Here is a 57,292-nt window from a genome sequence, read left to right as displayed (position 1 = left end):
AAGAGCACGGTCTTGCCCGCGTCGAGGGCCCGGGCGAGCACCAGCGAGGTGTCCGCGACCATCGGGCGCAGGCGCTCCGTGTACTGCAGCAGGTCCTCCATGACCTGCTCGACCAGGATCGCGCGGCGGTTGTAGACCTTCACCAGCAGGTGGTTCTTCTGGTCGAGGGCGCCCTCGACCTTCTGGCGGAGGATGTTCTCGTCGAAGAGGTCCTGGATCCGGATGCCGACGCGGTTGATCTTGTCGGCGTAGGCCGGGCCGATGCCGCGGCCGGTGGTGCCGATCTGGCGCTTGCCGAGGAAGCGCTCCGTCACCTTGTCGAGGGTGCGGTGGTAGCTGGTGATCACGTGCGCGTTGGCGCTGACGAGCAGCTTCGACACGTCGACGCCGCGGGCGCTCAGCGCCTCGAGCTCGTGGAAGAGCACCTCGATGTCGACGACGACGCCGTTCGCGATGACGGGGACGACGCCCGGCGTCAGGATGCCCGAGGGCAGCAGGTGCAGCGCATACTTCTCGTCGCCGACGACGACCGTGTGCCCGGCGTTGTTGCCGCCGTTGAACTTGACGACGTAGTCGACGCGGCTGCCGAGCAGGTCGGTCGCGCGTCCCTTGCCCTCGTCGCCCCACTGGGCGCCGGTGATGACGATTGCTGGCATGGCGTGTCCTTCGCGGGTGGGAGCGGAGTCGTGGGGCGTGCACTCGATCTCGAGGGCGAGCCTCGGCGGCCGGCGGGGCATCCGTTGGCGCAGCAGCGCGACCAGCCGATCGATTCTAGCGGAGGGGCCCCTTCTGCGGCTCGTGCGCACGGGCCCGGATGCCGACGCCGACCGATAGCCGAGCGATGCTCTCGAACCCGTAACGACGCGTTCACACGTGGCGCATAGATTCGAACTCGTTCACACTCCACCGATCACGCGAACAGGAAACCGATGCGCACACTCCGCGCCGCAAGCCTCCTCGCCGTCGTCGCGCTCGGGGCGGCCACCGCCGCTCCCCTCGCGAGCGCGGCCCCCCTCGACGACGGCGTCGAGCTCACCCTGGTGTCGACGACCGACACGCACGGGCACGTCTACAACTGGGACTACTTCGCGAACGCGCCCTACGAGGGCGAGGACACGCTGGGCCTCACCCGCGTCGCGACCGAGGTCGACCGCCTCCGCGCCGAGAAGGGCGACGACTCCGTCCTCGTCTTCGACAACGGTGATGCGATCCAGGGCACGCCCCTGACCTACTACTACGGCCTCGGCGACGGCGCCGCGGGCGTCCTCTCGGGCGAGACGACGCACCCGATGGCCACCGCGTTCAACACCATCGGCTACGACGCGCAGGTCGTCGGCAACCACGAGTTCAACTACGGCCTCGACATGCTCAGCGCCTACGAGGGCGATCTGAACGCCCCGCTGCTCGGCGCGAACGTCGTCGACGTCGCGACCGGCGATCCCTACCAGAAGCCGTACACCGTGATCGAGCGCGAGATCGACGGCGAGACCGTGCGGGTCGGCGTGCTCGGCCTGGTCACCCCGGGCGTCCGCGTCTGGGACAAGCAGTACGTCGACGGCGTGCTCGAGTTCCGCGACATGGTCGAGACCGCGAAGGAGTGGGTCCCGAAGGTCCAGGCCGAGGCCGACGTGGTCGTCGTCCTCGCGCACACCGGCCAGGGCACCGTCCCGGACGCCGAGTACGACCCGGCCGACCTCAACGAGGACGTCGTCAACAACATCGCAACGCAGGTCCCCGGCATCGACGTGGTCGTCGCCGGCCACAGCCACCAGGACGTCCCCGAGACGCTCTACACGAACGTCGCCGGCGAGCAGGTCCTCGTCACCCAGCCGTCCTTCTGGGCGCAGGGGCTCACCGAGGTGACCCTGAACCTGGTGAAGGACGCCGCGGGTGACCTGCAGGTCGACTGGACCGAGGGCAGCGCGCCCGTCGTCACCCCGGTCTACGCGCGCGACATCGCCGAGGAGTCGACCGCCGTGGTCGACGCCCTCGCCGAGCAACACGCGACGACGATCGAGTACGTGAACACCCCCGTGGCGGAGTCGCTCGAGGAGCTCTCGGCCGAGACCTCGCGCTACGAGGACACCCCGATCATCGACTTCATCAACAACGTCCAGGCCGAGACGGTCGACGCCGCGCTCGAGGGCACGGAGTGGGCCGACGTCCCGGTCATCTCGCAGGCGTCGCCGTTCTCGCGCACCGCGGTCTTCCCGAAGGGGCAGGTCACCATCCGCGACATCGCCGGTCTCTACATCTACGAGAACACCCTCCGGGGCGTCGAGATGACGGGCGCGGAGGTGCGCGACTATCTCGAGTACTCGGCCCGCTACTTCAACCAGGTCGCCCCGGGCGCTCCGTTCGACCCGGCCACCGGCACGAACGCGATCACCGCGGACCGCCCCACGGGCATCCCGGACTACAACTACGACGCGCTCTCCGGGCTCGACTACGTCATCGACATCTCGCAGCCGGCCGGCTCGCGGATCCGCGACCTGACGCAGCTCGACGGCACCCCCGTCGCGGACGACGACCGCTTCGTGCTGGCCGTCAACAACTACCGGCAGAGCGGTGGCGGGGCCTACCCGGCCGTCGCCGCAGCTCCCCTCGTCTACGACGAGCGGCTCGAGATCCGGCAGCTGCTGATCGACTGGGCGAGCGCGCGCGGCGTGATCGACCAGGCGGACTTCTTCGACCAGAACTGGTCGCTGACGTCGGTCGCGGCCGAGGTCCCGGCCGAGCCCGGCACGCCCGGCACGCCCGGCACGCCCGCGCCCGGCCAGCCCGCGCCCGGCCAGCCCGAGCCGACCGAGCAGCCGACGGCCACCCCGGTGCCGCTGCCCTCCGCCACGCCCGTCCCCGTCGCCGGGGGCTCGCACTCCGGACCGCTCGCGAACACCGGCGTCGACGCGGCCTCCTACGCAGGAGGCGCGGCCCTGCTGCTGCTCGCCGGCATCGCGCTGACGGTGCTCCGCCGCCGCCGCTCCGCCTCGCACTCGGAGTAGCCGCCAGCATCACCCGCACGACCGGACGGCGCCGCCCTCACTCCCGAGGGCGGCGCCGTCTGGCGTTCCAGGCCGCGAGCACGCCCGTGGACCACAGCGCCCAGAGCACGAGCAGCGGCTGGAAGACCAGCCGGATCGCCCGGGCCGCGTCGGTCTCGAGGCCGAAGGCCGGAGTCCGGGTGACGAGCTGCGAGACGTTCCCGGGGAACACCGCGACGAAGAAGGCGGCGACGACGATCCCCACCAGCACCCGCCGGCGCCGCAGCAGCAGGAGCGCGAGCCCGAGCGCGATCTCGACGACACCGGATGCCAGGACGACGAAGTCCGCATCGAACGGCAGCCACGGCGGAACCTGCGCCTGGAAGGACCGCCGCGCGAAGGTCAGGTGCCCCGTCCCCGCGAACACGAGCACGAGGCCCAGGAGGACGCGGGCGATCGTGCGCGAGAGGCTCATCGCCCCAGTCTGCGCCCGCAGTTCCCGCGCTCCGGCTGCACCGCCCCGTATCCTCGATACCGCGCGCGCCGCGCCACCCCGTCCCTACCGCCCTGTCCGCAGACCGTGAAACGAGTTCCATGAGCACCCTGCCCCGCCTGATGGCCTTCGACCTCGACGACACCCTCGCCGCCTCGAAGTCCCCCGTGGACCCGGTGATGGCCGACCTCTTCGTCAAGCTGCTGCAGGCGACCGAGGTGTGCATCATCTCCGGCGGCCAGATCGGCCAGTTCCGGATGCAGGTGCTCGACCGCCTCGAGGGCGCCGACCCCGCCGTGCTGGCGAAGCTGCACCTGATGCCCACCTGCGGCACGCAGTACTACCGCTACGAGAACGGCGACTGGGCGCAGATCTACGCCGAGAACCTCACCGAGGACGAGAAGTCCCGCGCACTGGCCGCCGTCGAGGAGAAGGCCAAGGAGCTCGGCTACTGGGAGTCCGAGACCTGGGGCCCGATCCTCGAGGACCGCGACTCGCAGATCACCTTCTCCGCCCTCGGCCAGGCCGCTCCCGTCCCGGTGAAGCAGGCCTGGGACCCGACCGGCGAGAAGAAGAACACCCTCCGCGAGGCCGTCCAGGCCGTGCTGCCCGACCTCGAGGTCCGCTCCGGCGGCTCCACCTCGGTCGACATCACCCGCAAGGGCATCGACAAGGCCTACGGGATGAACAAGCTCACCGAGCTCACCGGCATCCCCCTCGACGAGATGATCTTCGTCGGCGACCGCCTCGACCCCGACGGCAACGACTACCCCGTCAAGGCGATGGGCGTCGAGACCTTCGCCGTCGAGGGCTGGCACGACACCGCGGCGTACCTCCGCTCCTACGGCCTGTAGGTCGCGCGCCCCGTCGCGCCCCGCGAGATGCCACTTGTGAGCGCGACACGCCGCGAAAGTCCGTCACAAGTGACATCTCGCGGGGAGGGCCGGGCTCGGGTCAGGCGTCCTCGCTGAGGGAGCCGGTGGCGGTGCCGTCGAGGGCGAGGCGGAGGCGGCGCGGCAGCTTCGCGACGATGATCGCGTGCGACTCCGCCAGCAGCTCCTGCACGAGGCCCTCCTCGACCCGGCCGCCGGCGTCGACGGTCACCCAGTGCTTCTTGTTGAGGTGGTAGCCCGGCTCGATGCCGTCGACGCCCGCGACGAGGTGCACGACGTTCTCGGGCAGCGCCTTGACGCTGACGACGGGCCGGCCGAATCGCTCGCTCTCGAGCGCGAAGACCTTGCCCTCGACCTTCCACACCCGGATGTCCGGGCCGAAGGGGAAGCTCGCGCCTGCTCCCGGCAGGTCGGCGAGGAAGGACTCGAGCGCAGCGGCATCCACGCTCTCCATTGTGCCCGCGGAGGTAGCGCCCGCGTAGGCTCGTCCTGTCGTCCGTCCAGCCAGTGGAGCAGTCTCCGCCGTCGGAACGACCGGAATCGGATCCGACCATGCCAGACCCCACGACCACCTCGACCTCCGCTCTGAGCCGTGCGACCGGGAGGTACGCGCGGGCGTTCGCCCTCCCGGGATCGCTCGCCTTCTCCTCGGCCGGCTGGCTCGGCCGCTTCCCCAAGGGCAGCCTCGCGATCGGGGTGCTCGTCCTCGTGTCGGCGCAGTCGGGCAGCTACGCGCTCGGCGGCGCGGTCTCCGGCGCGCTGACCCTCGCCCTCGCCGTGACCGGGCCGCTCTGGTCGCGGGTGATGGACCGCTGGGGGCAGCGGCGGGCGCTCGCCCTGTCGCTCCCGGTCCTCGTCGCCGCCTCGCTCGGGCTCGTCGCCGCCGTGCTGCTGGGCGCTCCTGTCTGGACCTGGTTCGCGCTCGGCATCCTCGCCGGTGCGGCCGTCCTCGACGTCGGCTCGGCCGTGCGCTCGCGCTGGAGCGCCGCGACGTCGGACCCGGGGCTCCGGCACACCGCGTACTCCGTCGAGTCGGTGGCGGACGAGGCGGCCTTCGTGGTCGCGCCGCCGATCGTCACCCTGCTGGCCTCGCTCGTGCACCCGGCGGCCGGCGTCCTGGTCGGCCTCGGGATCGGCGTGGCCGGCGGCGTCGCACTGCTCGTGCAGACGGGGACGCAGCCGGCGCTCGCTCCGGTGCGCTCGGCCGCGTCGCCCGCACGGGAGCGGCTGCCGCTCGGCCTCGTCGGCATCGTCGCGGTCTTCGCGACCATCGGCGGGGTCTTCGGCTCGTTCAACGTCGCGGCGATCGCGACCGCGGAGGCGTCCGGGGCGGGAGCCGCCTCGGGGCTGCTGCTCTCGGCGTACAGCATCGGCAGCGTGCTGACCGGAGTGGTCGTGGGTGCCGCGCGCCTGCCCGGCGGTCCGCGCTCGAGGTTCCTGGTGGCGGGCGCCGTCTTCGGAGTGGTCGTGCCGGTGGTCGTGCTGGCCGGCTCGCTGCCCGCGCTGATCGCGCTGGCGTTCATCGCCGGCCTCGCGACGTCGCCGCTGCTGATCACCGGCTCGAGCCTCGTCGAGTCGATCGCCCCGCGCAGCCGCCTCACCGAGGCCCTCGCCTGGCCGCCGACCGGCATCGCCCTCGGCGCCACCGCCGGCTCCACCCTGAGCGGCCTGGCCGTCGAGGCCCTCGGCCCGCAGTCCGGCTTCCTGGTCACCGCCGCCGCTGCGGCGCTGGGCGCCCTGCTGACCCTCGCGACGGTCCTGCTCCTCCGCCGCCGCGCCGCGCCTGCGGACGCCGGCTCGTCTCGCTGACCGAGCGGCACGCCCGAGGAGCCCGCAGAGCGGGCGCCCACCTGCTGATCGATCCGCCCGCGGAGCGGGTCCCTTTCCTGCTGATCAATTGGCCCGCGCAGCGGGTCCCTTTCATGCGGATCGAGCGGCCCGCGAAGCGGATCCCTTGCATGCTGATCGAGTAGCCCTCGCAGAGGGCGTATCGAGATCCACCCACCGAACGACGGCGGGTCTCGATACGCCCCTCCGGGCCTACTCGACCAGCATGCGGCGGGGGTGGCAACCCTGCACCGCCTCGGCCTGATCGTCGTCCGGTCGCGGTGATCGCAAGGCGGAGGAGGGAGGCGTAGCGGAGCTACGGCGACCGACGACAACGCCGCGAGCGCCACGGCCGGACGGCGATCAGTCGGCGCCGAGGATGACGATCGCTGCCGTAGGGGGCAGCGCGTCCTCGTGGTAGCGCTCGATCTCGGGGATCGCGGCGGGGTCGGCCTGCTCGAGGAAGCCGGTGAGACGGGCGACCTCGTCGGTCTCACCGATCGACTCGGCGGCGCGGCGGAGCGCGTAGAGCGCGAGGAGGAAGCCGCGGTTGGGGCCGTGGCGCCACGGGATCGGGCCCTGGCCGCGCCAGCCGGCGGTGCGGAGCAGGTCGAGGCCACGGTGGTAGCCGACGCGCGCGTAGGCGTAGGACGGCAGCGCGGCGTCGATCCCCCAGACGCTGTCCGCGAGGAGGGCCCAGGCCAGCGGCGAGCGCGGGTGGGCGGCCGCGAGCGCGGCGAACTCGACGGCTCCCGGGTTCGCGTGCTTGGCGAGGGCCGCGGTGATCGCGGGCTCGTCCGGGAGGAGGGTCGGTTCGGGGCCCAGCAGGTTCTCGCCATTCATGTCCTCAGGGTAACCCGCTCCCGCTGTGCCGCTCCGGGGCAGCCCGTCGACTCCCCCGTCCGGGCTGCGCCGATAGCATCGACCCCATGGCGACGAAGCGCAGCGAGGTCGAGGCCTGGCTCACGGACATGGACGGCGTGCTGGTGCACGAGAACCAGGCGCTCCCCGGCGCGCCCGAGCTCATCCAGGAGTGGACGGACGCGGGCACCCCGTTCCTGGTGCTCACCAACAACTCGATCTTCACCCCGCGCGATCTCGCGGCCAGGCTGCGGGCGTCGGGGCTGCACGTCCCGGAGGAGCGGATCTGGACGAGCGCCCTCGCGACCGCCGACTTCTGCGCCTCGCAGATGCCGGGCGGCAGCGCCTTCGTGATCGGCGAGGCCGGCATCACCACGGCCCTGCACGAGGCCGGCTTCATCATGACCGAGACAGCGCCCGACTACGTCGTCGTCGGCGAGACCCGCAACTACAGCTTCGAGGCGATCACGAAGGCGATCCGCCTGATCGTCGGCGGCGCCCGCTTCATCGTGACCAACCCCGACGCGACCGGCCCGAGCGCCGAGGGCGTCATGCCCGCGACGGGCGCGATCGCCGCCCTGATCACGAAGGCCACCGGCAAGGACCCGTACGTGGTCGGCAAGCCGAACCCGATGATGTTCCGCTCGGCGATGAACAAGATCGGCGCGCACAGCGAGAACACCGGCATGATCGGCGACCGGATGGACACCGACATCGTCGCCGGCATCGAGGCCGGCCTGCACACCGTCCTCGTCCTCACCGGCATCAGCGACCGCGCCGAGATGGACCGCTACCCGTTCCGCCCCGACGAGGTGCTGACCGGCGTGCACGAGCTGCTCTCCACCGACCCGTACGAGACCGAGTTCCCGCCCGACGACCAGATCCTCTGACCGCCGCCCCGGCCCCGTCGCTCCTCCCACCCGAACTGCCCACACTCCAGAAGCTGCGGTAGTCGCACGCGAGTACCGCAACTTCTGCGGACCCGCCGGGGACCACCCGGGAGACGGCACTCCCACTCCTCAAAAGTTGCGGGAGCGACGCGCGAATACCGCAACTTCTGCGTACTCGCGGCGCAGCAGTCGGCGGGCCCCGCTGCCACTCCTCCGAAGTTGCGGTAGTCGAGCGCGAGTACCGCAACTTTTGGAGTGTGGGAGGGGGAGGGGGGCGCCCGGCTGGTCAGAAGCGGACGTGCTGGAGGATCCAGGCGTGCATCGCGACGGCGGCGGCGGCCGAGGCGTTGATCGAGCGGGTCGAGCCGAACTGCGAGATCTCGAGCACGGCGACGGAGGCGGCGATCGCCTCCTCCGAGAGGCCCGGCCCCTCCTGCCCGAACAGCAGCACGCAGCGCTCCGGCAGCGCGAATGTCTCGATCGGCACGCAGCCGGGCACGTTGTCGATCGCGAGCAAGGGCACGTCCTCCGCCGCGGCCCAGCGGGCGAGGTCGGCGACGGTCTCGTGGTGCTGCACGTGCTGGTAGCGGTCGGTGACCATCGCGCCACGCTTGTTCCAGCGCCGGCGGCCGACGATGTGCACGCTCTCGGCGCCGAACGCATTGGCGCTGCGCACGATCGAGCCGATGTTCATGTCGTGCTGCCAGTTCTCGATGGCGACGTGGAAGGGGTGCCGCGTCGCGTCGAGCTCGGCGACGATCGCGTCCATCCGCCAGTAGCGGAAGCGGTCGATCACGTTGCGGGAGTCGCCGCGCTCGAGCAGCTCGGGGTCGAGGCGGTCGTCGTCGGGCCGCGGACCGACCCACGGCCCCACGCCGTTCGTCGTCGCCTCGGGGGAGGCGGAGGGCCCGGCCTCGTCCACGTCGCGCGCCGCCCGGCCTAGGCCGACGGGGTGCCGTCGACCGAGCCGAGCATGTCGCCGCCGCCGGCGCGGTCGACGAAGCAGTAGTAGCTGCGCTCGCCGGCGTCCCACTGCTCCTGGGTCACCGGGAAGGAGGCGGACACCTGCACGTCGCCGTACGCCTCGGCACCGGCGATGTCGACGACGCCCTGCGCCTGGCAGAGCGAGGAGACCGAGACGGCGAGCGCGTCCTGGCCCGGGAAGGTCGCGTCGGTCAGCTCACCGGTCGCGACCATCTCGCCGGTGTGGGCGGTGGCGCAGTCGACGACCGTGAACTGCTCGGCCCAGACCGTGTCGAACGGCTGCAGGCACTCGCCGCCCAGCAGCGCGGTCCAGGCGTAGCTGCCGGCCGGCAGCGGGCCGACGATGGGCAGGGCGGCGGTGGGCGCGCTGGTGGGCGTCGCACTCGGCTCGGACGGAGCGGCGGTCGTCGCGGCCGGGGCCGGCGCCGCCTCCTGATCGCCGTTCGAGCCGACGGCGATCCCGATGGCGAGGATCGCGCCGAGCAGGAGCACGACGCCGACGGCGATCAGGCCGATCAGCAGGCGCCGACGGCTGCGGGCGCGGTCGGGGCCGGGCGCGCCGACGCTCGTGACGGAGGGGACGGGAGCGGGGGTCGGCGACGTCGCGGGCTTCTCGGCACGGGGCCTCTCGCCACGGGGCTTCTCGGCGCGGGGCCTCTCGCTGCGGGGCTTGCGGGTCGAGCGCTTGGCGGCGTTGACGTGCGCGCGGGCAGGAGTGCTGAACGGCGCGACGGCCGGGGCGGCGGGCTCGTCCTCGCCGGACGTCCCCTCGGCACCGGTGGTCGGCTCGGCGGTCGGCTCTCCGGAGGCGGTGCCGTCGTCGTCCGGCTCGAGGTTCCAGGCGTAGGCGCCGGCGGTCTCGCGCCAGAGCTCCTCGTCGCCGCCGTCGTCCTCGGGCTCGTCGCGCGGGGCGACGACGTCCTCCCACACCGGCGGTGCGTCCCAGCCGCCGCGGGGGTCGGGCCACTGGTACACGGTGGGCGCCGCGGGCTCGCGCGGCTCGGGCTCGGTCGCACCCTCGGGCCGGTCGCGGCGAGCCTCGGAGCGGCGCCCTCGCTCGCGGAGCGCCGGAGGCGCGGTCGGCAGATCGTCGATCGGGGGTGTCGCGGGCAGGACGGGCGCGGCGGGCGCGGGCTCGGCCGGCGCGACGGGCGACTCCGGCGCGGGAGCCGTGACGGGACCCGGGGCGGCCGGCGACTGCGGAACCACCGGGCCGAGCGGGAAGCGCGGAGAGGGCGTGACCGCTCGCTCGGGAGCGGACTCCGAGGCGGTCGAGTCGTCCGCTGCCGGCCTCGACCGGGGCGCGGTGAAGGCGGCCCAGATGTCGCGGCGCGCGGAGGCGGCGTCGGCCTCGGGATCGGTCGCGGGTTCCACGGGCTGAGCGTCGTCCTCCGTGAGCCCCGCGTCCGTGCTCAGCGGTGCTGGCGCGGAGTCCGGCCGGACGACGGTCTCAGGAGCGGAGCCCGGCTCGGTCTCGACGGGTCGCACGGCATCGACCGGCTGCTCGACGTCGGCCTGCTGCTCGGAATCGACGCGCTGCTCGGGCTCGACGGGTCGCTCGACCTCGACGGGACGCTCGACCTCGACGGACTGCTCGGCCTGCTCGGCGTCGACGGGGCGCTCGGCAGCTGCGACCTGCTCGGTCTCGCCGGCCTGCTCAGGCCGGTCGGCCCGCTCGGTCTCGTCGAGCGGCTCGGTCTCGTCGGCCTGCTCGGTGCCGACGGGCGGTTCGGAACCGGCGCGGCGCTCGACGTCCACCGACTGCTCGACGACGGCCTGCTCGACCTCGACGGCCTGCTCGGCGTCGAGGGGGCGCTCGTCCTCGGCGGCCTGCTCGGCCTCGGTCGGGTCCTGCGTCTCCGCGGGCTGCTCCTCCTCGGCGGGCGCGGCCTCAGTCGCGGCTTCGCTCGCGGGTGCCGCCTCGGGCGCAGGGGTGCGCGGGGCGTCGAAGATGCTCTTCAGGCGGCCGCCGCTCAGCTGCTCGAGGAGCCACTCGCTGCCGCCGGCGCGGCGCTCGGGCTGCTCGTCACGCCCGCCGTCGGGCTGGTCGCCGCGCTCGCGGCCGTCGTCGTCCACCATCAGCTCAGCCCGAGGTCGGCCAGCCCGATCGCGGCGAAGTAGGGGTAGCCGGCGCCCTCGATGATCTCGCGGGCCCCGGTCGCGCGGTCGACGACGACGGCGACTCCGGCGATCTCGGCGCCGACCTTCAGCAGGGCCTCGATCGCGGCGAGCGGGGAGCCGCCGGTGGTGGAGGTGTCCTCGACGACGACGACGCGCTTGCCTGCGAGGTCCGGGCCCTCGACCTGGCGGCCGCGGCCGTGGTCCTTGGGCGCCTTGCGCACGACGAAGGCGTCGTACTCGAGTCCGCGGAGGACGCCGCGGTGCAGGATCGCGGATGCGATCGGGTCGGCGCCCATCGTCAGACCGCCGACGGCGTCGACGCGCTCGATCGGGGCGATCAGGTCGAGCATCACGTCGCCGATGAGCGGCGCGACCCGGTGGTCGAGGCTGACGCGGCGCAGGTCGACGTAGTAGCTCGCCTTCTTGCCGCTCGTCAGGGTGAAGTCCCCGTGGAAGACGGCGTCGGAGCCGATGTACTCGATGAGCTGCTGGCGTGCGTCGGTCACGCGCCTACTCTACGGGGCACGCCTACGGCGCGGACTCGGCCCCGCCCGCGCGCGTCGCACCGGCCTTCTCGCCCTGTCCCTCCTCGGCTCCCCCGCGGAACTGGGTCATGTAGAGGTCGTAGTACGCGCCGCGGCGCTGGAGCAGCGCCTCGTGAGCACCCTGCTCGACGATGCGGCCGGCCTCCATCACCAGGATCGTGTCGGCGTCCCGGATCGTGGAGAGGCGGTGCGCGATGACGAACGAGGTGCGGTCGGTGCGCAGCGCCGCCATCGCGTGCTGGACGAGCAGCTCGGTGCGGGTGTCGACCGAGGAGGTCGCCTCGTCGAGGATGAGCAGCGACGGGTTGGCGAGGAACGCGCGGGCGATCGTGATCAGCTGGCGCTCACCGGCCGAGACGCTGCCGCCCTCGGCGTCGAGCACCGTGTCGTAGCCGTCGGGGAGCTGCTGCACGAAGCGGTCGACCATCGTCGCCCGCGCGGCGTCGACGATCTCCTCGTCGGTCGCGTCGAGGCGGCCGTAGCGGATGTTCTCGCGGATCGTGCCCTGGAACAGCCAGGCGTCCTGGAGCACCATGCCGACCCGCGAGCGCAGGTCGCCGCGGCCGATCCGGGTGATGTCGACGCCGTCGAGCAGGATCCGCCCGCCCGTGAGCTCGTAGAAGCGCATCACCAGGTTGACCAGCGTGGTCTTGCCGGCGCCGGTCGGACCGACGATCGCGACCGTCTGGCCCGGCTGGGCCGAGAAGGTCAGTCCCTCGATCAGCGGCTGCTCCGGGTCGTAGGAGAAGGAGACGTCCTGGAACTCGACGTGGCCGTCGGTGCGCTCGGGCAGCGAGTCGACCGCGGTCTCCGGCTCCTGCTCGTCCGCGTCGAGCAGCTCGAAGGTGCGCTCGGCCGAGGCGACGCCCGACTGCAGCATGTTCGCCATGCTCGCGAGCTGGGTCACCGGCTGGGTGAACTCACGCGAGTACTGGATGAACGCGGTCGCGTCGCCGAGGGTCAGCTGGCCCGAGGCGACCCGCAGTCCGCCGACCACCGCGATCAGCACGTAGGAGAGGTAGGACACGAAGGTCATCGCCGGCATGATCATGCCCGAGACGAACTGGGCGCCGAACGAGGCCGAGTACAGCGCGTCGTTCCGGCGGTCGAACTCCTCGAGCATCTCGCGGTCGCGGCCGAAGGTGCGCACGATCTCGAGGCCGGAGAAGGTCTCCTCGATGTGGCCGTTCAGCGCGCCGGTGTTCTTCCACTGCGCGGCGAAGAGCTTCTGCGAGCGGGCGCCGATGACGCCGGCGATCACGGCGGACAGCGGGATCGAGACCAGGGCGATCAGCGCGAGCTGCCAGGAGACGATGAACATCATCACGGCGATGCCGATGATGGTGAGCACCGACTGGACGAGCTGCGAGAAGGCCTGCTGCAGCGCGGTCTGGATGTTGTCCACGTCGTTGGTCACCCGCGACATCACGTCGCCGCGCTGCCGGGTGTCGAAGAAGCGCAGCGGGAGGCGGTTGATCTTCGCCTCGATGTCCTGGCGCAGGCCGAAGACGACCCGCATCACGAGGCCGTTGAGGATGTAGCCCTGGGCCCACATCAGCACCGACGCGACGACGTACATCAGCAGCACGATGATGATCAGTCGCCCGAGCACGGTGAAGTCGATGCCCTCGCCGGGCACGATCGCGGTCTTGGAGAGCATGTCGGCGAAGGTGCCGTTGCCCTCGGCCCGCTGCTGCGCGATGATCTGCTCGAGCGGGACGCCGGCCGGCAGCTGCGAGCCGATCACGCCGTTGAAGATGGTGTCCATCGCCTGGCCGAGGATCTTCGGCGCGATGACGGTGAGCACGACCGACGCGGACACGAGCGCGACGACGAGGATCATCCGGGCGCGCTCGGGCCCGAGCAGGCTGAACAACCGCTTGGCGGAGGGCCAGAAGTTCTGCGCCTTCCGGGCGGGCGGGCCGTCGCCGAACATGCCGCCGTCGCCCTCGCCGGGCTCGAACTCGGGCTCGAGCTCGGAGGTCTCGGCGACCGGCGCCGCCTGGGTCTCGGTGTCGCGTGCGCGGGCCATCTCAGGCCACCCCTTCCACGCTCAGCTGGGATTCGACGATCTCGCGGTAGGTCGCGTTCGTCTCGACGAGCTCGTCGTGCGTGCCGCGGCCGACGATGCGGCCCGCGTCGAGCACGACGATCTGGTCGGCGTTCCGGATGGTCGACACGCGCTGGGCGACGATGATCACGGTCGCGTCGGTGGTCGCCTCGGCGAGGGACTCCCGCAGGCGCGCATCGGTCGCGACGTCGAGCGCCGAGAAGGAGTCGTCGAAGAGGTAGACGCGCGGCTTCGCGACGAGCGCCCGAGCGATGCAGAGCCGCTGCCGCTGCCCGCCGGAGACGTTGGTGCCACCCTGCGAGACCGGCTCGTCGAGCCCGCGCTCCTTCGCGCGGACGAAGTCCTCGCCCTGGGCGATGCGCAGCGCCTCCCAGAGCTCGGCGTCCGTCGCATCGGGCCGGCCGAAGCGGAGGTTGGAGGCGATGGTGCCCGAGAACAGGTACGGCCGCTGCGGGACGAGCCCGACGACCTTCGCGAGCTGCGCGCGGTCGAGTGAGGAGACGGGCACGCCGTCGATGGCGACCGAGCCCTCCTGCGGGTCGAACAGCCGCGGCACGAGGCCGAGCAGGGTCGTCTTGCCCGCGCCGGTCGAGCCGACGATCGCGGTCGTCCGGCCGGGCTCGGCGACGAGGTCGAGCTGCGAGAGCACGGGGCGCTCGGCGCCGGGGTAGCCGAAGACCACGCCGGAGAACTCGACGCGGCCGACGGTCGGCGCCTCGACGCCGCCGGTCGGCGTGGTGAGGCTGGTCCGGGTGTCGAGGACCTCCTGGATGCGCTCGGAGCAGACCACGGCGCGCGGGATCATCATCACCATGAAGACGCCCATCATCACGGCGGTGAGGATCTGCAGCAGGTACTGGAGGAACGCGGTCAGCGAGCCGATCTGCATCTGACCCGCGTCGACCCGGTGCCCGCCAAACCAGAGCACGGCGGCCGTGGCGAGGTGCAGGATCATCATGATCGCCGGGAACATCAGCACGAAGATGTTGCCGACCTTGATCGACACCTCGGTGATCGCCTCGTTCGAGCGGCGGTAGCGCTCGGACTCGAACGGCTCGCGGACGAAGGCGCGGACCACGCGGATGCCGGTGATCTGCTCGCGCAGCACCCCGTTGATCCCGTCGATGCGGTCCTGCATCAGGCGGAACAGCGGCAGCAGCAGGAAGACCAGGACGCCGACGACGACGAAGAGCACGGGCACCGAGACCCAGACGAGCCAGGAGAGCCCGGCGTCCTCGCGCAGGGCGAAGACGATCCCGCCGATGCACATGATCGGCGTCGAGACCATGAAGTTGAGCGTCATCAGCACGAGCATCTGCACCTGCTGCACGTCGTTCGTGCCGCGGGTGATCAGGGTGGCGGTGCCGAAGCGGCCGACCTCGAGCCCGCTCAGCGAGTCGACCCGGCGGTAGACGTCGCGGCGCAGGTCGCGGCCGACGGCCATCGCGGTGCGCGCACCGAAGTAGACGCCGCCGATCGCCGCGGCGACCTGGACCAGGCAGACCATGAGCATCGTCATGCCGGTGGCCCAGATGAAGTCGGTGTCCCCCTGGCCGATGCCCTGGTCGATGATCTCGGCGTTGAGGCTCGGCAGGTAGAGCGCCGCGAGGGTCGCGATCAGCTGGAGCACCACGACCGCCGCGATCGACCGGGAGTAGGGCTTCGCGTACGAGGACGCGAGACGGAGCAGGATCATGGGTCCTCCGGTCGAGGCGGGGTGGGAGAGGGCGGCCGGGTCCGCGAGAGGCGGATCGGCCGAGCACGGGGACGGCCGGAGCTTCGGGGCTCGGGCCGAGCGGCGCGGAGGAGCGGCCGCTTCAGGGACGGCGCAAGACAACCATCGACCACCGACACCGGTTCCGCAATCGGTCGGCAGGAGGAGACCGCGCGCCCGGCCCCCGTGCGGGGAAGCTGTCGGCGGCGGCTCCTAGACTTCCGGAATGCGCATCGCCACCTGGAACGTGAACTCCATCCGGGCCCGCACCGGCCGCGTCGTCGACTGGCTCGTGCGCGAGGACGTCGACGTGCTGGCCATGCAGGAGCTCAAGTGCAAGCCCGAGCAGTTCCCGCACGAGGCCTTCGCCCAGGCGGGCTACCACGTCGAGATGGTCGGCCTCAGCCAGTGGAACGGCGTCGGCATCGCCTCCCGCCTGCCGATGGAGGACGTCCAGGTCGGGTTCCCCGGGATGCCCGGCTTCGCCAAGGAGCCCGCGGCGGACGGCTCCTTCCCGCTCGAAGCGCGCGCGATCGGCGCGACCGTCGACGGCGTGCGGGTCTGGAGCCTCTACGTCCCCAACGGCCGCGCGGTCGGCGACCCGCACTGGCACTACAAGCTCGAGTGGTTCGCGGCCCTCGAGGCGAGCACCCGCGCCTGGCTCGCGGCCGAGCCCGACCTGCCGCTCGCGCTGGTCGGCGACTGGAACGTCGCCCCGCTCGACAGCGACGTCGGCGACCCGACGCTCGGCCCCGGCTCCACCCACGTCTCCCCCGAGGAGCGCGCGGCCTTCGAGGCCTTCACCGCCGCCGGCCTGCACGACGTCGTGCGCCCGCTCGTCCCCGAGGGCTACACCTACTGGGACTACAAGCAGCTGCGCTTCCCGCGCAACGAGGGCCTGCGGATCGACTTCGTGCTCGGCTCGCGCGCCTTCGGCGACCTGGTGACCGGCGCCTCGATCCACCGGAACGAGCGCAAGGGCGACGCCCCGAGCGACCACGTGCCGGTCGTGGTCGATCTCGACCTCGACACCTCGCTCGACGACGACCGCCCGATGATCTTCTGACCGTGGCCTCCTCGAAGAAGAAGCGCGCCCGGGCCGAGCAGCCCTCGAGCGCCCAGCGCCCCTCGGCCCCGCGGCGCCCCTCCACGGCGGAGCGCGCCGCCGCGAGCCGCCCCGCCGTGGCCCGCGCGCACGACGAGTTCCGCACCGAGGCGTACCGCTCCGTCCGCGAGACCTTCGCCGCCGGGAAGCCGCTGCGCCGTCGCTGGGACCTGGTGCTCTCGGTCCTCGGCTGCCTCGCGCTCGGGCTGCTCTGCGTGGTGCTCGGCTACCTCGCCGCGATCCTCGCCGTCTTCCCCGGCCAGTGCGAGGGGCAGAACATCGCCTGCGACTACGACCGGATCGACTGGGGCGTCTCGCTCGCCCTGATCGGCCCGCCGATCCTGACGCTGATCGCCGTGGGCGTGACGATCATCCGCTACCTCGTCGGCCGCCGGGTGTTCTGGATCCCGATCGTCGCCTTCGTGCTCTGCGTCGGCACCGCGTTCCTCGCGTCCTGGCTCGTCACCAGCTCGATCCCCGGCTCCGCGCTGGCCTGAGCCGGCGCGGAGCCGCGGCCGGAGCGCCGGTCAGCCGGCGCAGGTCGGGTCGTCCGCGAGAGTGACCTCGGTCTTGTTGATCATCGGCGTGACCCGGACGGCCTGCTCGCCGAAGGTCGCGGCGGCGTCCGCGGCGGTGAAGCCGACCGTCACCGTCGTCGACTCGCCGGGAGCGAGCTGGACCGCCACGCGCGCGACCGGACGCCCGAGGTCCTCGGACGGCTCGAGGACACTGGCCGCGCCGCCGAGCGGGTCGGACCAGGAGGCCTGCGCCGACGAAGTCGTGGTGCCGGGAGGGCCGTAGACGTAGACGTTGGTGACGAAATCGCCGAGCGGGAAGCGGTTCCCGCCGTTCGCCGCCACGTACTTGGGCAGCGTGCGCGCGACCTTCTCGGAGATGGTGTTCGTCAGCGTGACCTGGGTGGAGAAGCTGGTGCCGCCGGCGGCGCAGCGGTTCGTGCTCGACTGGGTCACCGCGGTGTCGAGGTAGTAGTCCATCTTCGAGCCGATCGACGCGTCCTGGAAGAACACGCCGGTGGTCGAGGTGTCGTCGTTGTCCGTCGGCAGGACGCCCGCGATCGGGGTCGGCGCGAGCAGCGCCTGCTCGTCCGGGTCGGTGCTGTAGGCGAGGATCCGGCTCTCGCCGACGGCCTTCACCACGGCGGGGAGCATCTTCGACGGCTCCATGTCGCCGCCGAGGATCTTGCCGAGGACGGTGGCGCTGGCCTCGGAGAAGAACGCGTCGGTCGCGTCGGCGACGGTCGCGTCCGAGTAGCGGAAGTAGACCTTGTTGAGCAGCGTCGAGACGGTGTTCTCGCTGGTCAGCTCGGTGCCGTCGGAGAGCGTCACCGGCCCGGTCGAGGCGAGCAGGTACTGCAGCGCCATGGGATCGATCGCGAGCACGCCGTCGATCTTCTGCTCCGGGAACTTCTGCGCCCAGAACTGCGTCGCGATCGAGGACGCGGTCGGGAAGTCGGGGCGGCTGGTGGACACGTTGAACGTGGTCGCGAGGTTGCCGCCGAAGGTGTCCAGCGCACTCTGGTCGACCGTGACCGACTGCAGCCCGCGGAAGTCCTGGCTCGACTGCTGCGTGCCGACCGTGATCGCGCCGCCGTCGACGTTCAGCTGCATCACCGAGGAGGCGCCGCCGCCCAGGGCCTGCGCCTCGGCGAGGTTCTGGAAGAGCACGAGGTAGCTGCGCGGTCCGCTGGCGCCGAGGGCGTCCGGGAGGATCGCGGTGATCGGCTGGACCTGGTCCATCGCGCTGGTCGCCGTCTCGAGCTGCGGGGCGAACGCGTCGAGCGCGGAGGCGACCTGCGGCACGAGCGCGCCCCGGTCGATCCCCTCGACGCGGGCCTGTGCCTCGTCGACGACGCCCTTGGCGACGGTGATCTTGTCGGAGAGCGCCGTGATCGCGGCGATGTCGACCTTGCCGTCGACCGGCTTGAGGACGTCGAGCGAGGTGGAGGAGAGCGGGGTGACGATCTTGCCCGAGACGTCGTCCGCGATCTCGGTCGCGGCGCGCACGGCGGAGAGGTTCGGGCCGAGGAAGGGCACGATCTCCATCACCCGCCACACCGGGTCGTCGGTCTCGTCGCGCGCCTCGCCGGTGAGCGTGGCGATCTGGCCGGCGGTCGACTCCGCGCCCGCCGTGTCGAAGCCGGTGAGCTGGTCGGCGACCTGCGAGACCAGCGGGATGGCGGAGGTGAGCTTGGCGCGCACCGTCATCGCCTTCTCGTAGGTCTGCACCGCGAGGAAGGCGGCGACGACCGCGCCGATCACGAGGACCAGCAGGACGGTCAGGGTGATCCAGAGGCCCCGTCGGCTGCGGCGAGGGGTGCCGGAGGCGCGGCGAGAGGAGGTCGTCGTGGTGCTCATTCGAGAGAGCCTAAGCGAAGCCCGCCCGCGGACGGCGGTCGATCCGCGCCGTCGTCAACCCAGGAGGAGGGACACGGCGATGAGCACGGGCACCGCCGTGACGGTGGTCACCAGGGCCGTGTCGCGCGCCACGGCGACGCCGCGGTCGTAGCGGGAGGCGAAGTTGAAGATGTTCTGCGCGGTCGGCAGCGCCGCCGTCACGGTCACCGCGAAGAGGTGCTCGGCGTCGAGCGCGAAGGCGAAGCGGCCGAGCAGATAGGCGGTCGCGGGCATCACCAGGGTCTTGAGCAGCGAGGCGACGGCGACCTCGATCCGCCCGGGCCCCGGCTCCAGCGGCCGCTGCCCGCGCAGCGACATCCCGAACGCCATCAGCACCAGCGGGATCGAGGCGTTGCCGATGATCGAGAACGGCTCGAGCAGCGGCGCCGGGAGCTGCACTCCCGTGACCGAGACGACGAGGCCGAGCGCCGAGGCGATGATCATCGGGTTCCGCAGCGGCTGGGTGAGGATGCCTGTGACGGAGGCGCGCCCGCTCGTCGAGACGTCGAGCACGGTGAGGATCGTCGGCGCGAGCAGCAGCAGCTGGAGGAGCAGGGTCGGCGCGACCCACTGCGGGTCGCCGAGCACGTAGATCGCGACCGGCAGGCCGATGTTGTTGGCGTTCACGTAGGAGGAGGCTGCGGTGCCGATCACCGTCTCCGGCACCGGCCGGCGGAAGAACAGCCGCGACGCGACCAGATAGAGGACCGCCACGATCGCGACCGTGATCAGCGACACCAGGAGGAAGGAGGAGAACAGCACCGAGACGTCGGCGCGGGCGAGCACCGTGAACAGCAGCGCCGGCGTGGTGACGAAGAAGGCGATGCGGGTGAGGACGGCGCGGCCCTCGGGCGGCACCAGGCCGAACCGGGCGATCAGGTAGCCGACCGCGATGACCGTCCCGATGATCGCGAACCCGGTGAGCACTCCCTCCACGGCGTCCTCCGTCTCGTCGGCGGAGCCGGGCGGCTCGCGGGCTGGGATCGTCGGCGCGGGTCGGCGCGCCGCGTCCAGCCTAGGAGGCGCCGCCCGTTGCCCCGTCGCGGGGCCGGGCCTACGGTGGGCGCATGCCGCATCTCGAGGTCCCCGGAGCGACCCTGCACTGGGAGTCGGACGGCCCCGCCTCCGCCCCCGCCCTCCTGCTCGTGCACGCGGGCATCACCGACCTGCGGATGTGGGACCCGGTCGTCCCCGCGCTCGCGGAGGACCACCTCGTCATCCGCTACGACACCCGCGGCTTCGGCGAGACCCGGACGGACGACGTCGAGTTCGACCCGCGGCAGGACGCCCTCGACGTGCTCGAGCACCTCGGCGTCGAGCGCGCGACGGTGATCGGCTGCTCGCGCGGCGGCTCGCTCGTCCTCGACCTCACGCTCGAGCACCCCGACCGCGTCACCGGCCTGGTGCTGATCGCCCCCGGCGTCGGCGGCTTCCCGTACCCGGACCTCACCGAGGAGGAGGACCGCCGCTTCGACGAGATCGACGCGGTGCTGACCGCCGGCGACCACGAGCGCGTCGCGCGGATGGAGGCGGAGCTGTGGGCGTTCGGCCCCGACCGCGATCCCGCCTCGCTGGACCCCGCGTTCGTCGAGACCGTGCGAGAGCTCGCCCGCGGCCGCGCCGGCCACGAGGGCGAGAAGCCGCGGCCGACCGCGATCGAGCCGCCCGCCTACGACCGCGTCGTCGACATCGCCGTGCCGACGCTGGCGATGGTCGGCGCCCACGACGTCTCCGAGTCCCTCCCCGTGCACGCCTTCCTCTCGGCGACCGTGCCCGGCGCCGACGCCCACGTCTTCGAGGACGCGGCCCACCTCCCCAGCGTCGAGCGACCCGAAGAGTTCCTCGCCGTGCTGCGCCCGTGGCTGGCGTCCCACGGCCTCTGACACGAGGCCGCCAGCGATCCGCCCCGGCGGACGCACCCACGACGGCGCACACTCATGCTGGTCGAGTAGCCCCGCAGGGGCATATCGAGACCCACCGACTTCAGCAGGCCGGCTCGGCAGACTCGACGTCTGACGCTGGTGGATCTCGATACGCCCGCTGCGCGGGCTACTCGATCAGCATGATCGGCTCAGCGCGGCAAGCATGCGTGAACGTTTCCGCACCCTTGCTGGTCGAGGAGCCCGCAAGGAACTGGCGGGACAGCGCGCCAACATGCTGGTCGAGTAGCGCGCAGCGCGTATCGAGACCCCACCCCCTGCAGAAGGTGGCGCACCCGCGACGCCGTCAGCGGTTCTTGAAGTAGCGGAACAGGTGCCTCTCGCGGGTCGTCAGCACGCCGAGGACGACGCCCGTCGCCGCGGACAGCACGGCGACGGCCGGCGTCCGGAGGCCCTGGATCAGGGTCGCCGCCGCGTCGACGGGCGGACCGGTGCTCGAGAAGAACAGGGCGACGGCGAGGCCCGCCGAGCCGACCGGGATCAGCCACGCGAGCGACTCCAGCAGCAGGACCGCCAGCAGCTCGACCCGGTGGACCCGCGAGTGCAGGGCCGAGGCGAGCTCGACCCGGCGCAGGGCCGTCACCGCCCAGCACGCCGCGAGCACGAGCAGTCCCGCGAGCGGCCCGGCGGCGAGCGTCACCCGGTCCGCGTTGCGAGCCCCGCCGTCGAAGGCCGCACCGAGGCGCGAGTTCAGCGGTGCGAGCACCGGCGCCGGATCCTCGGGGGCGCTCTCGCCGAGCAGCACGGTCGTCAGGAGGAGGGCCCGGACGCTCTCGCTCTGGGGCCAGGCGTCGATCCAGCACTCGTCGAAGGGCCGCTCGCCGGCCGGAGCACCCGCCAGGGCCGCGTAGCCGAAGCCGCGGCGCCGCCCGTCGTCCGGATAGTCGTAGCCTCCGCGGATGGCGACCGAGCCGCCGCCGGCGAGCGCGAGGTCGCCGCCGCGCCCGACGGCGTCCGCGGCCTCGGGTCCGAGGACCACGCCGGTCCCGGGCACCGCCGCGGCTCGGAGGATCTCGGGGACGCCCGCGGTGACCTCGAAGAGCGGGATCGGCGAGCGGGGCAGCACGGCCGTGACGAGATCGGGCGTGGCGGCGCGGACCGCTCCGGCCGCCCGCACCGTCGCCGAGCCGGCGAGCGCCGCGCACGCCTCCCCGTCGATCCGACCCGGCGCGGCGAGCGTCTGCACGGAGGCGCCGGCCCGCTGGTACGCCTCCGCCTCCCGCACGTGCTGCCGCGTCACCGCGAGGTCCGCGATCTGGATCGGCAGAGCGACGAGGAGGACGCACGCGCAGAGCAGCAGCGCACGCGAGGTGCCGGTCGAGACGTTGCGCCAGGCCTCGCGGACCAGGCTCGAGAATCTCACTCCCCGCCTCCGGAGTGCGCGGCGAGGTCCAGCGCCGTCGTGCAGGAGTCGCGCGTGCCGTGATCGTGCGTCGCGACGACGAGGGCGCAGTCGGGCGTCGCGGCTTCGGCGATCGCCCGGTTCACGGTCTGCGCCGTCCGCTGGTCGAGCTGGGCGGTCGGCTCGTCGATGAGGAGGAGGGTAGGCTGCGCCGCGAGGGCCCTGGCCAGCATCAGCCGCTGGGCCTCGCCGCCCGAGAGCTCGCGGAAGGCGCGGTCGGCCACGTGCCCGAGCTCGAACCGGTCGAGGAGAGCGGCCGCGAGACGATCGGCTTCCGCACCGGAGACCCCTCCGGCGAGGAACGGCAGGGCGACGTGATCGAGCGCCGACCGCCGGGCGACGCCGTGCGGGTTCTGGAACACCCAGCCGATCCGCTCGTGGGGAACCCGATCGACGCCGCCCTCGGTCGGCTCCACCCAGCCGGCGAGGAGCGCGAGCAGCGTGCTCTTGCCGGACCCCGACGGACCGACGACCGCGCAGGTCTCGCCGACCCGGAAGTCCGCACTGAGCCCGCGGAAGAGCCAGGGGCCGCGCTCGAAGCGGTGCCCGAGCCCGTGCACCCTCACCCGCAGCTCCGCGCTCCGGGCAGGACCGCGACCGAGGCCGGCTCCTCCCCGTCGGGGAAGACGACCGCCGAGCGGCCCAGCTCCGAGGAGACGACCTCGACGCGGGCCGGGGAGCCGTCCGCCAGGACGCAACCGTGCTCGCCCTCGAGCGCGAAGAGGGCGGACGGTGGCACCACTCCGACTCGGACGGGGTTCGCGAGCACGTACTCCGCGCGGACGGTCGTCGTGCCCTCGGTCGCGAGCGCCGACCGGGCGGACTCCGTGGCCGCGAACGATCGCAGATCGGCCTCGGCGGTGACCGCGCCCTCCGGAGAGAGCGACAGCACCGCGTCGTCCACGAGCAGCCGCCGCTCGCCCGGCAGGACGTCCGCCGGGACGGAGGGGAGACGCAGCGCCGCGATCCCACCGGCGACGACGGCGACGGCACTCCCCCGCTCGACCGGGCCGCCCACCGAGAGCCCGCAGGAGGCCGTGGTGACCGTCGGTCGTGGGATCCAGAGCAGCCGTGACCGCGGGATCGCCGCGAGCTGCTCGTCCTCCCCCGACGCCTCCTCGAGGAGGTGCTCGATCGCGCGGATCGAACCGTCACCGAGGACCCCGTCGGCGACCAGCGGGGAGCCGAGGCGGACGAGCTCCTCCTGCAGAGCGCGCACGTCGGGACCCCTGTCGCCCTTCACGAGGTCGCGCCAGAGCGGCGTCGCCGTCGCGAGGGACAGCACGGGCGCGCCGTCGACCGCGAGGGACGACGTGCCCGAGGAGAGCACTCCGCCCGCGCGGCAGGACGAGGCCGTCAACAGCCCCTCCGTCGCGGACACGAGGGACACGTCCGGTGCCCGCTCGAACCCGGCCTCGACCTGGCGCGGATCGGCGAACTCCTCGAACGGGACGGGCACCGTCTCCGGACCGGACGAGTCCGCCAGGCTCGCGGGAACCGTCGGCGTCACCAGGAGCAGCGCCGCCCCCGCGCCACCCGAGGCGAGGAGCACCGCGACGACGACGCCGAGCGAGACGCGGGCGGCCCGCGACGGCCTCACGTCCGGACCGGTTCAGCCATCGACGAGCCCCAGCGGATCGCCGGCGCACTCCTCGTACTCGCCCTTGCGATCGGCCGGGATCGAGACGGGCAGCGAGGACACCGCGTTCTCGCGGGTCCAGTCCTCAGCGGTGTAGCCGGCGTCGACGAGGCCCTTCCGGTGCAGGCAGTCGACCATGATCGACGCCTCGTCCACGTTCTCCGGATTCCGGGTGATCCACGTGTACAGGGCGCCGATGGTCCGCTCGCCCGACTCGACTCCGCAGTCGTCGGTGACCTGCCGAGACGTGTCGGGATCGACGGGCGAGAGTGGCGTGGCGGAGTAGGAGCCGTCGCGTCCGAAACCGGAGAAGTCGAACCCCGCGGCCTCGAGGCAGCCCGAGAAGCGGCCGGTCATCTCCGAGTACTCCTGGTCGGTGATCTCGCCGTCAGCGAGAACGCCACGCTCGAAGTCCGACGCGGCGTCGTCGAAGTGCGAGCGGAACTCCGCCGCCCAGGGGCCGGAGAACGCTGGTCCGTCGACCGGCCTCGCCTCCTCGACTCGTGTGTCCGCGCACCCGGCGAGGAGCCCCGACACAGCGAGAACGAGCGCAGCAGCAGCTCGCGCGCGGGCGCCCGGGGAGATGCTCCTGACCATCCGGGGATGGTAGCTCCGCGGCGACCGACGGGGCGCGATGGCGCGGAGCGTCGCATCGCACCCGATGTGCTCGGTGATGCGGCGCGCCGCTCCGACGCCATGACGCCCAGGTCGAACACCCAGTCGACGGCGATGGGAGAAGCCCCGGCGGACCGCGATCGAGCCGCCCTCCCGCGGCCCGAGGAGTTCCTCGCCGCGCTTCGCCCGTGGCCGGCGCCTGACGGCCTCTGACGCGGCGGTCGTCAGAGGCCGGACGAGGTCGGAGCGATCCAGGCGGCGAGGTCCGCAGCGCCGGCGCCTGTGTCCCCGAGGGCGCGGGCCAGCGCGGGAGAGACGAAGCGGACCAGTGCGCTGGAGCGGAGGCGGCCGCGTGGATCGATGAAGCGTCCGATGTGGAGGGTCTCCCGGCCGACGCCGTCGCTCTCGAAGATGCGGTCGATGGCGTCGAGCGTCTGGAGTCCCCAGGGGGAATGAACCGCCAGGAAGGAGTCGCCCAGGACACGGCGGAGACCGCGGCGGACCGGCTCCGGATCGGTGGCACTCGCGACTCCGAACCACCCGCGTTCGTCGCAGTGGGCGACGTAGGACACGAGCCCGGACTCGCGGAGACCGTCGACGACAGCCATCACGTCCACCGCGAGGACTTCCGCTCTCGTCGTGCGGCCGCCGGTGACGAGAGGAGGCTCGGCACGGTCGCCGAGAGCGTCCGGGAATCGCACCGGCCCTCGGAACGGGACGATGCGGGCCTCGGTGATTCCTCCACCCCGCCAGACGCCCTCGACCGTGACGACGTCGACGCCGGCGGGAGCGGACTCGAGAGTCAGCGGAACGCTCGGCGCCGCCTGCTCGACGACGATGTCGTAGAGGCCGGCGCCCACTGCGGCAAGGCGGAGTCCCCCGGCCACTCGCTTCAGCCGACCGGTGGCGACGACGCCATCGCCGGCTGCGACGACGAGCGAGGAGATCGGTCGGAGATCCCCGTCCCTGGCGCTCATAGCCCAGCCAGCCCCGTCGATTTAGCCGTCCGCGTCGCACCCATACATGGATGATAGGAACGCGGGGTCGCGATGTCGACCGTGGCGCGTCACGACCGGCGCTCCTGCTGCTCGAGGAATGCGCAGCGCGTGTCGCGCCGGCGTTCTGCAGGAGAGCCGAACTCGATACGCCCGCTGCGCGGGCTACTCGATCAGCATGGACGGGCCCAGCGCGGCCGAGACGCGTGAACATCCCGGCAACCCTGCTGGTCGCGAAGCTCGCAAGGAACGGGCGCGACAGCGCGCGCTTCGATCGCGGAACGCGTGAAGAACGGGCGCGACAGCGCGCCGTCATGCTGGTCGAGTAGCGCGCAGCGCGTATCGAGACCCCGCACTCTGCAGAACGGTGGATCTCGATACGCCCGCTGCGCGGGCTACTCGATCAGCATGATCGGCCCGTCGCCGGCGCGAGCGCGCCGCTCCTACGCGACGTCGGCGAGGTCGAACGCCCAGTCGGCGTAGAGGACGGGCGGGTCGCCGGCCTCCACGACGTCGACGCGGTCGAAGCCGGCCTCGACGCAGATCGCGCTGTCCTCGACGTCGTCCGCGGGGACGTACGCGTGCACGAAGCGCGGCAGCGGGAACGCCGCCGCCTCCTCGAGGAGCAGGCGCACCGAGCGCGCCACGACGCCGCGATCACGGGCAGCGGGAGCGATGCTCCAGCCCGTCTCGTAGGCGAGTGCGCCACGCGAGTGGCCGTACCAATAGCCGATGGAGCCGACGCAGTGCCCGTCGAGCTCGATCGCGTAGAAGAACCGGCTCCCCTCGGCCCAACCGCGCAGGTAGCGGTCGTGCCGGTCGAGGAACTCGTCTTCCGTCTCGAGACGCTCCCCGGACTCCGCGAGGTCGCTGCGGAGTGCGGTGACGTCCGCCTGCGGCCAGGGCAGAAGGCGGAGGGTCTCGGACTGCTGATCGATGCTGACTGTTCTGTGGTCGCTTCCGGGTTCGGGTCCCGTCACGCGATCCGATCCTTCCTCTTGAAGGTGGACCGACGCCCTGCCGCTCCGCCAGGGATTCGGAGTCGCAGGTCGATCGGATGGCCGCCGGGTGATCGCGGCCGTGATGTCCGCACTATCTTCGACCCCTTGGAGGAGCCTTGGCGTGAACCTTGCGAATCTAGCCCCGGACGGGGGGTGCTACCTGCGAAAAGGCTGGTCGCGGGCTGGTACCGCACGCCGATTCGGCCGTCGATCCGCGCAGAGAGGGCCGTTTCGGCGGAGTCGTGCGCCGTGATCGCCGACCTCGCCGATTCGCTCCGGGCCCACGCAAGAAAAGCGCGCGCCGAGGCCCATACGCTCGGGGATGGGCCGGATCCGGCCCGAGCCACCCGGTTATACGAGCGTGAGGAGGATCACCATGTCGCAATTCGTGCAGAGCACCGTCGTCGGAGAACCCGAGGTCGTCGAGGACCGCGTCGAGACCTCTCGCGCCTGGCTCCGCCTCAAGGCCGCGGCCACCGCACTGCAGCCGCTCCAGGCGCAGGACGGCTCGCTGGCCGACCCGGACCGCCTCGAGGACGCCCGCGCCGAGATCGAGCGCCTCGTCGACGCGATCCGCGCCCTCGCGCCCGCCTTCCCGCACGACGCCGCCTACCTCGAGGCGCTCGTCGTCGACTTCGAGCGCTGGAGCGCCGACGGCCTCGGTGTCCCGGACTTCCTCGACTCGCTGCAGGCGTTCCAGCCGCAGCTCGACCGGATCGACGGACTGCGCCACCTCGTCGTCTTCCCGATGCTGACGCAGAACGGCAGCCGCGACCGCCACGTCGAGGCCGTCCTCGTCGAGGTCGTCTGGCCGCGCTTCGTCGCGGAGCTCGAGGCGGGCGACTACTCGAACGCGCTGTTCGTGCCGGTCCGCTTCGTCGACTTCACCGCCGGCTACGACACCGACAGCGCCGTGCTCTTCCCCGAGACCGTCGCGATGCGCGCCGTCCCCGCCTTCACCTGGGGCGCGATCTTCGCCGACCGCGAGGCCGCGCGCTTCCGCCGCGTCGTCTCTGCTGCCGCGGAGATCACCCGGCTCGAGCTGCCGGAGGACGCCCGCCGGATGCTCGAGGACCAGCACATCGCGGAGGAGGCCTTCGTGATGTGGGACCTCATCCACGACCGCACCCACATGCGCGGCGACCTGCCGTTCGACCCGTTCATGATCAAGCAGCGGATGCCGTTCTTCCTCTACTCGCTCGAGGAGCTGCGCTGCGATCTGACCGCGTTCCGCGAGTCGGTCGCGATCGAGCGGCGCCTGGCCGGCCAGGAGCAGCGCGACGGCGAGGAGGAGGCGCTCGCGGCGCGGGCGCGCACGGTCCAGTACGCGATCCTCTTCGACCGGCTCTTCCGCTTCCCGCTGACCGGCTCTCGGGTGCGCAACTACGACGGGCTCGGCGGCCAGCTGCTCTTCGCCTGGCTGCACCAGCACGGCGTCCTGCACTGGACCGACACCCGGCTCGCCTTCGAGTGGGACAGCGTCGCGGACGTCGTCGTCGCCCTCTCGGACGCCATCGACGAGCTCTACTGGCGCTCGATCGACCGGCCGAAGACCGCGCACTGGCTCGCCGCCTACGCGCTGGTCGCGGCGACGGTGACGCCGCACCCCGCCTCCGCCTGGGCGCGCGGGCTGCCGGACGAGGTGCTCCTCGGCGCTCCGCGCAGGCTGACCGACGCGGTGCTGGACGACGAGTTCCCGCTGTCGATGTTCTACGAGGCCCTCGGCAGGAAGATGGGCGACGTGATCGCGTCGACCGCGGGCATCACCGGGCGCGACTGACAGATCGCGTGATTCGCGCAGAGGGCCCCGCCCGTGCCGATCGAGCAGCCCGCGCAGCGGCCCCGCCCCTGCTGATCGAGTAGCCCGCGCAGCGGGCGTATCGAGATCCACCGTCAGAACGCGAGTCTGCAGACCCGCACTGCTGAGGCCGGCGGGTCTCGATACGCCCCTGCGGGGCTACTCGACCAGCATGGGCGGTGGCGACTCGACCAGAAGGGGAGGAGCGTCATGCGGCGACTCGCGCGGCGGCCCGCCCGACCGTCGTCGGTTAGCGTGGGGCGCATGCCTCCTGGCGCCGTCGCTGCCGACCCCTTCGATGCGGGCTGGACTCGGCGAGCGCCGACCCGTTCCGCCTACGTCCGCGACGCCGTCGCCGCCGGCGTCCTGCTGGTGGCGACCCTCGTCTCCGTCGCGCTCTACGCCTCGGCGGGCTTCACCGACGCCGCGCACCCCGCCGTGAGCACGCTCTGGGCGCTCGCGATGACCCTCCCGCTCGCCCTGCGCCGGCGCTTCCCGTCGACCGTGGCGGTCGCTCTCACCGCGGTCTACGCGCTCGGGCTGATCCTCCAGGTGCCGGAGTCGCTGTTCAACCAGATCTGCCTCTACCTCGCGCTCTACACGGTCGGCGCCTGGAGCCGCGACCGGCGCCTGGCGCTCGTCGTCCGCACAGTCATCGCCGTCGGCATGCTCGGCTGGCTGATCGTCACCCTCGCGACCGGCGCCCCCGTGAGCAGCCCGCTCCCGGCGGAGGAGTCGGCCGGGCTGCTCCCGCCCTACGTCGCGGAGTCGGCGCTGGCCGTCGTCGCGAACCTCCTCTACTTCGGCAGCGCGTACGTCTTCGGCGACGCGTCCTGGCAGTCGGCGCGGCGGCTCGAGGCGCTCGAGGCGCGCACCGCCGAGCTCGACGACGAGCGGGAGCGCTCCTCGCGCCAGGCGGTGTCGTCCGAGCGGCTGCGCATCGCTCGCGAGCTGCACGACGTCGTCGCGCACCACGTCAGCGTGATGGGCGTGCAGGCGGGGGCTGCACGGCGGGTGCTCGCGCGCGATCCGGAGCGGGCGGCCACGGCGCTCAGCGCCATCGAGAGCGACGCGCGATCCGCGATCGAGGAGCTGCACCGCATCCTGATCGCCCTCCGCGCCGAGGACACCGCCCTCGACCCGCTGACCGACGCCGCCTCGACCCGCGGGGTGGCGCAGCTCGAGGAGCTCGTCCTCGCCGCGGCCGGCTCCGGACTGCCCGCCGTGTTCCTCACCATCGGCGAACCCCGGGACATCCCGGCGACCGTGGGCCTCAGCCTCTACCGGATCGCGCAGGAGTCGCTCACCAACGTGCGCAAGCACGCCGGCCGCGGGGCCACCGCCGAGGTGCGGCTGCGCTACCTGGACGACGCGGTCGAGCTCGAGGTCGCCGACGACGGCGGCGAGGGCGCGCATCCCGTCGCCGCGACGTCCTGCGGGCTCGGGCACACCGGCATGAGCGAGCGCGCCGCGGCCGTCGGCGGCACGGTCGAGACCGGCCCGAGCGGATCCGGCTACCTGGTGCGCGCGCGCGTCCCTCTGACGAGCGTCCGCGCGGGGTCCGGGGAGCAGGTAGCGTCGTCCGAGGTGTCGTGGGGGCGCCGGGAGCGAGCGAGCGGGGGGCGCGCATGACGGCCGATGTCCGGGTGCTGCTGGTCGACGACCAGGAGCTCGTCCGTGCCGGCTTCCGCACCATCCTCGAGTCCGAGCCCGGGATCGTCGTCGTCGGCGAGGCCCGCACCGGGATCGAGGCGATCGAGCGGGCCTCCGACCTGTGCCCGGACGTCATCTGCATGGACGTGCAGATGCCCGGCATGGACGGCCTGGCCGCGACCCGCGAGATCGTCAAGGATCCGCGCCTGTGCTCCAGCGTCCTCATCCTGACCACCTTCGACCGCGACGACTACCTCTTCGAGGCGCTGTCCTCCGGAGCGAGCGGCTTCCTGCTGAAGAACGCGTCGCCGGAGGAGCTGGTCGAGGCCGTGCAGGTCGTGGCCCGCGGCGACGCGATGCTCGCACCCGACGTGACGCGCCGCGTGCTCGAGCGCTTCGCGACGGCGCCGGCCCGCGCCGAGGTCCACCCCGGCATCGAGGAGCTCACCGACCGCGAGCGCGAGGTGCTCGTGCACCTGGCCCGCGGCTCGTCCAACGCCGAGATCGCCGCCGAGCTCTACGTCGGCGAGGCCACCGTGAAGACCCACGTGTCCAAGATCCTGATGAAGCTGCGCGTCCGCGACCGCATCCAGGCCGTCGTCTTCGCCTACGAGCACGGGATCGCGGTGCCGGGGCGGTCCTGACGCTACCGGCGAAGCCGGACCGCCGTTTTGCGACTCATGTACAAAAATGTATACACACGATGTACATTTTTGCCATGTCTCTCATTCCCCGGCTGCTTGGAGATGCCCTTCTCTCCTCCGATGCGAAGGTCGTCGTTCTCGAGGGAGCGAGGGCCGTCGGCAAAACCACTCTCGTGCGCAGCGTTCTCCAGAAGCGGGGCTTCTCCTACACTTCGCTCGCCGACCCCTCAGTGCTCCGCCGAGCGACCTCCGACCCGGGCGGCTGGCTGCGAGGCCTCACCTTCCCCGCGATCATCGACGAGGCGCAACTGCTCGAAGCGCTTCCGCTCCTGGTCAAGGAGCTCGTCGACGAGATTCCCGGCGCGGGCACGAGAGTCGTCCTGACCGGCTCAGCGTCCATCGCTCGGACCGGACTCGGCGGCGCCGACGCCCTCACGCGACGCTCCCGCCGGTTCAGCATGGGTCCGCTGACGGAGTGGGAGATCGGAGGCCAGGAGGGTTCGATCGTCGACCTCCTCTTCGATGCAGAGATCGCTGCAGGAGGGCGCACCGATCTCGACGAGTCGACGCTCCTCGATCGGCTCACCAGGGGAGGCTTCCCCACCTACGTCGTCCCCGATGTCATCAGGACACGGCGCGACCTCTCGCTGGACCTGCGGTCGGACATCGAAGGCCTGCTCTCAGATCAGGCACTCGCCGGCCGTGGAGTGGACACTCTTGCCGCCCGCGCCGCCTTGGACGGTCTCATGCGCACACCGGGCGGTATCTTCAACGCCAGTCGCCTCGCTCAGCAGCTCGATCTCGACCGCCGAACGATCGATCGCTATCTCGGAGTCTTCGAGCGGGTCTTCCTCACTCATCACCTCCCCAACCTCGCCACCGCGCCGCCACGCCAATCCCATTCGCGCGCGAAGATCCACCCGGTCGATACGTCCTTCGCCGTGGAATCGATGACCCGAGCCGGAGTCGATCTCCGTCAAGACCGTGAAGCACTCGGAGCGCTTCTCGAAAGTCATGTCGTCAACCAGCTGACGACCGCGGCCGGCTGGTCCGACCACGAGATCCGCGCCTTCTACTGGCGTCCAGCGGAGAAACGAGGGCGAGAGGTCGATCTCGTGATGATCGACGAACTCGATCGCACCGTCGGTGTCGAGATCAAGGCGTCACGCTCGGTCCACGAGCGGGACATCGCCGGACTCATCGCTCTCGGTGAGGGACGAGGACTGCACAGAGGCTTCGTGTTCCACAACGGCCCCGAGGTCATCCGGTTGCGAGAGAACATCTGGGGGCTCCCCCTGGCCGTCCTCGACGGATCCCATCCGCTCGGCAGGGCCGGCGATGCTCGCATCTCAGAGAGAGAGGTCGTCACTGTGCCGGATCCGATCGTCGGAAGTGACGCCTCGATCTTCATCAGTCACGTCCACGCAGACGACGCCAGCTCGCGCGGGCGAATGATCTCCTTCGCCAAAGATCTCGCCGACCGCTACGAGTTCCTGACGGGCGGCTCCCTCCGTCTCTTCATCGACCGCGACGACATCTCCTGGGGGGAGAACTGGCGACAGCGCCTCAGAGCAGAGGCGAGCACGACGACCTTCCTGTTGAGTTTCGTGACCCCTCGCTACCTCAGCAGCGCCGCCTGCCGGGAGGAGTTCCTGGACTTCCGGCGGGCAGCGACCGCGGATCCCGGGCAGAAAGTCCTCCTCCCGCTCATCTGGGTGGATCCCTCGGCGAGCGGCGTGATGTCCGACAAGGACCCGGTCTGGTCAGTGATCAAAGAGACGCAGTGGGTTGCGGCCACAGATTTCCGGCTGCTCGAACCGGGAAGTGTCGAGTACGACACCGTGCTCGACCAGCTGACGCAGCGGCTCCGCATCGCTGTCGCGACCGTGGCCAAGGACAGGACGGAGACGTTCACTCAGCGTGGAGAGGACCCCGACGAGGACCGCGACCTTCTCGAGACCCTGGAATCCCTGGAGGCGAGTCGGACAGACATCGAGCGCGCGGCCTCCGGCCTGAAGGATGCGATCGCCTCGATCAGTGCCGTGTTCTCCGGTCGGCCTCCGCTCCGGACCGGACCGACGTACGCGACTGCGCGAGCCCTGTCGGAGATCGGGGCGGAGCTGGAGCAGCCCGTGGCACGACTCGACCACGCGGCGGAGGAACTCGGTGCGGTGTGGCAGGGCGTGGACAGCGATGTATCGCGCTTGGTCTTCCTCCTCAGCGGCACGCCCGACGAAGCGTCCAAGCGCATGCTGTTCGAGATTCTGGACGGCCTGGTCCGAGCTCTCGACGTCCCCGGCGCGAGCGGGCTCGATCAGCAGCTCGCGCTGCTGGGCAACCTGTCGCGGCATCTGCGCCCCATGAGTCGTTCGATGAGCGCCGCACTGCGCCTCCTCGACGGCGTCAAGGTCTCGGCGCGCGCTTGGCGGGACAGCCTCGCCGGGCAGGGGTGAACCGCGCCGCAGAGATCCGATCGTGCCCGCTGCCGAGCCCGATCGCGTCCGTTCGGGCGTCAGCGCCGAGGCTGGGCCGGGGCCGGACGTGGCGGGATTCGACGGACGAACTCCATGCGGATGTCGGGGGCGATCTTCCGATCGAGCACGACCGTCATGTAGCGGCCGTCGACCCGGGCGCCGATCGCGACCACGTCGGGGTCGGTGTCGACGCGGTAGCCGCGCAGCGCCTCACCGTCGACGACGACCGGGACTCCGCGCACGACGTCCTCGTCGCGCAGGGCGGCGGCGACGACCGGCATGCCGCCGCGGCGGGTGCGGACGCGACCCGGGAAGGTGTTCCTCAGCACGTCGCCCATGTGCGCGGCGAGACGCGACTCGAGCGGGCGGCTGCGCTCGGCGGGGATCGGCACGGAGGTGCGCACCGCCTCCCACAGCACGGGGTAGCGCATCCGCGTGACCTGATCGACCATCCACGGCGGGAGGTGGTCGTTCTCGGCGCGCTCGATCGCGCGCTTCTGCTCCGGGGTGAGCGGGACGTGGTTGACCGGGTCGGCCCGGTTGCGCGGATTCTTGAAGAACGAGTAGGAGAGGGAGATCTCGACGAAGCGTCCGAGCGCCATGGTCTGCGCCGCCGCGAACTCCTCGAGGCGGGGCTGCGGGGCGAACGCGAGGACGGGATCGCCGAAGCGAGCCGCGATCTCGTCCACCCCGGGAGGGGCGGGCATGTCGCGGACCGCCCCCGAAGTGTCCATGCGCATAGGACAAGAGTGGCCTGCCTCCCACGCGATACCAACTTCTTGACGGCAATCGGCTTTCAGAGGACGGTCCGTTCACATGCCGGAAACACAGGGAGCGACGGCGCCCGCCACCAGGATCGATCCGCGGCGGGCTGCGAGGATGGGGGGATGAGCGCTCTGCACGATCCCGACCTCCGCGGCTTCGCCTCCGACAACTACTCCGGCGTGCACGAGGAGGTGCTCGCGGCGATCGCCGCGGCGAACGGCGCCCACCAGGTCGCCTACGGCGAGGACGTCTACACCGCGGAGCTGCAGCGCGTCTTCCGCCGCGAGTTCGGCGAGCAGGCCGAGGCCTTCCCCGTCTTCAACGGAACCGGGGCGAACGTGACCGGTCTGCAGTCGATGCTGCCCCGCTGGGGGGCGGTCGTCTCGGCCGGAACCGCGCACATCAACTCGGACGAGGGCGGGGCCCCCGAGAAGGTCGGCGGGATCAAGATCCTCACCGTCGAGAGCCCCGACGGCAAGCTCACGCCGGCGCTCGTGGACGAGCAGGCCTGGGGCTTCGGCGACGAGCACCGCGCCCAGCCGCTGGTCGTCTCGATCACGCAGTCGACCGAGCTCGGCACGGTCTACACACCGGAGGAGGTCCGCGCGCTGGCCGACCAGGCCCACGAACGGGGGATGCGGCTCCACATGGACGGAGCGCGGATCGCGAACGCCGGCGCGGCTCTCGGGCTGCCCCTGCGGGCCTTCACCAGCGACGCCGGAGTCGACGTGCTGTCCTTCGGCGGCACCAAGAACGGCATGCTGCTCGGCGAGGCGATCGTCGTGCTCGACCCCGAGGCGTCCAGCGGGCTGACGTTCCTCCGCAAGACCAACATGCAGCTGTCCTCGAAGATGCGCTTCCTCTCGGCGCAGCTGCTCGCGATGCTCGGCGAGGACGGCGAGGCGGAGCCGCTCTGGCTGCGCTCGGCCCGGCACGCGAACGCGATGGCGGCACGGCTGCGCTCGCAGCTGGACGAGGCCGTGGCCGCCGGGCGGATCGCCGGGCTCGCCTTCACCCAGCCGACGCAGGCGAACGCGGTGTTCGCGACCCTGCCGGCGGGGGTCGCGGACCGGCTGCGCGCCGCCTACCGCTTCTACGACTGGAACCCGGCGACCGGCGAGGTGCGCTGGGTCTGCTCGTTCGACACGAGCGAGGACGACATCGACGCGTTCACGGCGGCGATCGAGCGCGAGCTGGCCGCGTGAGGGCGCGCGCCGTCGGGGCGGGGGCGGCGCTGCTCGTCGCGGCCGGCCTGCTCGCGGGCTGCACGGCGGCCGAGCCGGAGGCGAGCGGGACGGCGTCCGCGACCGCCTCTGCGACTCCTCCTGCCTCCGCGTCGCCGACCCCGAGCCGCTCCTCGGCGGCCCGGCTCGACTGCGACGCCCTGCTGCCGGTCGCGCGGGCGTCGAGCGCCCTCGGGATCGCGGCCGGCTCGCTCGAGGGCACGCGGGACGAGACGGTGCGCTCCTCGGCCGAGCTGATCCGCGAGTCGGCGCAGGAGAACGGCGGGCTGCTGACCTGCGCCTGGTACGAGGAGGACGGCACGGCGTCGATCACCGCCTCGGCCGCCGAGGACGCCGCGGACGCGTTCGCCGCGGCCGGTCTCTCCGGCGGAACGCGACTCGCGACCGACGTCGAGGCCTACAGCGCCTGCTCGGTCGAGGTCTGCTCCGTCGATCTGCTCACGGGCTCGACGTGGGTGACGCTCGCGCTGACCGGCTCGCCGGCCGACGCCGACCTCGCGGCCCTCGCCACGGCGACCGCCGCGGCGGCCGGCGGTCGGCTGGACGAGCCGGTGACCGCCACCGCACCCGTCTGCGCCGAGGTGCTGACCGGCGAGCAGCTGGCCGCGACGGCCGGGCTCGTGGACGCGACCCCGGGGAGCGGGACCGAGGGCGTCGCTCCGTCGACCGCCTCCGCCGCGGCCGCCGCCCGCACGGGCTACGCCTCGTGCACCTGGACCGACGCGACCAGCAGCAGCTACGCGGGTCTGAGCGTCGACGTGCTGCCGAACGGCGAGGACGGCTGGCGCAACCTCTCCCTGACGACCGGGCTCGCCGTCACGCTGACTCCGCTCGACGGTCTCGGCGACCGCGCGCTCTCGGGCTGCGGCGGCGGCTCGTGCGAGGTCGACGTGCTGGCCGACGACACGTGGTGGCGGGTGCTCGTGACGGGCGACGCTGCCCGAGCCGAGTCCGTGGCGCGCGCGGTCGTCGCCGGCTGATCCCTTCCGCGAGATGTGCACACGTTTCACGGCGTGTCGCGTGCACAAGTGGCATCTCGCGGGAGGGAGGGGACGGTCAGGGGCGCCAGTAGTCGTAGTGCGAGGACTCGCGGCAGCCGAGGGACGCGTAGAGGCGGCGGGCGGCGGGGTTGTCGGCGAGCACCTGGATCCACAGGCGGTCGACGCTTCGGGCGGCGGCCTGCTCGAGCAGGGCGCGGAGGAGCGTGGCGGCGTGGCCGCGGCGGCGGGCGTCCGGGCGGGTGGCCAGGGCGAACAGGCCGCACCAGGGCTCGCCGTCCTCGGCGGTCGCCCAGGCGAGCCGGCCGCAGGCGGCGGGGCCGCTCCCGTCCCGCAGCAGGGCGTAGGCGGAGTCGCAGCCCGCGAGGATCCGCTCGGCGATCCCGCGCTCGGCGTCGCCGCCCCGGCCGTCGACCGACCACCAGAGCGACAGCCACTCCTCACCGGGCGCCTCCGTCGTCTCGACCGCCTCCGCGGCCTCCGTGGCGGCGGGACCGAGCGCGGCGAGCGCCTCCGTCACGGAGCCGGTGAGGACGAGGGTGCGCTCGTGCCCGGCGTAGCCGCGGCGGGCGAGCCGCTCGGGCAGGTCGGCGGGGAGCGTCGCGGGGCCGAGCTGGAAGAGCGGCGGGATCCCCTGCTCGCGCGCGAACTCCTCCGCTGCGGTGATCGCCTGGTCCACGTCCTCGACGGGACCGGAGGTGAGCACGGAGTTGGCGCGCTTCGTGACGCCGCCGGCCGCGCGCAGCTGCCAGCCGCCGAGCGCGCGGCGCTCGAGGGGCGGCCAGGCGTCGGCGGCGAGTCGGTCGAGGAGGCGCGGTTCCATCCGTCCACGCTAGCGGCGGCCCGGAGCCGGGCCCGTCGAGATGCGAGCCGGCTCGGGACGGGACCTCCGGCACGCGCAAACAGCTCCGGCTCGCAGGATCCGCGCGATCGGGCGAGCCGAGGCGGATCCTGCGAGCCGGAGCAGGTGCGGCCGCGAGCCGGAGCGCGCGGTGCAGGGGGAGCGGGGAGCTACATGTTGATCATGTGGCCCTTGAGGCCGTGGAAGCCCTCCTGGAGCGCCTCCGACAGCGTCGGGTGGGTGTGCACGTTGCGGGCCAGCTCGGTCGCCGTGAGGTCCCACTTCTGCGCGAGCGTGAGCTCCGGGAGCAGCTCGGACACGTCCGGGCCGATCATGTGGGCGCCGAGGAGCTCGCCGTACTGCTTGCTCGCGATGAGCTTGACGAAGCCGGTCGGCTCGCCGAGGCCGTGCGCCTTGCCGTTGGCCATGAACGGGAAGGTCGAGACGGTGATCTCGTGGCCCTCGTCGGTCGCCTGCTTCTCGGTGAGGCCGAAGGAGGCGATCTGCGGCTGGCAGAACGTGGCGCGCGGCATCATCCGGTAGTCGCCGAGGGTCTGGGTCTCGGCTCCGGCGATGGTCTCGGCGGCGACGACGCCCTGCGCCTCCGCGACGTGCGCGAGCTGCAGCTTGGCGGTGACGTCGCCGATCGCGTAGATGTGCGGGACGTTCGTGCGCATGTACTCGTCGATGCCGATGGCGCCGCGCTCGGTGACCTCGACGCCCGTCGTCTCGAGGCCGAAGCCCTCGACGCGCGGGACCCAGCCGATCGACATGAGGACCTTGTCGACCTCGAGGGTCGACTGCGTGCCGTCCTTGCCGGTGTAGGTGACGGTGACGTAGCCGTCCTTGTCGACGACCGACTCGACCTTGGTGGAGGTGAGGATCTCGACGCCGAGCTTCTTGTACTGCTTCTGGATCTCCTTGGAGACGTCCGGGTCCTCGTTGGGGAGGGCGCGATCCATGAACTCGATGATCGTCACGTCGACGCCGTAGTTCTTCAGGACGTAGGCGAACTCCATGCCGATCGCGCCGGCGCCCACGATGGCCATCGTGTCGGGCAGCTCGCGGGTCATGATCTGGGTCTCGTAGGTGACGACGTTCTCGGAGAGCTCGACACCGGGGAGGAGGCGGACGCTCGCGCCGGTCGCGATGATCGCGTCGTCGAACGTCAGCGACTCGGAGCCGCCCTTGGTGAGCTGCACGTCGAGGCCCTGCGGGCCGGTGAAGGAGCCGGTGCCGTCGAACTCGGTGATCTTGTTCTTCTTCATCAGGAAGTGGACGCCCTTGGTGCGTCCGTCCGCGACGGTGCGGCTGCGGTCGAAGGCCACGCCGAAGTCGAAGGAGACGTCGCCCGAGATGCCGAACTGCTTCGCCTGCGCGTGGAAGATGTGGGCGAGCTCCGCGTTGCGCAGCAGCGCCTTGGAGGGGATGCAGCCCACGTTGAGGCAGACACCGCCCCAGTACTTCTTCTCGACGATGGCGACGGACTTGCCGAGCTGGGCGGCACGGATCGCGGCCACGTATCCACCGGGGCCTGCCCCCAGGACGACGACGTCGAAGTGCTGGGCCATGGATGATCCTCCATCAGAGTGGTGAGTTGTCGCGCGCGGGGAAGCACGCCGCTCTCCAGGGTACCGTTCCGCACCGACAGGACCCCGTGCTCCTCCGTGGGCGAACGGCCGGTCGGCGCGACGAGCGGGAATGCCGGCGGAGCTCCTGCGGTTGGGTCCCTCGGGCGACGAGGCCCTCCCTGTTCAGCGATCTCCGGAGAGAAGCACCCCATGACCGACACCGCCACCCGCACCGCCTCGACCAGCGCCCCGATCCTGGACGTCCTCGCCGAGCGCTGGAGCCCCCGCTCCTACGACGCCTCCGCGGCGATCGCGGACGAGACGCTGACCGCGCTGCTCGAGGCCGCCCGCTGGTCCCCCTCGGCGGGCAACTCGCAGCCGTCGCGCTTCATCGTCGCGCGCCGCGGCACTCCGGAGTTCGACAGCATCGTCGGCACCCTCGTCGGCTTCAACGCCGCCTGGGCCGGCTCGGCCGCCGCGCTGATCGTCGCGCTCGCCGAGACGGTCGACGAGAAGGGCGAGGCGCGCCCGTGGGCCGTTTACGACCTCGGCCAGGCCGTCGCCCACCTCAGCGTGCAGGCGCACCACGAGGGGCTGCACGTGCACCAGATGGCCGGCTTCGACAAGGACGGGATCCGCACGGCGTTCGGCGTCGACGAGCGCTTCGACCCGGTGACCGTCGCCGCCGTGGGCGTGCTCGCCGGCCCCGACGCGCTCGAGAACGACGTGCTCCGCGAGCGCGAGACCGCTCCCCGCACGCGCCTGCCGCTCGAGGAGCTCGTGCTCGTCCAGGCGTAGTCCGCTCCCCGAGGCCCCGTCGGCCGCCGCTCCGCGGTGCCGGCGGGGCCTTCGTCGTGCAGGGGTGCGCCTGTGTTACTCCGCGTGTCGTCGCGGCCGCCGAGGGATCGGCGCTCGTCCGTACGATCGGACGGTCCGCCCGCACGCCCCGCCTCGGAGCCCTCATGACCGGAACCCCCGCCCGCACGAGCCTGGCCTTCGACGCCGCGCTCGGCCAGTCGGCGTTCCCGGTGCGCTTCGACGGGGTCGGCCGCACCTTCGCCCCGGGCGCTCCCGTCCTGGCCGACGTCTCGCTCGACGTGCGCGCCGGCGAGGTCATCGCGATCCTCGGCCCGAGCGGCTGCGGCAAGTCGACGCTGCTGCGGATCGCCGCCGGCCTGGACACGGCGAGCGCCGGCACGGTGCTGATCGACGGGTCGTCGGTCTCGGGGATCGACCCGCGCTGCGCGGTCGCTTTCCAGGAGCCGCGCCTGCTGCCCTGGCGCTCCCTCGCGGCGAACGTCGCGCTCGGGCTTCCGCGCGGCACCTCGCGCGAGGCGGGCCGCACCGCCGTCGACGAGCTGCTCTCGCTCGTCGGCCTGACCGCGCACGCCGGCTCCCGGCCGCGCGAGGTGTCCGGCGGGATGGCGCAGCGCGCCTCGCTCGCCCGCGCGCTCGCCCGCAACCCGGGCGTGCTGCTGCTGGACGAGCCGTTCGGCGCGCTCGACGCGCTGACCCGCCTGCGGATGCAGGACCTGCTGCTCGAGGTGCACGCGGCCGCCCCCGCCACGATCCTGCTCGTCACCCACGACGTCGATGAGGCGCTGCAGCTGGCCGACCGGATCGTGCTGCTCGGCCGCGACGAGCCGGGCGGCGTCTCACGCATCCGGCAGATCATGACGGTCCCCGGTGCACGGCCCCGCGACCGCGGTTCCGCCGAGCTCGCCGAACGGCGGGTCGAGCTGCTCGAGGGGCTCGGGATCGAGCGGCACTAGGCCACTCCGCCCCTCCTTCCTCTCCTCCCCAGGCGCCGATCCCGCCCTCCGTCCACGGATCCCACCGCTCGCGGACATCCCGTCCGTCCGCTCCCGCACACTCGTCCCACTCCCCCACCGCACCGAAGTCGAGGCCCCCATGTCCTTCCCGTCGTTCAGCACCTCCCCGCTCACCCGCCGCACCGCGCTCGCGGGCCTGCTCACCGCCGCCGCGGTCCCGCTCCTCGCGGGATGCGTCCAGGGCGAGGGCGGCGGCGGCGCGGCCGCGGCGCCCGCCGCCTCCGACGGCTCGACCGCGAAGACCCAGGGCGGCACGCTGACGCTCGACTTCGCGACCTACAACCCGCTCAGCCTCGTCATCAAGGAGAAGGGCTGGCTCGAGGCCGCCCTCGCCGAGCAGGACGTCACGGTCACCTGGGTGCAGTCGGCCGGCTCGAACAAGGCCAACGAGGCGCTGCGCGCCGGGGCTATCGACGTCGGCTCGACCGCCGGCTCGGCCGCGCTGCTCGCGCGCTCGAACGGCTCGCCGATCAGGACGATCGACATCTTCTCCCAGCCGGAGTGGTCCGCCCTCGTCGTGCCCGCCGGCTCGGCGATCACGAGCGTCGAGCAGCTCGCCGGCAAGCAGATCGCGGCGACCAGCGGCACCGACCCCTACTTCTTCCTGGTGCAGGCGCTCGAGGCCGCCGGCCTGAGCATCGACGACGTCACCGTGCAGAACCTGCAGCACGCCGACGGCTGGGCCGCGCTGCAGAACGGCTCGGTCGACGCGTGGGCCGGACTCGACCCGATCATGGCGGGCGCGCAGGCGGCCGGGGCGACCCTGCTCTACCGCAACGTCGACTTCAACTCCTACGGGCTGCTCAACGCCACCGAGAGCTTCCTCGCGGCCAAGCCCGACCTCGCGCAGACCGTCGTGAACGCCTACGAGCACGCCCGCGCCTGGGCCCTGGAGAACCAGGAGGAGACGGCGAGCATCCTCGCGTCCGTCGCCGGTCTCGACGTCGCCGTGGCGACCACCGTGATCACCGAGCGCAGCAACCTCGACGTCGACAACGTGCCCGGCTCGGCCCAGACCGACGTGCTCGCCATCATCGGCCCGATCTTCGTCGCGAACGGCGACGTCGCCTCGCAGGAGCAGGTCGACGCGGCCCTCGATTCCCTGATCGACGACAGCTACGCGACGGCGGCCGATCCGTCCGCGATCGCCTGACGGCGCTCCTGACGCCCGCACCACCCCCGCACGACAGCACCGACCCGGGACAGACCGACCCGCGACAGCACCGGCAGCGACACCGACCGAGGAGACGACGATGGCGACACGCGACGACGAGACCGTGACCGACGCCGACCTCGTGCGCCGGAGCACCGGGCTCGTGCAGGCGCCGGGTGCGGTCGGCACCGCCGTGGTCGGTCCGAGCGTCGAGGCCTCGCAGAAGCGGCTCCGCGACGACGAGGCGGCGCACGCCCGGCCGCTCACCTCGCGGCGCTGGTTCCTGGTGGTGGGCGGGGCGATCCTCCCGGTGCTGCTGCTCGCGGCCTGGCAGATCGTCACCACCACCGGGATGGTGTCGGTCTCGGTGTTCCCGTCGCCGGCGATGGTCTGGGCGGCGGCGGTCGATCTCGCGCAGCGCGGCGACCTCGGGCAGGACGTCGCGATCTCGACCCAGCGGGTGCTGATCGGCTTCGGCCTCGGCTCCGCGCTGGGGCTGCTGGTCGGCGCGCTCTTCGGGCTCTCGCGGGTGTGGGAGGTCGTGCTGGCACCGACGCTCGGCGCGATCCGCGCGGTGCCGTCGCTGGCCTGGGTGCCGCTGCTGCTGCTCTGGATGGGGATCGGCGAGGAGTCGAAGATCACGCTGATCACGATCGGCGCGTTCTTCCCCGTCTTCACCACCGTCGCGACAGCCCTCGGCCACGTCGACCGGCAGCTCGTCGAGGCGGGCCGGGCGTTCGGGCTCTCCGGCGTGCGGCTGTTCACCGCGGTGCAGCTGCCCGCCGTGATCCCCTCGGTGATCGCCGGGCTGCGCCTGGCGCTCGCGCAGTCGTGGCTGTTCCTGGTCGCCGCCGAGCTGATCGCCTCGTCGATGGGGCTGGGCTTCCGCCTGACCGACAGCCAGAGCAACGGGCGGATCGACCGCGTCTTCCTCGCGATCATCCTGCTTGCCGTGCTGGGCAAGCTGACCGACTCGATCGTGGGCGTGTTCCAGCGCTACGCGATCCGGAAGTGGGCGTGAGGATGACCGGCACGGCGCGTCCCACGACCGACACGACCACCGGCACGACGACCACGGAGGCCCGCCGATGATCGAGACGATCGCGAACCTGCTCGAGGAGTCCCGCCGCTTCCCGGCGCCCGAGGCCTTCGCTGCGCAGGCGAACGTCGGCCCCCGCGAGCACGCCCGCGCCGCCGCCGACCCGGTGGCGTTCTGGGAGGAGGCCGCCCGGCGCCTGGATTGGGTCGAGCCCTGGCACACCGCGCACCGCTGGGAGCCGGCCGTCCCGCAGGAGGACGGCACGCTGTCGGTCCCGCGCGCGACCTGGTTCGAGGGCGGCACGCTCAACGTCGCCGTCAACTGCGTCGACCGGCACGTCGACGCGGGCCGCGGCGACAAGACCGCCCTGCACTTCGAGGGCGAGCGCGGCGACCGGCGCTCGATCAGCTACGCCGAGCTGCAGCGCGACGTCGCCCGCGCCGCGCACGCGCTCACCGCACTCGGCATCGGGAAGGGCGACCGCGTCGTCGTCTACCTCCCGGTGATCCCCGAGACCGTCGTGATCACCCTCGCCATCGCGCGGATCGGTGCGATCCACTCCCTCGTCTTCGGCGGCTTCTCGGCCGAGGCCGTCCGCTTCCGCGTCGAGGACACCGGCGCGAAGCTGCTCGTCACCACCGACGGCCAGTTCCGGCGCGGTGTCGCCGTGCCGGTGAAGGCGAACGCCGACCACGCGGTCGCCGGCGTCGCGTCGATCGAGCACGTGCTCGTCGTCCGCCGCACCGGCGACGAGACGCCGGACCTCCCCTGGACCGAGGGCCGCGACGTCTGGTGGCACGACGTCGTCGACGGGCAGAGCGACGTGCACGAGGCCGAGGCCTTCGACGCCGAGACGCCGCTGTTCATCATCTACACCTCGGGTACGACCGGGAAGCCGAAGGGGCTCGTGCACACCAGCGGCGGGTACCTCACCCAGGCTTCCTGGACGCACTGGGCCGTGTTCGACGCCAAGCCGGACGACGTGCACTGGTGCACCGCCGACCTGGCCTGGGTCACGGCGCACACCTACGAGATCTACGGACCGCTCTCGAACGGGCTCACCCAGGTGATCTACGAGGGCACGCCGAACACCCCGCACACCGCTCGGCACTTCGAGATCATCGAGCGCTACGGCGTCACCGTCTACTACACGGCGCCGACGCTGATCCGGACGCTGATGACCTGGTTCCCCGAGGGCGTGCCGTCCGAGTACGACCTCTCCAGCCTGCGCCTGCTCGGCACGGTCGGCGAGTCGATCAATCCCGAGGCCTGGGTGTGGTTCCACGAGCGGATCGGCGGCGGGCGCTGCCCGATCGTCGACACCTGGTGGCAGTCCGAGACGGGCGCGGCCGTGATGTGCCCGCTGCCGGGCGTCTCGACGCTCAAGCCGGGCTCCTCGCTGGGCGCCCTGCCCGGCCTCGGCGCCCTCGTCGTCGACGAGGCGGGCGAGCGGGTGCCGAACGGCTCCGGCGGCTACCTCGTGGTCGACCGCACCGGGCCGGCCCTCGCGCGGACGGTCTGGGGCAACCCGGAGCGGTACCGCGACTCCTACTGGGCCCGCTACGCCGACCGCGGCTACTTCTTCTCCGGCGACGGCGCGAAGTACGACGCCGACGGCGACATCTGGGTGCTCGGCCGGGTCGACGACGTCATCAACGTCTCGGGGCACCGGCTCTCCACCATCGAGATCGAGTCGGCCCTGGTGGCGCACCCGGCGGTCGGCGAGGCCGGCGTGGTCGGCGTCGAGGACGCGACGACCGGCCAGGCGATCGCGGCGTTCGTGATCCCGTCCGACGAGGCGATCGACCGCGCGGAGGAGGATCCCGCCTACTGGACGGCGCTCGAGGCCGACCTCTCGCAGGTGCTGCGCGAGCACGTCGCGACGGCGATCGGGCCGATCGCGAAGCCGCGCGACGTGGTCGTCGTCCCCGACCTGCCCAAGACCCGCTCGGGCAAGATCATGCGCCGCCTCCTCGGCGACATCCGCGACGGCCGCGCCCTCGGCGACGTCACGAGCCTCCAGGACGACACCGTCCCGGAGCGAATCGCCCGCATCGTCGCCGCGCGCGGCTGACCCGGGCTCAGCGCAGCGCGGCTGCCGCTGCAGCGACACGATCGAGGAGCGCCGCACGCAGATCGTCGACGAACTCCGGGTCCATCGCCCGCAGCGCCGGGTCCGAGCAGAGTGCACGGATGTGGTCCGGTGCTGCGGCGACGAGCTCGGTGATCCGGTCTCCGAAGCGGTCGGGGTCCAGATCACGCGCCGCGGCTTCCGTCCGCCACTCGAGTCCCCCGATCTCGGCGAGCCGGTACGTGCCGGCCACCTTCTGCGCCAACCGCATGCGCTCCGAGCGGTACCGGTCGTACGGGGTCAGTGTGGCGATGTCGTAGAGCGGTGCGAGGGCGATCTGCCGTCCCGACAGCAGGACGGAGTAGTTCTTCGCATGGGCGTCGGGCGCCGCGATCAGCCAGTTGAAGGCGACGCCGAGGAGCAGCCGCTCGATCGCGCGCTGCGCCTCGTCCCTCGGCAGCTGCCTGCGGAGAAGCGCCGCCATGCGTCCCAGTCCGGGGCCGCCGTCGTCCTCGTACTTCTGGGACGGCATGACGGAGAGCGCCTGGCAGAAGTCCTCCTGGTGGATCCGGCGCAGGCCACGCGCGCTCCCTTCCGGCGGACGGGCTTCCGCCACGCGCAGACGGTCGTACCGCTCGACGACGACGGCGGTCTCGCCGTCGAACCGATCGATGCGGGAGCGCGCGGCTACCAGCCCCAGGCGCGCGGCGAGCGTGAGGCATACGTGCTCATTCACAGCGCTTCCCCGGAACTCCGGGATCCCCGGCTTGACGATGTGCGTCGTCGGCGTCGCGCCCGTCGGCAGGGCCCACGCATCGTCTTCTCGCAGCAGGCCGAATTTGGCCTGGGCGCCGCCGAGACTGAACCGACCGTCGCGATCGTCGAACGTCCATCTGCTCGGATCCGCGTTCATTGCACGGATCTGCGCTCCGATCTGCGTATCGCTGAGCCGGGAGAGGCCGCCGTGACGCTCGAAGGTCGCCTCGTTCTCAGGACGCACGAACTGCACGGCTCCCGCGCAGTCGAGCCCGTAGTGCTGGAGCAGGGTGAACGGATTGTGCTCGTCGGCCTGCGGCCGGGCGTCGAGCGCCCACCGCCGGAGCGTCTCGGCGTTGTCGGGCAGGAGCCCCCAGAGGAAGGGCTCGACCGCCTCGGGCCCGTACTCCCGTGGACCGACAGGCAGCGAGAGGGACAGCGGAGTGGGCGTGCGGCGCGCCAGGTACGGCCGGTCGTAGCGGAACGTCGACGACCGGACGTCGCATCCGAGCACTCCGGCACGGACACCGTCGACGAAGACGAGGAGCTGCCGCGTCACGTGGATGCTCCGTCCGTGAATCCGCGGAGGTACGCCTGAAGGTCGAGACCGGCCGGCTCCTCCGTCCGCTGGTGGGCGTCCTCGGGGGCGAAGACGTCCGCCTCGAGTCCGAGCTCGAGGAGGACGCGGAGGACCGCGGCCAGAGCCGCTCGTTCCTTGCCCTGCTCGATCGCGACGATCGACTGCCGGGAGAGACCGGCTCGGTCGGCCAGGTCCTGCTGGGTGCAGCCGAGCTGTCGACGCCGTGCTCGGATCACCGCGCCGATGTCCTCGGCGGTGCGAACCGCTGACATGTGCCGCTCCTTCCCTCGCGATGCTGCGCCAGGGGCGCGTGTCCATGATCGTTGTCACCGGTATTTCTGTCTACGTTCGGCGACATATCAAGAATGTCGCGAGACGGCGACATTCCCTGCTCGGGGGATCCTGCAGCTCGCGCAATGGGCCCCATTGCAGGCTGATCGAGTTCTCCGCGCAGCGGGCGTATCGAGCGGAGGGGGCGCCTCCGGCGCCACCGCAGGGCGGGGAAGAGGCCGACGTGCATGTGGTGGGTGGGTCTCGATACGCCCCTGCGGGGCTACTCGACCAGCATGTCTGCGGGCGTCTCTGCCAAGTAGATCCACCGGCGTCGGAAGACGAGTATGCAGACCCGTCCTGCTGGTGGCGGCCGGCCTCGATACGCCCCTGCGGGACTGCTCGACCGGCATGCGTGTGTGCAGGCGGGGCTGCTCGACCCGCAGGACGGTGTGCACCGCCCGAGGCTTGCGGTCGCCTGCGAAGCGGGGCGGGGCGGGGGCATCGGGAGTAGCGTTGTCGCGTGCGCGATGTCCAGCAGCGAATCATCTCCGAGCTCCACGTCTCCCCCTCCGTCGACCCGGCCGCCGAGGTCGAGCGGCGCAGCGGCTTCCTCGCCGACTACCTCCGGCACACCGGCGCCAAGGGCCTCGTGCTCGGCATCAGCGGCGGACAGGACTCGAGCCTGGCCGGCCGGCTCTGCCAGCTCGCGGTCGAGCAGGTGCGCGCGGAGGGCGGCGACGCCTCCTTCATCGCGGTGCGGCTGCCCTACAAGGTGCAGGCCGACGAGGAGGACGCCCAGCTCGCGCTGACCTTCATCCGGCCCGACCGCCAGGTGACGTTCGACATCCACGCCGGGGTCGACGGCATCGCCTCCGCGTTCGGCGACGCGGTCGGCGAGCCGATCTCGGACTTCGTCAAGGGCAACGTCAAGGCGCGTGCCCGGATGGTCGCGCAGTACGCGATCGCCGGCCAGGCGGGCATGCTCGTCGTCGGCACCGACCACGCGGCGGAGGCGGTGACCGGCTTCTTCACCAAGTTCGGCGACGGCGGCGCCGACGTGCTGCCGCTGACCGGCCTCACGAAGCGCCAGGGCCGCTCGATGCTCGTGCACCTCGACGCCCCGGCCCGGCTCTACGAGAAGGCGCCGACCGCCGACCTGCTCGACGAGAACCCGGGCCAGACGGACGAGTCGAACCTCGGCCTGGTCTACGCCGACCTCGACGAGTACCTCGAGGGTGGCGACGTCGCGACCGAGGTCGCCGAGGCGATCGAGGCCCGGTACCAGGCGACCGAGCACAAGCGGCAGGTGCCGCTGTCGATGTTCGACGACTGGTGGCGCGCCTCCGCCGTGTACACGCCCGGCAACCACTGACGCCGCAGGCCCACTGACAGCACGAGCCGCCCCGGGGATCCTCCGGGGCGGCTCGCTCGTTCAGAAGGGGCGGCGGCTCAGTCTGCGGCGCGCGCGTTGTAGACGAGCACGTCGCCCGCGTCCACGTGCGCGCGATAGGCGCGGAAGACCTCGAGCGCCTCGTCGCGGAGCACGCCGTCGACGACCTCGATGCCGCGCGCCTCGAACTGCGCGGCCCAGTCCTCGCGCATCGGGCCCTCGTCGAAGGTGGAGATCTCCTCCAGCTCCGGGCCGGACCCGGCGACGACCAGCCGGCGCACGCCCGACCACAGCGTCGCTCCGTAGCACTGCACGCAGGGCCGCCAGTTGACGACCAGCTCGTGCGCCGGCAGGCCCTCGCCGCCCAGGTCCCACGAGCCGAGCGCGGTCTGCGCGAGACCGAGCGCGGTGACCTCCGCGTGGCCGGAGGAGACCCCGCTGCCCAGGACGACGTTCACGCCGACCGAGACCACGCGACCGGAGTCGCGCTCGACGACGATCGCCGCGAACGGGCCGCCGTTGCCCTCGCGGAAGTTGCGATCGGCGAGCGCGTGCACGAGGGCCATGCGGTCCTCGCGCTCGGGCAGGTACTCGGGGACGTCGCGCACGGCGTCCTCGATCCAGGCGGGCAGGGCGATCTCGTAGCGGGTGGCGAGGCGGTCGATGTCCATGCGTCCATGCTCCCATCCGGCGCAGCGGCACCCCGCACGGCCCGATCCGCCGTCCGGTCGGGCCCGGATCGCGGGCCCTCAGACGCCCAGGGCCCTCCCGAGAGCGGCCGCCTTCGCCGCCCAGAACCGCTTCGCCACGCCGGTGCGGGAGAAGAGTGCGTCGAAGCCGTGGAACGCGCCGTCGACGATCTCGAGCTCGCAGGGCACTCCGGCGGCGCGGAGCCGCTCGGCGTAGCGGACGTCCTCGTCGTGGAAGAGGTCGAGGGTTCCGACGCCGATCCACGCGGGCGGGAGGCCCGAGAGGTCGTCCCGGCGGGCGGGCGCGGCGTACGGCGAGACGTCGGGGCCGCCGGGCTCCGCGCCGAGGTAGGACGTCCAGCCGAAGCGGTTGCTGCCCGGCGTCCAGACGCGGACACCGCGGGACGCCGGCGCAGGACGGGTGACGGTGCGGTCGTCCAGCATCGGGTAGACCAGCAACTGGAAGGCGGGCTGCGCTCCCCCGCGGTCGTGGGCCAGGAGGGTCGCGCCCGCGGCCAGGCCGGCGCCCGCACTCGCGCCGCCCAGCGCGATCCGCTCGGGGTCGACGCCGCGCTCGTCGGCGTGCGCGGCGAGCCAGTGGAACGCGGCCAGCACGTCCTCGAGGGCGGCGGGTGCCGGGTGGGCGGGGGCGAGCCGGTAGCCGACCGAGAGGACGGTGATGCCGAGGGTGCGGGCGAAGGCGATGTTCGACGCCTCGTCGTCGAAGCGGCTGCCGAGCACCATGCCGCCGCCGTGCACCCAGACCAGCGCGGGCGCGGCCCCGCGGAGGGTGCGCGGTCGGTAGCTGCGCGCCGGGACCGAGTGGCCGTCCGGTCCCGGGATCTCGAGGTCCTCGACGAGCAGGTCGGGCGGCGCCTCCCCGCCGACGGCGGTGCGCCGGGTGGCGAGGCGGAGCAGCCGCGGTCCGAGCACGATCGGCGGGACGAGGCGGCCGAGCGCGAGGTCGGGGTGGAAGCGCGGTGCGGCGCCGCGCGCGGACCCGCTCATGCCCGCGGGTCCGAGACGAGCGGCAGCACGTCGTCGTAGTGGCCGGGCACGACCGCCGGCTCGACGTCGTAGACGCGCACCGCGTCGCCCTCCGCGCCGTGCGCCGGCGGCCAGGGCAGCTCCTCGCCCCGGACGAAGGCCACCAGCTCGCCGTGCATCACCGTGGCGAGCGCCGCAGGCGGGTCCTCGCCCAGGACGCGGGCGGTCGCCTCGGCGTCGAGGTGGTCGAAGAAGAACGGCAGGTCGAGGCAGTGCGACGCGCCGCCGGTCGCGGGCGAGAGCCGGTCGAAGGCGTAGAGCCAGGTCGGCGCCGGGCCTGCGGCACGGTTCCGTGCCGCCTGCAGCACCGCGCGGCGGAAGAGCAGGTCGGTCGTGCGGGGCGCCGCCCCGGGCTCGCGCTGGAGGCGCGGGCTGTCGAACTCGTCGGCGGTCGCCCCGATCAGGAGCGGCTTGTCGAGGCCGGTCGTCGCGGTCGCCGCGGACACGGGCAGGGGCAGGAGCGCGTCGCCCGAGACCGGCGCGAAGACGATCGCGTGACCCGAGCCGGGCATCATCGTGAGCGCGGCGGTCTCGGAGAGCCCGTCCTGGTCGAGCGAGGCGAGCGCGGCGCGGGTGGGCTCGACGCCGAGGGCGTGCGCGAAGGCGGCGAGCTGCTCCTCCGCCTCCTCGATCGGGACGCTGCGATCGGTCGGCGAGATCGCGACGGCGCGCGCGAAGAGCTGCTGTGCCGCGGCGCAGCCGAGCAGGGTCAGCACGGCGCCGCCGCCCGCGGACTGGCCGGCGATCGTGACCCGCCCGGGGTCGCCGCCGAACACGCCGATGCTCTCGCGCACCCACTCGAGGGCGGCGAGCCAGTCGCGGACGCCGCGGTTCGCGTCGCCCTCGACGACGCCGAAGCCGTCGACCCCCAGCCGATAGGCGGCCGTCACGACGATCACGCCGTCGCGCGCGAAGGCCGAGCCGTCGTGCCAGTCGCTCGAGGCCGCTCCGGTGACGTAGCCGCCGCCGTGCAGGTAGACGAGCACCGGGAGCGAGCCGGCCGGCTCGGCCGGGGCGAACACGTTCAGCGTCAGCGTGTCCTCGCCCGGGATGGAGTGCTCGGGGATGGTCGTGAACTCGAAGGGGCGGCCGCGCTGAGGGGTCGCGCCGTAGGCGTCCGCCTCGAAGACGCCGTCGAACGGCGCCCGCGGCTCGGGCGCGTGGAACCGGCGGTCGCCCACCGGCGCCTGTGCGAAGGGGACGCCGAGGAACCGGGCGACGCCGTCCTCCGCGACTCCGGCGACGACGCCGCAGGGCGTCTCGACCTCGATGCGCACGGTCGGCTCCCGCTACGGCCGCACGAGGGTCTTGATCGCGCGGCGCTCGTCCATCGCGGCGTACGCCTCGGCGATCTCCTCGAGCGGCAGCTCCAGGTCGAAGACGAGGCCCGGCTCGATCGCGCCGCTCAGCACGTCGGGCAGCAGCTCCGCCATGTAGCCGCGGACCGGCGCGACGCCGCCGTTGACGCCGACGTTCGAGCCGAACATCTGGCGCACGGGCAGCTCCGGCCCGCCGTTGGGGACGCCGACGTAGCCGACCATGCCGCCGGGGCGGGCCGAGTCGAGCGCCTGCTGCATCGACTCCTTGGTGCCGACGCACTCCAGGACGCAGTCCGCGCCGATGCCGTCGGTGAGCTCGCGGACGCGGGCCACGCCCTGGTCCCCGCGGGTGTCGACGATGTGGGTCGCGCCGAAGCGGGTGGCGAGCGCCTGGCGGGACTCGTGCCGCGACATCGCGATGATCGTGGTCGCGCCGAGGCGCTTGGCCGCGAGCACGGCGCAGAGGCCGACCGCGCCGTCGCCGACGACCGCGACCGTGGAGCCCGCGGTGACGCCGGCCGAGACGGCGGCGTGGTGACCGGTGCCCATCACGTCAGCGAGGGTGAGCAGGCTCGGGATCAGCTTCGGGTCGACGTCGGTGCCGACCGGGAAGAGGGTGCCGTCGGCGAGCGGGACGCGGACCTTCTCGCCCTGCGCACCGTCGGCGAAGCCCTGCTCGCCGACCTCGGCGCCCCACCAGCCGCCGGTGAGGCAGGAGGTCGAGACGCCGTTGGCGCAGTTCGCGCAGGTGCCGTCGCAGACGTAGAAGGGGGCGATCACGAAGTCGCCGACCGCGATGTCGTGCACGTCGTCGCCGATCTCCTCGACGACGCCGACGAACTCGTGGCCGATGCGGTGCGCCTCCTTCGTCGGGGTGACGCCGCGGTAGGGCCAGAGGTCGGAGCCGCAGACGCACGCGGCGGTGACGCGGACGATCGCGTCGCGACCGGTCGAGAGCACGGGGTCGGGCACCTCCTCGAGTCGGACGTCGCGCTCGCCGTGGATGATCGTTGCTCGCATGAGGACTCCTGCTCGAGAGGGGGTGGGGGCTCGTCCACGGTACGCCGCTCGCGCGGAGCGACAGGTGCCGGGCCAGGGGCTTGCACGAACGTCCGCGCGCGCTACGGCGGCGCGTCCCGCCAGCCGTCGGCGCCGACGACGACGTGCGCGACGAACCGCAGCCCGCAGGCCGCGCACGCCTCGGCGAGCGCCCGGGTCGCGGCGAGGTCGGAGGAGAGGACGTCCGCCGCGCCCGCGTGGCTGTGCGCGAGGCCGACGCCGGCCGCACCGCGCGCCAGCACCTCGGCGAGGACCTCGGCGACCGGCACCTCCGCGTGGGTGGGCGGCCCGTCGGCGAGCGCGATCACGTCGCGGACGGCCCCGGCGGCGGTCAGCGCGACGGCGAGCACGGTCTCGGTCGGCCGTGCGGCGAGCAACGGCGTCACCAGCTCGGCGAGGCCGGCCGCATCGACGACGCGCGCGGCCCGTCCGGCGCGGTTCATCCTCCGCCGCAGCTCGAAGGACGCGACGATGCGGCAGGCGGCGACCTCGCCGACGCCGCGCTGACGGACGAGGTCGGCGACCCCCGCCCGCGACACCGCGTCGATGCCGCCGAAGCGCGCGAGCAGACGCTGCGCGACGACCGTGGCGTTCGCCCCGCGGACCCCGCTGCCGATCAGCACGGCAAGCGTCTCCGCGTCGGTCAGCGCCTCCGGACCGCGGGCGCGGAGCCGCTCGCGCGGCCGCTCCTCGGGCGCGAGGTCGGCCATGCGCGCGCCGGCGGCGGGAGAGGGGGCGTCCATGGGCGGGACGCTACCCGCCGACGCGACCCCGGCGAGGCGCCCGGGCGACGACTGTGGACGGACCGCCCGCGATCGCCCCCTGTGGAGGAGCGACCCTCGCGCATCCCTCCCGCGAGTCCTCAAAAGTTGCGGTAGTGGCGCGCGACTACCGCAACTTTTGAGGACTGGGAGAGGAGGGTCGGGGCGGGACGGGGGCCACAGGCGGGGCGGACCGGGCGGCGTCGCCCGGCCTACGGCGTCGTGAGGCCCGCGGAGACCAGCAGGCCGTCCGGGCCCGCGTCGACGAGCACCACGTCGCCGTCGCGGATGGAGCCGTCGAGGAGGGCCGTCGCCAGCCGGTCGTCGATCTCCTGCTGCATCAGGCGGCGCAGCGGGCGGGCGCCGTACTGCGGGTCGTAGCCGCGCTCGGCCAGCCAGCCGCGGGCGGCAGGCGTGACGGCGAGGTCGAGACGCCGCTCCGCCAGCCGGCGCGAGAGCCGGTCGACGTAGAGCGAGACGATCTCGCCGAGCTCGGTGCGGTCGAGCGCCTCGAACACGACGATGTCGTCGAGCCGGTTCACGAACTCGGGCTTGAAGGCCTGGCGCACCATCTGCTGCACCGCCTCCACCTTCTGCGGGCGGGTCAGCGACTGGTCGACCAGGAACTGCGAGCCGAGGTTCGAGGTGAGGATGAGGATCGTGTTGCGGAAGTCGACCGTGCGCCCCTGACCGTCGGTGAGCCGGCCGTCGTCGAGCACCTGCAGCAGCACGTCGAAGACCTCGGGGTGCGCCTTCTCGATCTCGTCGAGCAGCACGACCGAGTACGGCCGGCGGCGCACCGCCTCCGTCAGCTGGCCGCCCTGCTCGTAGCCGATGTAGCCGGGAGGGGCGCCGACGAGCCGCGAGACGGCGAACTTCTCGCCGTACTCCGACATGTCGATGCGCACCATCGCCTTCTCGTCGTCGAAGAGGTGGTCGGCGAGCGCCTTCGCCAGCTCGGTCTTGCCGACGCCGGTCGGTCCGAGGAAGAGGAAGGAGCCGGTGGGCCGGTCGGGGTCGGAGACGCCCGCGCGGGTGCGGCGGACGGCGCCGGCGACGGCCGAGACCGCCTCGTTCTGGCCGATCAGGCGCCGGTGCAGCTCGGTCTCGAGGTGCAGCAGCTTCTCGGTCTCGCCCTGCATCAGCCGACCGACGGGGATGCCGGTCCAGGCGGCGATGACCGCGGCGATGTCGTCCGAGGTGACCTGCTCGTTGACCATGCGGCCCTCGGCCGGCTGCTCCTCCTGCTCGGCGGCCGCGAGCTCGCTCTCGGCGGCGGGGATGTCGCCGTAGAGCAGGCGCGAGGCGCGCTCGAGGTTGCCCTCGCGCTGCGCCCGCTCGGCCGCGATCCGGAGCGCGTCGAGCCGGTTCTTGAGATCACCGATGCGGTTGAGGGAGGCGCGCTCGCGCTCCCAGCGCTGCTGCAGCTCGGCGAGGTGCGCGCCGCGGCGGGCGAGGTCCTCGCGCAGCGTCTCCAGCCGCGCCTTCGAGGCCTCGTCCTTCTCCTTCTTCAGCGCGAGCTCCTCGAGCTTCAGCCGGTCGACGGAGCGGCGCAGCTCGTCGATCTCGACCGGCGCGGAGTCGATCTCCATCCGCAGGCGCGAGGCGGCCTCGTCGATCAGGTCGATGGCCTTGTCCGGCAGCTGGCGCGCGGTGATGTAGCGGTTGGACAGCGAGGCGGCGGCGATCAGCGCGGAATCGGCGATCGCGACCTTGTGGTGCGCCTCGTAGCGCTCCTTCAGCCCGCGGAGGATGGCCACCGTGTCCTCGACCGTCGGCTCGCCGACGAAGACCTGCTGGAAGCGGCGCTCCAGGGCCGCGTCCTTCTCGATGTACTGCCGGTACTCGTCGAGCGTCGTGGCGCCGATCATCCGCAGCTCGCCGCGGGCCAGCATCGGCTTGAGCATGTTCGCCGCCGCCACCGAGCCCTCGCCGCCGCCGGCGCCCATCAGGGTGTGCAGCTCGTCGATGAAGGTGATGATGCGGCCACCGGAGTCGTTGATCTCGGCGAGGACGGCCTTCAGCCGCTCCTCGAACTCTCCGCGGTACTTCGCCCCCGCGATCAGCGCGGAGAGGTCGAGGCTGACGAGCCGCTTGCCCTTGAGGCTGTCGGCGACGTCGCCCGCGACGATCCGCTGCGCGAGCCCCTCGACGACCGCCGTCTTGCCGACGCCGGGCTCGCCGATGAGCACCGGGTTGTTCTTGGTGCGACGCGTGAGCACCTGGCTGACGCGGCGGATCTCGGCGTCCCGTCCGATGACCGGGTCGAGCTTGCCGCTCGCCGCGATCGCGGTCAGGTCGACGCCGTACTGCGCGAGCGCGGACGACTCGTCCTGCTGGGGTGTCCGACCGGCCTGCATCTGCATCTCCTCCTTGCGGTTCGAAAGTTGAGTTCGGGTGACTCAAGTTTACGCCCGTCGGAGCCGCCGCGGGGGAGGCGGCGACTTCTCGAGAAGACGGCGCCGCCGGTCAGGCGGTGAGGCGCCCGTCGCCGAGGCCGCCGCGGAGGGAGCCGAGCGCGTCGCGGAGGACCGCGCGCAGCCGCGACTCGCGGACGCCCGTGAGCGCGGCGATCTCGGGCTGGGAGTAGCGGCCGGCCACGGCGAGCAGCAGCAGCTCGCGGTCCGGGCAGGCCAGCGCGAGGAGCCCCTCGGCGAGCGGGCGGCGCGAGCCCTCCCGGGAGGAGCCGAGCGTCTCGCAGAGCACCTCGAGCAGCCAGAGCACCGGCTCCGGGGCGCGGGCGCCCTCCCGGGCACGGCGCCAGACGGCGGCGAAGGCCTCGGTGCAGAGCCGGTCGCGCGTGGAGGCGTCGGCGTGCACCGTGGCGATCGAGGCGGAGAAGAGCCCGCCGAAGCGGTCGAACAGCTCGGCGAACGCGGCACGGTCACCGGTCGCGACGGCCCGGAGCAGGCGCGCGGCCGTCTCGGCCAGGGCAGGGCGGACCCGCTCCGCGCTCGCGTCGTCGCTGTCTGCATGCATCTGCACAGAGTGTCACTGGAACGCGGACCGGGGCACTGCTTGCGATCACACCCGTCAGGGGGTAGCGGCCCCGCACCGCGCTCCCCCGCCACGGCTCCGCGCTCTCCTGCGGCGGCCCGCCGGGGATCACCGGCCTCACGGTCGCGAAGAACGACACGGGGCCCGGATCGGTCTTCGGCGCGCACGGGCGGGCCTGGCGGCGGTGATCGCCCCGACACTCCCGATCGGCGTGCTGACGCCGGGATGTCGAGCTGATGCGGCGACGGCCGCGCGGAGGGGCGCTCACGCGCCAGCCTCCCGCGCACGCGTGCTGCGAGTCCGGAGAGGTCACTACCGTCCTTCGGATGAGCATCTGGACGCGACCCGCATCCGACCGTCGACCGTCGCGAGCGTGCTCGGCACTCCTCGTCGCTCTGACGCTCCTCGCCTCCCTCGTCGCACCCCTGGCGGAGGCGACACCGGCGCGGGATCCCGCGGCCGCCGCGCAACCGCTCCGCGTGGACGTCCGGAACCCCGGTGCTGCGGGCCTGACCCTGCGGCACCCGTACTCCGCCCAGCCCTACACGGTCGTCGAGGTGTCCCCCGGCATCGGGGTGACGAACCGGTTGTCCCCCACGAGCGGGACACTGTTCGCGTCCGACGGGACGCTCCTGAGCGATGACCGGTTCCAGCTGCTCGTGAATCGCGTCTCGGACGTCATCGACCTGATCCGTACGACCCCCACGGGGAACGCGGCGCTGAAGGCGATCCCGAATCTCCTCGGACCGTCGGCGAAGGGCGTCTGGACGGTGCCGCGTCCGAACGGAGCCCAGGGGCGCACGTCCGCGGTGCAGATCGTGTTCGCCGAGGGAGCCGACACGGCTGCAGGCGCGAACGGTGAGCAGGCCGTGGCGGAGGGGCCGGCCGGCTCGGGGAGCATGATCGTCCTGGGCCGGGGGACCTGGTCCGACACGGACGCCGGCGACTACGCGTGGTTCGACCCCGAGACGGGAGCGGCGAGGATCGTGAGGCCCGTGGAATCGGTGCAGCACGAGCTGATGCACGCCATCGCCGATCTCGGCGGGGGGACTCCGGCGATGCGCTCCGTCGACGTTCCGACCGCGGCCTGGCGGGAGTGGCCGGTCGCCGGCGCCGCCGACGCGACCGCCATCGTCGAGGTCGCCCTCGCTGAGCTGTTCACGCAGGGAGGCCCGCTCGGGCTGACGGCGGCGCGGGAAGCGCTGACCTCACCGGGTCCGTCGGGGGCGGCGCCGGAGTTCACGACGGAGGAGTTCCCCTCGATCGCCGTCGACCCGTGGATGCTGCGCGCCAACCGGTACGCGACGGACCGGTTCCTCGCCGCCGATACTCCGAGCTTCGAGCGGGAGGGATGGCTGAGAGCCGCTGCCGCTCGGTTGAGCATCGCGATCCGTCCGCCGACGGAGGCCACCTTCTCGCGGGAACGGGGCGTGCCGGGACGTCCCGAGTACCAGCCCAGCACCGTCCACGTCGACGGCGGGAACCACACGCTGATCCCCCTCTCGATCACCGGCGGTTCGACGCCATGGGAAGCGCCGGACCTCCGTCAGTGGCCCGGCGTCGCGCCGGCCCATGGGACGTGGGAGACACCGCATCTGACTGCACCGACCGTCCCGTCCGAGAACACCCCGGGTGGCTCCGCCGCTCCCGGCGGATCGGCGGACTCCGACGACGGCCTGCCCCGAGTCCACTGCGCTGCGTGCTCGGCGACCGGTGGCCGTCTGCTGTCGGCTGAGGATGCGGCGGCCTTCAAGGCGCGGGTGGCGGCGGAGGTGGGGTCGGCGTTCGAGGGTCCGCGGGCGGTGCAGCGGCGGGTGCTGGCGGATCCGGTGGGGGATGCGATCCGG

49 protein-coding genes (1 of these 49 cut by a window edge) are annotated in these 57,292 nt (G+C 72.6%); 20 read left to right on the top strand and 29 right to left on the bottom strand.

What is annotated here, in order from left to right:
• Window positions 1-656 carry the 5' portion of an adenylosuccinate synthase gene (locus EDF36_RS19360; RefSeq protein ID WP_123447124.1) on the bottom strand. 631 nt of this gene lie to the left of the window's left edge, so only the first 656 of its 1,287 coding nucleotides appear in the window; its start codon is at window positions 654-656; the stop codon falls past the left edge of the window.
• A 273-nt stretch (window positions 657-929) separates the two neighbouring features.
• Between EDF36_RS19360 and EDF36_RS19355 the strand changes: the two genes are divergently transcribed.
• Window positions 930-3,002, top strand: a complete 2,073-nt coding sequence (locus tag EDF36_RS19355) for a bifunctional UDP-sugar hydrolase/5'-nucleotidase (RefSeq protein ID WP_123734266.1) — start codon at window positions 930-932, stop codon at window positions 3,000-3,002.
• A gap of 37 nt (window positions 3,003-3,039) precedes the next feature.
• Here the strand turns inward: EDF36_RS19355 and EDF36_RS19350 are convergent, their stop codons facing one another.
• Window positions 3,040-3,456, bottom strand: a complete 417-nt coding sequence (locus EDF36_RS19350; RefSeq protein WP_123734265.1) for a hypothetical protein — start codon at window positions 3,454-3,456, stop codon at window positions 3,040-3,042.
• A gap of 119 nt (window positions 3,457-3,575) precedes the next feature.
• Here EDF36_RS19350 and EDF36_RS19345 point away from each other — a divergent pair, with 119 nt between their 5' ends.
• Window positions 3,576-4,328 (top strand): HAD-IIB family hydrolase, encoded by a 753-nt coding sequence (locus EDF36_RS19345; RefSeq protein ID WP_123706010.1) that lies wholly within the window; start codon window positions 3,576-3,578, stop codon window positions 4,326-4,328.
• A 100-nt stretch (window positions 4,329-4,428) separates the two neighbouring features.
• On the opposite strand, the gene EDF36_RS19340 is transcribed toward EDF36_RS19345, so the two are convergent.
• Window positions 4,429-4,812 carry an MmcQ/YjbR family DNA-binding protein gene (locus EDF36_RS19340; protein WP_243840073.1) on the bottom strand — a complete coding sequence of 128 codons (384 nt, stop codon included), beginning with the start codon at window positions 4,810-4,812 and terminating at the stop codon, window positions 4,429-4,431.
• A gap of 107 nt (window positions 4,813-4,919) precedes the next feature.
• Between EDF36_RS19340 and EDF36_RS19335 the strand changes: the two genes are divergently transcribed.
• A complete protein-coding gene (locus tag EDF36_RS19335) occupies window positions 4,920-6,176 on the top strand; it encodes an MFS transporter (protein WP_123734263.1) in 1,257 nt (418 codons plus the stop codon).
• Window positions 6,177-6,557: 381 nt separating this feature from the next.
• On the opposite strand, the gene EDF36_RS19330 is transcribed toward EDF36_RS19335, so the two are convergent.
• The gene (locus tag EDF36_RS19330; protein WP_123706013.1) at window positions 6,558-7,037 is read right to left on the bottom strand and encodes a DUF3151 domain-containing protein; all 480 of its coding nucleotides are present in this window, start codon (window positions 7,035-7,037) and stop codon (window positions 6,558-6,560) included.
• An 86-nt stretch (window positions 7,038-7,123) separates the two neighbouring features.
• Between EDF36_RS19330 and EDF36_RS19325 the strand changes: the two genes are divergently transcribed.
• A complete protein-coding gene (locus EDF36_RS19325; protein WP_123447131.1) occupies window positions 7,124-7,945 on the top strand; it encodes an HAD-IIA family hydrolase in 822 nt (273 codons plus the stop codon).
• Window positions 7,946-8,231: 286 nt separating this feature from the next.
• On the opposite strand, the gene EDF36_RS19320 is transcribed toward EDF36_RS19325, so the two are convergent.
• Genes EDF36_RS19320 through EDF36_RS19300 form a run of 5 tightly spaced genes read right to left on the bottom strand, consistent with a single transcriptional unit; the run spans window position 8,232 to window position 15,362 of the window.
• On the bottom strand, window positions 8,232-8,867 hold the full coding sequence (locus tag EDF36_RS19320; RefSeq protein WP_123734262.1) for a TrmH family RNA methyltransferase: 636 nt from the start codon (window positions 8,865-8,867) through the stop codon (window positions 8,232-8,234).
• Between the two features lie 17 nt (window positions 8,868-8,884).
• A complete protein-coding gene (locus EDF36_RS19315; RefSeq protein WP_148060106.1) occupies window positions 8,885-11,008 on the bottom strand; it encodes a septum formation family protein in 2,124 nt (707 codons plus the stop codon).
• The gene (pyrE, locus tag EDF36_RS19310; protein ID WP_123447133.1) at window positions 11,008-11,556 is read right to left on the bottom strand and encodes an orotate phosphoribosyltransferase; all 549 of its coding nucleotides are present in this window, start codon (window positions 11,554-11,556) and stop codon (window positions 11,008-11,010) included. The genes EDF36_RS19315 and pyrE overlap by 1 nt, the downstream gene beginning before the upstream one ends.
• 22 nt (window positions 11,557-11,578) lie before the next feature.
• Window positions 11,579-13,627 (bottom strand): ABC transporter ATP-binding protein, encoded by a 2,049-nt coding sequence (locus EDF36_RS19305; protein WP_123734260.1) that lies wholly within the window; start codon window positions 13,625-13,627, stop codon window positions 11,579-11,581.
• 1 nt (window position 13,628) lies between these two features.
• Window positions 13,629-15,362, bottom strand: coding sequence for an ABC transporter ATP-binding protein (locus EDF36_RS19300; RefSeq protein WP_123706016.1), 1,734 nt, complete (start codon window positions 15,360-15,362; stop codon window positions 13,629-13,631).
• A gap of 244 nt (window positions 15,363-15,606) precedes the next feature.
• Here EDF36_RS19300 and EDF36_RS19295 point away from each other — a divergent pair, with 244 nt between their 5' ends.
• Window positions 15,607-16,446 (top strand): exodeoxyribonuclease III, encoded by an 840-nt coding sequence (locus EDF36_RS19295; RefSeq protein WP_123706017.1) that lies wholly within the window; start codon window positions 15,607-15,609, stop codon window positions 16,444-16,446.
• A 2-nt stretch (window positions 16,447-16,448) separates the two neighbouring features.
• Window positions 16,449-16,982: a DUF6264 family protein gene (locus EDF36_RS19290; RefSeq protein WP_123734259.1), complete on the top strand. Its 534-nt coding sequence runs from the start codon at window positions 16,449-16,451 to the stop codon at window positions 16,980-16,982.
• 30 nt (window positions 16,983-17,012) lie between these two features.
• Here the strand turns inward: EDF36_RS19290 and EDF36_RS19285 are convergent, their stop codons facing one another.
• Both EDF36_RS19285 and EDF36_RS19280 read right to left on the bottom strand, forming a co-directional pair.
• A complete protein-coding gene (locus EDF36_RS19285) occupies window positions 17,013-18,860 on the bottom strand; it encodes a DUF4012 domain-containing protein (RefSeq protein WP_123734258.1) in 1,848 nt (615 codons plus the stop codon).
• 54 nt (window positions 18,861-18,914) lie between these two features.
• Window positions 18,915-19,835, bottom strand: a complete 921-nt coding sequence (locus tag EDF36_RS19280; RefSeq protein ID WP_123447139.1) for an AEC family transporter — start codon at window positions 19,833-19,835, stop codon at window positions 18,915-18,917.
• Window positions 19,836-19,966: 131 nt separating this feature from the next.
• Here EDF36_RS19280 and EDF36_RS19275 point away from each other — a divergent pair, with 131 nt between their 5' ends.
• Window positions 19,967-20,782: an alpha/beta fold hydrolase gene (locus EDF36_RS19275; protein WP_123734257.1), complete on the top strand. Its 816-nt coding sequence runs from the start codon at window positions 19,967-19,969 to the stop codon at window positions 20,780-20,782.
• Window positions 20,783-21,125: 343 nt separating this feature from the next.
• Here the strand turns inward: EDF36_RS19275 and EDF36_RS19270 are convergent, their stop codons facing one another.
• From EDF36_RS19270 to EDF36_RS19245, 6 genes are all read right to left on the bottom strand, one after another.
• Entirely contained in the window at window positions 21,126-22,202 is a 1,077-nt protein-coding gene (locus tag EDF36_RS19270) for a hypothetical protein (RefSeq protein ID WP_123734256.1), read from the bottom strand.
• Window positions 22,199-22,807 carry an ABC transporter ATP-binding protein gene (locus tag EDF36_RS19265; protein WP_260300811.1) on the bottom strand — a complete coding sequence of 203 codons (609 nt, stop codon included), beginning with the start codon at window positions 22,805-22,807 and terminating at the stop codon, window positions 22,199-22,201. The genes EDF36_RS19270 and EDF36_RS19265 overlap by 4 nt, the downstream gene beginning before the upstream one ends.
• Window positions 22,804-23,841, bottom strand: a complete 1,038-nt coding sequence (locus EDF36_RS19260) for a peptidoglycan-binding protein (protein WP_123734255.1) — start codon at window positions 23,839-23,841, stop codon at window positions 22,804-22,806. The genes EDF36_RS19265 and EDF36_RS19260 overlap by 4 nt, the downstream gene beginning before the upstream one ends.
• 12 nt (window positions 23,842-23,853) lie before the next feature.
• Complete coding sequence (locus EDF36_RS19255; RefSeq protein WP_148060105.1) at window positions 23,854-24,477, bottom strand: hypothetical protein; 624 nt, start codon at window positions 24,475-24,477, stop codon at window positions 23,854-23,856.
• A 242-nt stretch (window positions 24,478-24,719) separates the two neighbouring features.
• The gene (locus EDF36_RS19250; protein WP_123734253.1) at window positions 24,720-25,472 is read right to left on the bottom strand and encodes a hypothetical protein; all 753 of its coding nucleotides are present in this window, start codon (window positions 25,470-25,472) and stop codon (window positions 24,720-24,722) included.
• Window positions 25,473-25,933: 461 nt separating this feature from the next.
• Complete coding sequence (locus tag EDF36_RS19245) at window positions 25,934-26,470, bottom strand: GNAT family N-acetyltransferase (protein ID WP_185020571.1); 537 nt, start codon at window positions 26,468-26,470, stop codon at window positions 25,934-25,936.
• 397 nt (window positions 26,471-26,867) lie between these two features.
• Between EDF36_RS19245 and EDF36_RS19240 the strand changes: the two genes are divergently transcribed.
• From EDF36_RS19240 to EDF36_RS19225, 4 genes are all read left to right on the top strand, one after another.
• On the top strand, window positions 26,868-28,271 hold the full coding sequence (locus EDF36_RS19240) for a DUF6421 family protein (RefSeq protein ID WP_123734251.1): 1,404 nt from the start codon (window positions 26,868-26,870) through the stop codon (window positions 28,269-28,271).
• Between the two features lie 282 nt (window positions 28,272-28,553).
• Entirely contained in the window at window positions 28,554-29,921 is a 1,368-nt protein-coding gene (locus EDF36_RS19235; RefSeq protein ID WP_123734250.1) for a sensor histidine kinase, read from the top strand.
• On the top strand, window positions 29,918-30,586 hold the full coding sequence (locus EDF36_RS19230) for a response regulator transcription factor (protein ID WP_123706238.1): 669 nt from the start codon (window positions 29,918-29,920) through the stop codon (window positions 30,584-30,586). Before EDF36_RS19235 ends, EDF36_RS19230 begins: the two co-directional genes overlap by 4 nt.
• A gap of 74 nt (window positions 30,587-30,660) precedes the next feature.
• Window positions 30,661-33,039 (top strand): DUF4143 domain-containing protein, encoded by a 2,379-nt coding sequence (locus EDF36_RS19225; RefSeq protein WP_185020570.1) that lies wholly within the window; start codon window positions 30,661-30,663, stop codon window positions 33,037-33,039.
• 59 nt (window positions 33,040-33,098) lie between these two features.
• Here EDF36_RS19225 and EDF36_RS19220 read toward each other — a convergent pair whose 3' ends face one another.
• A complete protein-coding gene (locus EDF36_RS19220; RefSeq protein ID WP_133963572.1) occupies window positions 33,099-33,794 on the bottom strand; it encodes a hypothetical protein in 696 nt (231 codons plus the stop codon).
• Window positions 33,795-33,947: 153 nt separating this feature from the next.
• On the opposite strand from EDF36_RS19220, the gene EDF36_RS19215 reads away from it, so the two are divergent.
• Window positions 33,948-35,030, top strand: coding sequence for a low specificity L-threonine aldolase (locus EDF36_RS19215; RefSeq protein WP_123734249.1), 1,083 nt, complete (start codon window positions 33,948-33,950; stop codon window positions 35,028-35,030).
• Window positions 35,027-36,049 (top strand): hypothetical protein, encoded by a 1,023-nt coding sequence (locus EDF36_RS19210; protein ID WP_123734248.1) that lies wholly within the window; start codon window positions 35,027-35,029, stop codon window positions 36,047-36,049. The genes EDF36_RS19215 and EDF36_RS19210 overlap by 4 nt, the downstream gene beginning before the upstream one ends.
• 76 nt (window positions 36,050-36,125) lie before the next feature.
• Here EDF36_RS19210 and EDF36_RS19205 read toward each other — a convergent pair whose 3' ends face one another.
• Entirely contained in the window at window positions 36,126-36,890 is a 765-nt protein-coding gene (locus tag EDF36_RS19205) for an N-acetyltransferase (protein WP_123734247.1), read from the bottom strand.
• Between the two features lie 188 nt (window positions 36,891-37,078).
• On the bottom strand, window positions 37,079-38,479 hold the full coding sequence (lpdA, locus tag EDF36_RS19200; RefSeq protein WP_123734246.1) for a dihydrolipoyl dehydrogenase: 1,401 nt from the start codon (window positions 38,477-38,479) through the stop codon (window positions 37,079-37,081).
• Between the two features lie 210 nt (window positions 38,480-38,689).
• Here lpdA and EDF36_RS19195 point away from each other — a divergent pair, with 210 nt between their 5' ends.
• The 5 genes from EDF36_RS19195 to acs all read left to right on the top strand — a co-directional run bounded on the left by EDF36_RS19195 (window position 38,690) and on the right by acs (window position 44,577).
• Window positions 38,690-39,277 (top strand): nitroreductase family protein, encoded by a 588-nt coding sequence (locus tag EDF36_RS19195; protein WP_123706035.1) that lies wholly within the window; start codon window positions 38,690-38,692, stop codon window positions 39,275-39,277.
• Between the two features lie 164 nt (window positions 39,278-39,441).
• Window positions 39,442-40,251, top strand: a complete 810-nt coding sequence (locus EDF36_RS19190; protein ID WP_123447155.1) for an ABC transporter ATP-binding protein — start codon at window positions 39,442-39,444, stop codon at window positions 40,249-40,251.
• A 139-nt stretch (window positions 40,252-40,390) separates the two neighbouring features.
• Window positions 40,391-41,464: an aliphatic sulfonate ABC transporter substrate-binding protein gene (locus EDF36_RS19185; RefSeq protein WP_123734245.1), complete on the top strand. Its 1,074-nt coding sequence runs from the start codon at window positions 40,391-40,393 to the stop codon at window positions 41,462-41,464.
• Window positions 41,465-41,564: 100 nt separating this feature from the next.
• The gene (locus EDF36_RS19180; protein ID WP_123447157.1) at window positions 41,565-42,485 is read left to right on the top strand and encodes an ABC transporter permease; all 921 of its coding nucleotides are present in this window, start codon (window positions 41,565-41,567) and stop codon (window positions 42,483-42,485) included.
• Window positions 42,486-42,552: 67 nt separating this feature from the next.
• Window positions 42,553-44,577 (top strand): acetate--CoA ligase, encoded by a 2,025-nt coding sequence (gene acs / locus EDF36_RS19175; protein ID WP_123734244.1) that lies wholly within the window; start codon window positions 42,553-42,555, stop codon window positions 44,575-44,577.
• A 7-nt stretch (window positions 44,578-44,584) separates the two neighbouring features.
• Here the strand turns inward: acs and EDF36_RS21020 are convergent, their stop codons facing one another.
• Both EDF36_RS21020 and EDF36_RS21465 read right to left on the bottom strand, forming a co-directional pair.
• Window positions 44,585-45,889, bottom strand: coding sequence for a type II toxin-antitoxin system HipA family toxin (locus tag EDF36_RS21020; protein ID WP_260300809.1), 1,305 nt, complete (start codon window positions 45,887-45,889; stop codon window positions 44,585-44,587).
• On the bottom strand, window positions 45,886-46,182 hold the full coding sequence (locus EDF36_RS21465) for a helix-turn-helix domain-containing protein (protein ID WP_123734243.1): 297 nt from the start codon (window positions 46,180-46,182) through the stop codon (window positions 45,886-45,888). The genes EDF36_RS21020 and EDF36_RS21465 overlap by 4 nt, the downstream gene beginning before the upstream one ends.
• A 521-nt stretch (window positions 46,183-46,703) precedes the next feature.
• Here EDF36_RS21465 and nadE point away from each other — a divergent pair.
• Window positions 46,704-47,555, top strand: a complete 852-nt coding sequence (nadE, locus tag EDF36_RS19150) for an ammonia-dependent NAD(+) synthetase (RefSeq protein WP_123734242.1) — start codon at window positions 46,704-46,706, stop codon at window positions 47,553-47,555.
• Between the two features lie 77 nt (window positions 47,556-47,632).
• Here the strand turns inward: nadE and EDF36_RS19145 are convergent, their stop codons facing one another.
• From EDF36_RS19145 to EDF36_RS19115, 7 genes are all read right to left on the bottom strand, one after another.
• Window positions 47,633-48,244: a nucleoside deaminase gene (locus EDF36_RS19145; RefSeq protein ID WP_185020568.1), complete on the bottom strand. Its 612-nt coding sequence runs from the start codon at window positions 48,242-48,244 to the stop codon at window positions 47,633-47,635.
• Window positions 48,245-48,322: 78 nt separating this feature from the next.
• Entirely contained in the window at window positions 48,323-49,270 is a 948-nt protein-coding gene (locus EDF36_RS19140) for an alpha/beta hydrolase fold domain-containing protein (RefSeq protein ID WP_123734241.1), read from the bottom strand.
• Window positions 49,267-50,586, bottom strand: coding sequence for a carboxylesterase/lipase family protein (locus tag EDF36_RS19135; RefSeq protein WP_123734240.1), 1,320 nt, complete (start codon window positions 50,584-50,586; stop codon window positions 49,267-49,269). The genes EDF36_RS19140 and EDF36_RS19135 overlap by 4 nt, the downstream gene beginning before the upstream one ends.
• Window positions 50,587-50,598: 12 nt before the next feature.
• Window positions 50,599-51,648 carry a zinc-dependent alcohol dehydrogenase family protein gene (locus tag EDF36_RS19130; RefSeq protein WP_123706044.1) on the bottom strand — a complete coding sequence of 350 codons (1,050 nt, stop codon included), beginning with the start codon at window positions 51,646-51,648 and terminating at the stop codon, window positions 50,599-50,601.
• Window positions 51,649-51,749: 101 nt separating this feature from the next.
• The gene (locus EDF36_RS19125) at window positions 51,750-52,430 is read right to left on the bottom strand and encodes a RadC family protein (RefSeq protein WP_123734239.1); all 681 of its coding nucleotides are present in this window, start codon (window positions 52,428-52,430) and stop codon (window positions 51,750-51,752) included.
• 230 nt (window positions 52,431-52,660) lie between these two features.
• On the bottom strand, window positions 52,661-54,808 hold the full coding sequence (locus EDF36_RS19120; RefSeq protein WP_123734306.1) for an ATP-dependent Clp protease ATP-binding subunit: 2,148 nt from the start codon (window positions 54,806-54,808) through the stop codon (window positions 52,661-52,663).
• Between the two features lie 109 nt (window positions 54,809-54,917).
• Window positions 54,918-55,427, bottom strand: coding sequence for a hypothetical protein (locus tag EDF36_RS19115; protein ID WP_133963559.1), 510 nt, complete (start codon window positions 55,425-55,427; stop codon window positions 54,918-54,920).
• Window positions 55,428-55,771: 344 nt separating this feature from the next.
• On the opposite strand from EDF36_RS19115, the gene EDF36_RS21460 reads away from it, so the two are divergent.
• Window positions 55,772-57,292, top strand: a 1,521-nt coding sequence (locus tag EDF36_RS21460) for a hypothetical protein (protein WP_185020567.1), incomplete at its 3' end; no start/stop codon positions are given.

It is taken from the genome of Rathayibacter sp. PhB152 (assembly GCF_003751395.1).
Taxonomy (GTDB): domain Bacteria; phylum Actinomycetota; class Actinomycetes; order Actinomycetales; family Microbacteriaceae; genus Rathayibacter; species Rathayibacter festucae.
Note: the sequence above shows the minus strand (reverse complement) of the source record. Positions and strands in the feature narration are given on the sequence as shown.

Bases quoted from the DNA above. Each gene is read 5' to 3' on its own strand.
- EDF36_RS19185 (WP_123734245.1), top strand. From the start codon at position 40,391: ATGTCCTTCCCGTCGTTCAGCACCTCCCCGCTCACCCGCCGCACCGCG.
- EDF36_RS19180 (WP_123447157.1), top strand. From the start codon at position 41,565: ATGGCGACACGCGACGACGAGACCGTGACCGACGCCGACCTCGTGCGC.
- EDF36_RS19215 (WP_123734249.1), top strand. From the start codon at position 33,948: ATGAGCGCTCTGCACGATCCCGACCTCCGCGGCTTCGCCTCCGACAAC.
- EDF36_RS19120 (WP_123734306.1), bottom strand. From the start codon at position 54,808: ATGCAGGCCGGTCGGACACCCCAGCAGGACGAGTCGTCCGCGCTCGCG.
- EDF36_RS19140 (WP_123734241.1), bottom strand. From the start codon at position 49,270: ATGAGCGGGTCCGCGCGCGGCGCCGCACCGCGCTTCCACCCCGACCTC.
- EDF36_RS19315 (WP_148060106.1), bottom strand. From the start codon at position 11,008: ATGGTGGACGACGACGGCCGCGAGCGCGGCGACCAGCCCGACGGCGGG.
- EDF36_RS19330 (WP_123706013.1), bottom strand. From the start codon at position 7,037: ATGAATGGCGAGAACCTGCTGGGCCCCGAACCGACCCTCCTCCCGGAC.
- EDF36_RS21465 (WP_123734243.1), bottom strand. From the start codon at position 46,182: ATGTCAGCGGTTCGCACCGCCGAGGACATCGGCGCGGTGATCCGAGCA.
- EDF36_RS19130 (WP_123706044.1), bottom strand. From the start codon at position 51,648: ATGCGAGCAACGATCATCCACGGCGAGCGCGACGTCCGACTCGAGGAG.
- EDF36_RS19325 (WP_123447131.1), top strand. From the start codon at position 7,124: ATGGCGACGAAGCGCAGCGAGGTCGAGGCCTGGCTCACGGACATGGAC.
- EDF36_RS19125 (WP_123734239.1), bottom strand. From the start codon at position 52,430: ATGGACGCCCCCTCTCCCGCCGCCGGCGCGCGCATGGCCGACCTCGCG.
- EDF36_RS19335 (WP_123734263.1), top strand. From the start codon at position 4,920: ATGCCAGACCCCACGACCACCTCGACCTCCGCTCTGAGCCGTGCGACC.
- EDF36_RS19205 (WP_123734247.1), bottom strand. From the start codon at position 36,890: ATGGAACCGCGCCTCCTCGACCGACTCGCCGCCGACGCCTGGCCGCCC.
- EDF36_RS19220 (WP_133963572.1), bottom strand. From the start codon at position 33,794: ATGGACACTTCGGGGGCGGTCCGCGACATGCCCGCCCCTCCCGGGGTG.
- EDF36_RS19190 (WP_123447155.1), top strand. From the start codon at position 39,442: ATGACCGGAACCCCCGCCCGCACGAGCCTGGCCTTCGACGCCGCGCTC.
- EDF36_RS19305 (WP_123734260.1), bottom strand. From the start codon at position 13,627: ATGGCCCGCGCACGCGACACCGAGACCCAGGCGGCGCCGGTCGCCGAG.
- EDF36_RS19145 (WP_185020568.1), bottom strand. From the start codon at position 48,244: ATGGACATCGACCGCCTCGCCACCCGCTACGAGATCGCCCTGCCCGCC.
- acs (WP_123734244.1), top strand. From the start codon at position 42,553: ATGATCGAGACGATCGCGAACCTGCTCGAGGAGTCCCGCCGCTTCCCG.
- EDF36_RS19355 (WP_123734266.1), top strand. From the start codon at position 930: ATGCGCACACTCCGCGCCGCAAGCCTCCTCGCCGTCGTCGCGCTCGGG.
- EDF36_RS19275 (WP_123734257.1), top strand. From the start codon at position 19,967: ATGCCGCATCTCGAGGTCCCCGGAGCGACCCTGCACTGGGAGTCGGAC.
- EDF36_RS19230 (WP_123706238.1), top strand. From the start codon at position 29,918: ATGACGGCCGATGTCCGGGTGCTGCTGGTCGACGACCAGGAGCTCGTC.
- EDF36_RS19225 (WP_185020570.1), top strand. From the start codon at position 30,661: ATGTCTCTCATTCCCCGGCTGCTTGGAGATGCCCTTCTCTCCTCCGAT.
- EDF36_RS19255 (WP_148060105.1), bottom strand. From the start codon at position 24,477: ATGGTCAGGAGCATCTCCCCGGGCGCCCGCGCGCGAGCTGCTGCTGCG.
- EDF36_RS19350 (WP_123734265.1), bottom strand. From the start codon at position 3,456: ATGAGCCTCTCGCGCACGATCGCCCGCGTCCTCCTGGGCCTCGTGCTC.
- EDF36_RS19235 (WP_123734250.1), top strand. From the start codon at position 28,554: ATGCCTCCTGGCGCCGTCGCTGCCGACCCCTTCGATGCGGGCTGGACT.
- EDF36_RS19295 (WP_123706017.1), top strand. From the start codon at position 15,607: ATGCGCATCGCCACCTGGAACGTGAACTCCATCCGGGCCCGCACCGGC.
- EDF36_RS19285 (WP_123734258.1), bottom strand. From the start codon at position 18,860: ATGAGCACCACGACGACCTCCTCTCGCCGCGCCTCCGGCACCCCTCGC.
- EDF36_RS19240 (WP_123734251.1), top strand. From the start codon at position 26,868: ATGTCGCAATTCGTGCAGAGCACCGTCGTCGGAGAACCCGAGGTCGTC.
- EDF36_RS19300 (WP_123706016.1), bottom strand. From the start codon at position 15,362: ATGATCCTGCTCCGTCTCGCGTCCTCGTACGCGAAGCCCTACTCCCGG.
- EDF36_RS19345 (WP_123706010.1), top strand. From the start codon at position 3,576: ATGAGCACCCTGCCCCGCCTGATGGCCTTCGACCTCGACGACACCCTC.
- EDF36_RS19250 (WP_123734253.1), bottom strand. From the start codon at position 25,472: ATGAGCGCCAGGGACGGGGATCTCCGACCGATCTCCTCGCTCGTCGTC.
- EDF36_RS19115 (WP_133963559.1), bottom strand. From the start codon at position 55,427: ATGCATGCAGACAGCGACGACGCGAGCGCGGAGCGGGTCCGCCCTGCC.
- lpdA (WP_123734246.1), bottom strand. From the start codon at position 38,479: ATGGCCCAGCACTTCGACGTCGTCGTCCTGGGGGCAGGCCCCGGTGGA.
- EDF36_RS19195 (WP_123706035.1), top strand. From the start codon at position 38,690: ATGACCGACACCGCCACCCGCACCGCCTCGACCAGCGCCCCGATCCTG.